Here is a 54,392-nt window from a genome sequence, read left to right as displayed (position 1 = left end):
GGTTGTATACGTCGATAAGGATGGTGCGCTGCTGCGAAGCAGGGGCGACAGAATGCTCGTGGAGCATCGTGGTAAAGTCCTGTTTCGGCTCAACTTCCGTAGAGTACGGCAGGTGGTTTGCACTGGCAGGGTTGGGATGACCACGCCGTTCCTGCGCAGGGCTCTGCGGTTGGGAATCGACCTGGTCATCATCTCGGATCAGGCCGGGCCGTCCGGACGGCTCACTTCACTAGACGTTACGGATCCGACCGTCCGCCGTGCCCAGTACCGCCTCGCTGGTGACCATCGCTTAGCCAGGGCGTTCGTCGATGGGAAGATCGCTAATATGCGGACAGCGCTACTTCGTGCTGCACGCCGACAATTGGATCCATTGCTCGGGGAAGTGGCCGAAAGGTTGGCGGCGATGCGCCTGCTCCTCTCTGATGCCGACTCCCTTGAGAAGGTCATGGGATACGAAGGAGCGGCCAGCCGAGAGTATTTCCGGGCCTGGCGCCATCTCTTCGGCGAAATATGGGATTTCGAGAGTCGGCAGCGCAGACCACCGCCTGATCCAGTGAATGCAATGCTATCCTTTGGCTACACTCTGCTCGTCAATGAGGCAATCGCCGCGTTGGAGATGGCCCGACTCGACCCGGCGGTAGGGTTTCTGCATCAGTCTCGCTGGGGCAGGCCCAACCTGGCTCTTGATCTCATCGAGGAGTTTCGTCCGGTGGTGGTGGACGCGGTAACGCTACGCTGTCTGAATACAGGCATCGTCAAGCCTGAGGATTTCGACGTTGCCCCGGATGCCGGTTGCCGGATGAACGATCGCGCCCGGCGCGCGTTCCTAGCGGCTTATGAACGGCGGATGCTGACGTTGTTCACCCACGAGGCCACGGCACGACGGGTTTCCTACCGCGTAGGCCTGAGCTTACAGGCGAAAGCTCTTGCCCGCACCATCTTGGACTCCAAGAGGCCGTACCGGCCCTTGAGATGGAAATGAATTGCACTACCTGATCTGCTATGACATAGCTGACGACAGCCGCCGCGATGATGTCGCGACGCTCCTATCGGGATACGGACCACGCGTCCAGCTGAGCGTCTTTGAGTGCGAGGCAGGCTCCAAAGCGGTCATGGCTGAACTCCGCAGCAAACTAGGCGCCTTGATCGATCCCGCCGAAGACCAGATCCGCATGTATCCCCTCGGAGATCGCTCAGCCCGCGGCCTCTTGGTGATCGGCGCCCGTACGATAGAGGAACGCCAAGACTTCTGGATCATCACATGAGCGGTACAGGGCCCGCAAAAAGCGCGCCAGGAGGGCTCGGTTGGCGCATCACAAACTCCCAGCTCACAGCCCTTAGTTCTCTTAAGGTGCCCTACAAGGGGGCACGCAGAGGATCGCGCGGACGAGGTCCGCGCATTGATCTTCATATGCCCAGGTCACCACCCCTAACTAATCCGAACCCTGACAGGCCGCCGCCCGATACCGAGGGCATAGAAACGAAGTATTTGACAAGCCTGCCCTCGATGTCGCCAAGCTGACAGGCCGCCGCCCGATACCGAGGGCATAGAAACTTCTGGTTCTTCAGAGAACTCCAATCAGATCTTGATCCTGACAGGCCGCCGCCCGATACCGAGGGCATAGAATGCGAACCGGTCACACTCGGCATTGCGGCCTCAGCCGACGGCAGCGGCGTGGACACCGAGACCTACCACCCCATCGCCGCCGATGACTCCAACCCGGCCATCGCGGGACGGGTGGCGGCACGTAAGGGCGGCATGACCATCAGAGACCGGCCGTTCCTGCTCGGCGTACACCTGACCCTCTGGGTCCCCGCCCCCGACGGCGAGAGGATCGCCGCGGCCCTGCGCCGCCCGGTTTGGGGCCTGTGACTGAGACGATCCCAGGACCTCGTCCAACGTCATCTCGATCCGCGACGCCACCCTTGAGCCAGCCGGAGAACACGCCGTACACGGGGCCTACCGGGACGGCGACCAGGCGGTCTGGCTGCACTCACCGACCGCCTCCGACGAGCAGGACCAGCAGCTGTCTCAGGTCCTGGCCAAGTCCGCCAGCGGATCAGGACTGGGCAGGCCGGAACTGCTGACCGAGCACAGCAGCACCGTACGCGACGCCGCACGGACCATCGCCGACCGCATCGGCTCACCCGGCGTCCTGGCCGCCCAGCCGAGGTTCTGGTCCTGGGTGGAGACCGCCGCGCTGCTGCACGACGCCGGCAAGGTGGCCGAAGGCTTCCAACGCCAGGTCCGCCCCGGAGGAGAAAAGTGGGGCGAACGCCACGAAGTGCTCTCCCTCGCCTACGCAGACCTGCTCACCCGCCACCTGGACCCGCACGACCGCAAGATGATCGCCGCCGGGGTCGCCTTCCACCACCGGCCGCTGACCTCGCACCGCGGTAGCGACCTGCGCTCGATGTACCCGCCGGTGGCCGATTGGGAGCGCAAGTTCGGCCGCGACCCCGCCCCCGTGCCGGGCCGTCCCCGCATCCAGATCCCGGTCCCTCGCCACCGAGCCTGGCTGGCCTGGCTGGCACGACAGCTCGCCACACCGGCGCCGGACGACGACCGTCGCCTGTGGGAGCTCGCCCGCGACGCCTTCGCCCGCCTCACCACCGACTGGACCAACCCGGTCAGCGACGAGGACGGCCTGGTCGCCGTACTGCTGCAAGGCGCCGTCACTCTCGCCGACCACTCCGGCTCCGCGCACGTCCCCCTGCAGACGCACATGCCCCTGCCACGCGACTACCTGAACCGGCTGCCCACGCCCTACCCACACCAGGAACAGGCCGCCGACGTCGCACAGCACCTCATCCTCGTCTCACCCACCGGCAGCGGAAAAACGAAGGCCGGCCTGGCATGGGCCTCCCGCCAGCTCGGCGACATGCCCGGCCGGCCACGCCTGGTCTGGCTCCTGCCGTACCGGGCCTCCATCGACGCCGCCCGCGACCGCTTCATCCACCACCTCGACCCGGCCCCCGGCCAGAAGCAGCCGGACATCGGCGTGCTGCACGCCACCGCAGCACGCACGCTGCTGGCCCGAGCCGTCGCAGAGGACTGCACACCAGGAGCCCACGACGCCCGCCGGGCCCGCGCCCGCGCCGGAGCGATGCGGCTGTTCAGCCAGCGCGTCCGAGTCGCCACACCCCACCAGCTCCTGCGTGCCGCCATCGCCGGACCCCGCTACGCGAGCGTCCTGCTCGAACAGGCCAACGCCCTCATGGTGCTGGACGAACTGCACGCCTACGACCCGAAGACCTTCGGCCGCATCTGCGCCTGCATGCGGCTATGGCAGCAGCTCGGCAGCCGGGTGGCGGTCCTGTCCGCCACCCTCGCCCAACCCATGATCAACTTGATTGAGGACACCCTCGGCTCCGTCGAGATCCGCCGCGCACCCTCAGGCACCGCGCCCACCCGGCACCGCCTCGTCCTCGACGACGACCCCATCGACTCTCAGACCAGCTTGCGGCGCGTCGGCCAATGGCTCGACGAGGGCCACAGCGTCCTAGTGATCACCAACACCGTCAACGCCGCCCAGCAGGTCTTCGATCGGCTCCACCACCCCGACAAGATGCTGCTGCACTCACGCTTCCGCGCCCGTGACCGCGCCGAGATCGAACGCCGCCTCCTCTGGCGGCATCCGGAACGCAAACCGGGAGAGACCACGCCCCGCGGCGGACTGGTCGTGGCCACCCAAGCCGTGGAGGTCTCACTCTGCCTGGACTTCGACCGCGGCATCACCGAACTGGCCCCGATCGAAGCAATCGCCCAACGCGCCGGCCGTATCAACCGGCGCGGACGCCACCCGGACAGCCCGGTCGAGTTCCGCGTCCACACCCACGTCACTCCCAACCGCCCGTACGAAGAAGGCGCACTGGACGCGGCACTGACCGCCCTGCGAACCGCTCCAGGCCCCGAGCTGTCCGAAGAGACCATCGACACCTGGCTCGGCATCGCCTACGCCACCGAATGGGGCCAGAACTGGGCCGCCGAAGCCCGACGCCACCGCGACGAGTTCCACCGGGACTTCCTCACCTTCCCCGACCCCTTCCACGACCGCCGCGAGTTCGCCGACCGGCTCGACGAAGCCTTCGACACCGTCGAAGTCCTCCTCCGGCAAGACCTCGACACCTACCAGGCAGAAGCCGACAAGGACCCCCTCCTCGCGGCCGGTCTCCTCATCCCCATCCACCACAGCCAACTGGCGGCCCTCCGCACCGCAGGACGAGCCGAGTACATCCACCGCCTATGGGTCGTCGACGCCGACTACGACCCGACCCTGGGGCTGATCCTGAACCCTCAGCCCGCCGCCGCCCCGGAGACCATCCTGTGAACGACATCGGCGGCGTCCACATCAAGTACCTGCTGCACTGCCCCCGCCAGCTCTGGCTCTACATGCGCGGCTACCGGCCGGAACGACGCAGCGACGCGGTCGCCTACGGCGAAGCCGTCGACGACACCACCTACACGCGCCGCCGCGACATCGACCTCGGCGAGGCGAAAGTCGACTGGGTCACCACCGGCGCCGTCATCCACGAGACCAAGTCATCCCGCGCCCCCGCGGAGCAACACGAGGCCCAAGTCCGCCACTACTGCCTGCTGCTGGAACGACGAGGCGTCACCGTCCAGCACGGCCTCATCCATTACCCGCTCATCCGCCGCACCGTCACCGTCGCCTGGACCCCGCAGGCCCGCGCCCTCGCCGAAGACACCGAACGCGAGGCACAGACCGTGATCGCGCAGCCGACGGCCCCGCCCAGGCTGGAGCGTTCCCGCTGCCGCGGCTGCTCCTACACCGACTACTGCTGGGGAGACTCATGACCGCCGCCTCCCGCACCTACTGGCTCACCCAGCCCTGCCGCATCCGCCGCGAAGACAACAGCGTCCGCATCGAACGCGCCGACCAGACCCCCGTACGCGTCCCCATCACCGACATCCGCGACCTGGTGGCCTTCGACCACGTGGACATCAACACCTCGGCGATCTCACTGCTCAGCCGCCACGGCGTCATGGTGCACATCCTCGACCACTACGGAAACTACGCCGGCGCCATCGCCCCCGCAGAAGACACCAGTTCAGCCCACGTCCTGCGCCGCCAGATCGCCCTCACCGGCACGGACGCCACACGCCTGGAGATCGGCCGAGCCCTCATCGCAGCCACCGCAGCGAACGTCCGCTGGGCCCTGGACACCGACCTCCTCGACGCCCCGCTCACCCGCCTGACGGAACAACTCGCCACCTGTCAGACCGCAGACCAGCTCATGGGCGCCGAAGGCAACTTCCGCCGCACCGCCTGGGGCGTCCTCGACACCCTGCTGCCCGCCTGGCTCCGCCTGGAAGGACGCAGCCGCCGCCCGCCCGCCAACGCCGGCAACGCCTTCATCAGCTACGCCAACGCCATCACCTACGCCCGCGTCCTCACCGCACTCCGATGCACACCCCTGCACCCCGCCATCGGCTTCCTCCACGCCGACACCGACCGACGCCGCAACACCCTCGCACTCGACCTCGCAGAACCCTTCAAACCGCTCTTCGCCGAGCGCCTGCTCAAACGCGCCGCCGCCCAGAAGACACTGCGCCCCGGCGACTTCGAAACCGACGTCGGCAACGCCTCACTCAGCCGAGACGGCCGCAAGAAAGTCTCCGAACTCATCCGCGCCGAGCTGGCCACAACCGTCCACCACCGAGCCCTGCGCCGCAAAGTCTCCTACGAAGAGCTCATCCACCTCGAAGCCCTCAAACTCGTACGCCTCTGCCTCGAAGACGCCCCCTACAAGCCCTTCCGGCCCTGGTGGTGATGATGTTCGTCATCGTCGTCTACGACACCCTCGCCGAACGCAACCCCGCCGTGCTGCGTACCTGCCGCCAGTACCTGCACTGGGTACAACGCAGCGTCTTCCAAGGCGAGCTGTCCAACGCCCAACACCGCAAATTCGTCAGCGCGCTCAAATCCCAGATCGACCCTGGCTACGACAGCATCCTCATCTACCGCACCCAGGGACCCCACAACATCCAGACCGACCTCATCGGCCAAGCCCTCGGCAACACCGACCCCGTCCTGTGACCACCCTTCTGACCTGGGCTCTTGCACTACCGTCGGACTGCTGCAGAATGGTTGCCAAAGAATCCACCCAACATGCCTCTGACCTGGGACTTTACCCTCGGGTCGCTCATCACCCCTGGAGGGATCGCAACCGCGCGACTCACCTTTCACCTCCGTCTCATCGGCAGGTCGCTCATCACCCCTGGAGGGATCGCAACATCCAGGTGCCCGGCGTGTTCTGCGACGTCGACGACGAGTCGCTCATCACCCCTGGAGGGATGAGCGAAACGATGGTGGTCAGCCAAGTAACAGCGCATCCTAACCAGAGCCGGTGAGCGGCTTGCTGGCGTTCACGTTCTACTGAACGGCGATCTACTCTCGGTCGGAAACGAACGCATCCCTAAGTCGAATGCCAACCGCCGCCGTTATTCTCGCCGAGCTTGGATCAGCATGTGGTCTTGCAAACGTCGAACGTTCGCAATGCGGAATCCTGCTGGAGGCAGCGGCCCACCTTGCGAGGAGGCGGCTCGGTCGGACAGTCGAACAAGCAGTTCATCAACTAGGCCGGCAGACGAGTACCGTTCGGCGGCTCCTCGTTCACCGAGCACGAGCAGGGATCGGACCCCCGAGGAGTAGAGAATCCGGAGCGTCTTCTCGGGTTCGTCCTGCGGCAGCTTGTCAGGCAGTACGAAGGTGTCGCCGTGCCCGCCCGGAACACCCTCCCGCAACCGCCCATCCTCACCGAGCACGGCGTCGTAACAGCGCACCTCAACGGGCGACTCCTCGCGGCCGTCCTCGGTATCGGCGCTATACGCCCATGTCACGTACGGAGTGCCTCGTCTCAGCGCGGTGAGCCAGGGGCGCAGCACCCGCTCGGCCTCGTCCTGCAGAACCCCCACTTCCACGTCCACTCCGGCTCGGCGCAGTTCGGCCACGCCACCTGCGCCGCGCGAAGTCGGATCGATCAAGGCGACCACCACCCGGGCGATCCCGGCCTCGATCAGCAGCGCTCGGCAGGCAGGGGCGAGACCTACATGGTTGCAGGGTTCCAGCGTCACAACCGCCGTACCGCCACGCGCCGCCGGCCCCGCTGCGGCCAAGGCATTGCCCTCTGCGTGTGCCTCGCCCTTGCGACGGTGAAAACCTTCGCCGGCCACATGGCCGCCTGCGTCGAGGATCACGCAGCCCACAGGTGGATTGGGGCTCGTGGTGCCGAGGCCCAGCGCCGCCAGGGCGATCGCACGTCGCATGGCGGCGACCTCTGTTTCGGAGGCCATCAGACCGCAGTCGTAGCGTTGAGCTCAGTTGAAAATTCCGCAGCCGGCTCCAGCTGAGCCTGGCGTGCAAGCTGAGGCGCGACCGAAGTGACCATGGAGAGAATTCTGGTCGATCCGTTGTCTTGAGCAACAGTCAGCGCTTGGATGGCCGTGTACGACTGCTGCTTCGGGTTCGTTTCTGCGGTCAGCGCGACCGGCAGCCCGGCATGTGCCAGACCGCCTCGGCGAGGCTGACCACTTTGGCGCCGTTGCCCTCTGACCGCGCCTGCTGGCTGCGCCGGAACAAGGTCCACGTCACCATTGGACGATCATCGGCCTCAGGGCCCACTCCATCGCGTGTCCCGTCCATAGACGGCTCGCCGCCAGATTTCCCGCGTCTTCGTACAGCCACGCCGCGGACTCGACGTACAACGCAGCGAGACGAAGAGCCTCATCGCGAAGTGGAGGACGGACATAGCGGAGGAACACCGTCAAGATGGTGATTTGCGTGCACACGTCGCCGAGAGCATGCCTCGGCCCAAGGAGGTCGTCCGTCCTGACGAGGGCGTGCCACTGCTCACCGAGATGGGAGAGCAGTTCCTCGGTGTGGCTGGCGGAGAGGCGTTGCACGCGGTGGTCCACCAACGGGTCGACAACCGGTACGGGCAGCTCCGGAGTGCTCACCGCTCTGGCCTGACCCCGAGCTGAAGATCCTGCTCCAGGCCGCTGCCCCGAGCGTTCTGGTACGAGCTGGACGAGTTCGCCGGCGGCGCCCAATGCGGGTTCCAGTTGGTGTGCCAGGGGGCAGGGAAGCATCTTCTCACCGAAGGTCGTCATCGCCTGCCCGCACGTTTCAGAACCGTGTTGACTCTTCACCGCAGATTGCTTGGGCGCTGAACGGGCGAGAAAAGGCGGGACGATAAGGCTTGGGCGGCAGTTGGATGGGGTTACGGAAGGCTGGTGGCTACACTGCCACTGGTCCTCGTCTCGAGTGCTGCCCAAGACCAAAGTGCTGTCCGTGGCGGGGAGGAACACCGCGTGGGCCCTTCTGACCTGCGCATCTGCACTACCGGCGGATTGCTGCAGAATCCATCCTCAAAGCGTGTCAGTCGAACCATCTGACCTGCAGCTTTACCCTGGGGTCGCTCATCACCCTGGAGGGATCGCAACAATTGCGCCACGGCCTGGGTGTCATCCGGGCGAGGTCGCTCATCACCTGGAGCGATTGCCTTTATGGGGTCGGGGACAGTTGTGCTGCTGGGGTGGGGCGGATGCGACCGACGATCGGTGAGCACGGGAGATCCTGCGGTGCGAGCTGCCGCGTCTGGTGCGGGTGTCCTGGCTGTTCGGGCCGGACGCCGATGAGTGGCCGGAACGAGCGAGGTCGGGGTGCGGCTGACCTCGGGAGTTGCCGGGGGCACCGAGTTCGGATTGGTCCAGGCGGCGGTTGTCGGGAGCCTGTGTCCCGACCTACGGCCCGGCTGCCGGCGGTAGGGCACCGTTGCTGCCGCATTGGAGTCGGCGTGGTGTGAACGTTCCGGTGGCAGGTTGCGTTCGCTGCGGTCCTCGGCGGGCGTAGGGGTAGGGCTGCCCGGCTGGAGGCATGGGCGGCGGTCGCACTCAGGCTGTGGCGTCGGCTCGGCGAGCGTTTGATGCGTTGCCAGGCGATCATCGCGTTGGGCAGGCTGGTGCGCGCTGTGAACGTTCCGCACCGGCAGATCCGGCCCGTTTTCACCGAGCGATCCATCACCGTCTACCAGGCCTGCAACGCGTCCATCGCCACCCCCGCCGTCGCCGCGCAGCGCTTTGTGGCGCCGTTCAAGCGGGAGCGGATGACGTGGATCAAGCCGTCGTTCCTGGATGATGTACCGCTGTGGTTACGTCACGAAGCCCGGTCAGGAGCGGGTGCCGGCGATCGAGGTGAGCCGTGAGGGCTTCGAGTGGGCGCTGGCCGACTCCTGCCTCAGCCACGACGACGGGCGGCCGGGGTGGGCGGAGCGGCTGCGCCGGAGCCCGGTGCGCATCCAGTGGGATCCCGAGCGCGGGCTGCGGCATGAGGCTTTGCCGTACCGGTCGATCCAGGTGGGGCTGAGCGGGGTGGCGGTGCGGCGGTACGTGGAGGAGTGGACGCTGGGGTTCACCGATATCACGGACTTGGTCGGTGAGGTGCGTGCGGCGGTGCAGGGCGGTGTGGACGCTCGTGAGCTGCTGCCGGTCGAGCGGCCGTACCCGTTGTCGTGTGAGCCGGCGGAGACGATAGGCGCGAGCGTGGAGTGAGGGGGCGGCGGCGAGGGTGGGCGTGTGCCCGGCCGCCGTGTCCTCGCCGCTCATCCCGGTTCAGTGCACCGCCGGCCGTTGCACTCCCCGCACGAGGCGTTGCGCGATCGTGGTGGAGCCGCTGGAACGCTCCCAGGGCCGCGTTTCGCAGGTGGTTCAGGGGGCGTAGTCGATTCGGGGGCTCTGTGTTCCTGTGGCGCCGCGGCGCCAGTGTGGTGGTTCGTTCTGGCGTGGGCCGGGTTCGACGGTGACCGCGGTGGTGTAGTGGCCGGGCGGCACGTCGTACGAGAACGGGCCGCAGGTGCGCGTCTGGCCTGCGGCGAGCGCGCCCAGCTCGCACGTACGGAGGGTTTTCGCCAGGGGTGTGCGTGATAGGGCGTTGTGGAGCCAGACGTAGGCGACGGCGCCTTCGGCTGTGCCGGTGGCGCGCAGGTCGAGGGAGGCGACCACCTCGCCGTCGGTCACGGCGATGCACGGCTGCACCGATATCGGTACGCGTGGTGAGGCGAGGGGTGTGCGGCACCGGGTGGGGACGTCCGGGATGGTCTGGCCCGATGCCCAGACGAACGCCGCGGTGGCGAGGAGGGCCAGCGCCGTGCCGATGATCGCCGCGGCCTTCCAGAGAGCGCGGGGGCGTTTCCCGATGACGGGTGGGCGGTGCTCGTGGTCCGCTGCGCCGGCCGGGTTCGTCTCGGTGGTCGTGTCCGGTTCGGGGCGCGCGGGTTCGCCTGCGGCGGGCTGGGTGTGCTGCTTGACCTGGTCGTTGATCTCGTGCCAGCGCCGTTCCCATTCGGCGGTGTCCGTCACGCCGCAGGCGCGTACGTAATCGAGGGTCGCCGACAGGCTGGGCAGCCGGAGGCCTTTCGCGGCTTCGGAGAGCCTGCTGGGGGAGCAGCCGACCCGGGAGCCCATGGTCCGGTACGTCGGTTGCCCGGCCGCCACGCGCAGCTGACGCAGGTCGTGCGCGAAGCGTTCGATCAACCCGCCCTCGGGATCGAGTTTCCGCTCTGGCCTGCCCATTCACCCTGCCTTGTTGATCAAAGTCGTTGATCGGTGGTGATCAATCAAAGCGTGGCAAGGATGGGCCGTGCTGAACAAGTCGGCCATCTGAGGAGGCATGAGTGAAGACGATGTTCGCGGCGGCGGTCGCGGTCGCCATGGCGTGTTGCGGGGTCGCGGCGCCCGCGCAGGCCGCTACGGGGGTGGCCTTCCGTTCGTACTCCGGCGCGAGCCCGAGCGCCCACCAGGCGAACTTCGAGCGCCTGCGCAGCCAGGGTTACCGGCCGATCTCGGTGAGCGTCTCGAGGGGGCCGAAGTACGCGGCCATCTGGGTCAAGAGCGGAGGGCCGGCGTGGATCTCCCGGAGCGGGTTGTCGGAGGCTTCGTTCAAGGCGCGGTTCGACGAGTACCTGGCGCAGGGGTATCAGCCGATATCGGTGTCGGCGACGGGGCCGGCGGGCAGCGCGACGTTCGCCGCGCTGTGGGAGAAGCGCTCCGAACGGTTCTTCTCCCGCATGGGGCTCACCGGGTCCCAGTTCGCCGCTCTCAACCGGAAGGCGTTCGCGGACGGGTACGTGCCGGTATCGATTGATGTGTACGGTACGCCGTCAGATCCCCGGTACGTCGCGGTCTGGAGGAAGGGCCAGGGCGGTTGGTACTACTCGTACGGCAAGACGTTCGCCGGGCACAAGAAGTTCTTCGACCAGCGCGCGGCCGAGGGGTACCGCCCGACGACTGTTGCGGTGGGGCCGGGCGGGAAGCGGTTCTCCGCGGTGTATCGCAAGGACGGGGTCCGGCCGTGGTACCACTACATCGACAACTCCCCGGCCGCCTACCAGCGCAGGTTCGACAGCATGGTGGCGCGCGGCCTGCGGCCGGTGCAGGTGAACATCGAGGACGGTGTGTACGCCTCGATCTGGATCAGGTGATCGGGGCCCGGCTGATGTCTCGTACGGGTGAGTGATCCCCGGGAGGGCGCGCGTCTGGTCGCCGGGGCTTGAGCCGCCTGGCGACCGGACCGTCCGGCGACCGGCCGACGTGGGGCTGCCGGTCCCGGCGGGCTGGAGGACGGCGGCTCACCGCTACTGGTTCACTGCCTGCGCAGCAGGCCGATCTCCGCGGCGTTCTTGGCGAGCTCGATGTTCACCCAGGCGACCACGTGTCCCAGGGTGAGCGTTCCGTCGGCGAACCAGCCGCTCCGATCGGTGGAGTCCAGGTCCGTCCCGCTCAGAGAGTCCAGCGCGTGGCTCCACCGATCACGGCACTCGTTGAGCCACGTGACCGCCGATGCCACGTCGCCCGGCCAGGGGGTCGCCTGTGCGGCCGCGGACCAGTCGTCCGGCTCGGGCGCCGCATCGGGCTTGTCGAAGCATCGCGTATACGCGTGGGTCCACCAGAAACCGATGTGCCACATCACCCAGGCGATGGACGTCGCCGGCGCAGGATCGGGCTCCGGCATGGACCAGTCGGCGGCCCATGTTCCGTCGGGCTTCCGGCGGACACTCCAGCAGTTCGACGAGGGCTCCCGTAGGGCTTCCTCGTCGGTCAGGCCGTTGAGCTGAAAGGTCAGCAGTGACCAGGAGACGTCCAGTTGCCAACGGAGCCGCTGCAGTTCAGACATGGACGGAAGCCTAGGGCCTGCCCAACAGTGTCGATCAAGGCAATTTTCCGGTGCCGGTGACGTGATCGCTAAGGTGCGCGCGGAGTTCCCCGATGAGATCTCCGGCGTCGCGTACGCCGACGGCCGGGCGGGGGCTGGAGCGGCTTCAGTGGACAGCCCGTGCATCACGGTCGAGGCGCCGCTTTCCGCGGCATCGGTCGGGACCGTGTTTCAGCAGGCGTGGGGGAGCCGCCCGACCGCACGAGTTCCCGGTACCGTCCCGGCGTGGTGCCGAACTCCCGCTCGAAGGCGTGCGACAGCGCGTACGGGCTGCTGTATCCGACGCGCTCGGCGATGGCCGCCAGCGTGTCCTTGGTGTCGCGCAGCAGGGACGCGGCTTTGATCACCCGCCACCAGGTGAGGTACGCCATCGGCGGCCGCCCGACCAGGGCGGTGAAGCGGCGTGCCAGCGTCGGACGGGAGACGCCCGCCTCGGCGGCCAGGCGGTCGATGGTCCACGGTGCGGCCGGTCGTGCGTGCATCGCCCGCAGCGCGGCGGCCGTCACCGGATCGCCCAGCGCGCTGGGCCAGGCTCCGCTGGTGGTCTGGGACATCCAGGCCCGGATCATGTAGACGAGGAGCAGGTCGAGCAGGTGCGGCAGTGCGATGGACGAGCCGGGCCGCACCTCGTCCAGCTCGACGGCGAGCAGGTCGATCGCGGCGCGCAGCTCCAGGTGGGTGCCCACCCGGCTGGGGAGGTGGACGACCTCGGGCAGCTCGGTCATCAGCGGGTGCATGCGGCTGCAGTCGAGCCGGTATTTGCCGCAGAGCAGCTCCGTCGCGCCGTGCCGGCGCGGCTCCGCCGTGGCCGGCCACTGCTCGAACGGCACCGCATGCTCCAGGTCGCCGAGGGAGTCGGCGAGCACGTGGCCGGTGCCGTGGGGGAGCAGCACCGCGTCGCCCACGTTGAGGGACACGTCGGTGCCGTTGTCGGTGCGGAGCCGGCAGGCGCCCTTGAGGACGACGTGGAAACCCGCGCCGTCGTACGGGTCCAGCCGCACGCTCCAGCTCCCGTCGATGCCCACCCGGTCGAATAGCGGGTGTCCGAGATGAACGGCGGAGATCGCGTCACTGACCACGTCCATGCGCCCACGATATCTCCCGTGATACGAATTCGTATTTTCCTGAGCTGAACGGGCATTGAGCGGATCACCTGCCGCTTCCTAGGGTCGTTGACCATGACGAACGAGAACGCACAGCGCATGATCCTCGGGGACGTCGAGGTCCTCAGGATCGTCGAATATCACGGGCCGTTCCGGCCCATCTCCGACTTCTTCGCCGGACCCGACACCGAGGCATGGAAGGCCAACCAGGACTGGCTGGCGCCCGACCACTGGGAGCCCGGCACCGGCCACATGGTGTGCGCCCTGCAGAGCTGGGTGCTGCGCAGCGGCGGGCGTACTGTGCTGGTCGACACCGGCGTGGGGCACGACCGCGAGCGGCCCGGCCTGGGGATGTTCCACCGGGCCCCCAGCGATTTCCTCGACCTCCTGGCGCGGGCCGGCGTGCGCCCCCAGGACGTGGACGTCGTGGTCAACACCCACCTGCACGCCGATCACGTCGGCTGGAACACCGTGGACGCGGACGGGCTGTGGGTCCCGGCCTTCCCCAACGCCCGCTACCTCATCCCGGCCGCCGACGACTTCCACTTCGGGCCGGACAACGCGTACGGCGGGGGCGTGCAGGAGGCGGCCCGCTTCATCTACGAGGACAGCATCGCCCCCATCCACCGGGCGGGACAGGCCGTGCTGTGGGACGGCCACCACCGCATCGACGACCATCTCACGCTCGAGTCCGCGCCCGGCCACACCCCCGGCTCGGCGGTGCTGCGGCTGGCCTCCGGCGGCGACCGTGCGGTGTTCGCCGGGGACGTGCTGCACAGCCCGATGCAGATCCTCGACCCCTGCCTCAACAGCGCCGCCTGCCTGGACCGCGCCCAGGCCAAGGCCAGCCGCATCCGGATCCTCGAGCGGGCCGCCGACGAACGCGAACTCCTCATCCCCGCTCATTTCGGCGGCCCCGGCGCCCTGGAAGTCCGCCGGACCGGCACCACCTTCGCCCTCGGCCCCTGGGCGGCCACCTGAGACCCCAGCCCGCATCCCCCTGCCACCACGATCCAAAAGCCGGTGCCGACGCACGCCTGCCCGGCAGGACCGTCTGGGTGGTGGGCGTGGACGGCGACGCTCCGCCGAGGGGGCCGGGGCCGGGAGTCGACCGCCTGATGCGCGGTACGTCTCCGTCAGGACGGGAGGTCGGCTGCATCGGGAGCGAGGCGAGAGCGGCGGCCGAAGGCCGTGGGGAGGAGAGGTTCACCCCTTGGCTTCGGGGCCGGGCGGTTCGATGATGCCCTTGCCGCGGCGTCGGGTGGCCGAGGTGAGCTGCGGGTCTTCCGGCCGGGGGCGGTCGAACGTCGGGCGGGCCTCTTTCCAGTGGCCGCGGGTGAAGTCGGGCACCTTGACCGGGCGGAGGCGCCCGGACTTCAGGGACTCGTGGCTGAGCGGGATCACCGAGCACCAGGCCGCCGAGTCGTACACGTCGATGTCGGGCGTCATGCCGAGCCGCATCAGTTGCACGAGCCGGAAGATGGACACGAAGTCGCCGCCGCCGTGCCCGCCGTACTGGTCGGCCAGCTCCTCAAGCAGCGGCCATAACCAGTGGTCGTACTGCTTGAGGATGGCGTCGTACGCGCTGCCGGTCCGCCAGGTGTGGTCGTCGTGGCCGAGGGATTCGAGGTAGAGGCGGGCGTTGTCGAGCTCGATCGTGCCTCGCGTGCCGGTGAGGGTGGTCTCGCGGGTGTACGGGTGCGGCGAGTTGACGTCGTGCTCGACCCGGATGAACCGGCCTTGGACGGTGGTGACGAAGCAGGTGTGGCGGTCGCCCGAGATGTACGGGCGGTCTTGCCAGGAGGAGTGGTCCGGGCCCACCCGCGGGTCCTCCTCGCGGAACAGGGCCAGCGCCTTGGGCACGGAGGCGACGGCGACGAGTTCGTCGAAGCGGTCGCCGCGGTTGATGCCCATGGCCGCCGAGACCGGGCCGAGGCCGTGCATGGGGTAGTGGAGGGCGTTCATGCGGGTCTGCCAGCGCCGCCGCCAGTGCTCGGGGTGGTAGGCGCCGCCGAACAGGTACGGCCAGCGCAGGTCGTGGACGTACCCGCCCGAGCCGTGCTGTACGTCCCCGAAGAGTCCCGCCTTGGCCATGTTGAACATCTGCAGTTCCGGGCGGAAGTAGTTGACGTTCTCCAGGAGCATGCAGTGCTTGCGGGTGCGTTCGGAGGTGCGCACCAGGTCCCAGATCTCGTCCAGGTGCGGGGAGATCGGCAGTTCGACGGCGACGTGCTTGCCGTGCTCCATGGCGGCCTTGGCCTGGGGGTAGTGCCACTCCCATGGCGTGGCGATGTAGACGAGGTCGATGTCGTCGCGCCGGACGAGGTTGAGGAAGTCCTCGTCGCCCGCCGCGTAGCCGGCCGGCTCGACGTCCTGGAAGCCCTGCTGCATGATGCGGCTGATGGTGCGGGTGACCCGTTCCGGGCGGATGTCGCAGACGGCGGTGACGGTGGCGACGGCGCCCCAGCGTACGTCCTGGTCGCCGCCTCGGTTGCCGAGGCCGATGAGCCCGACGCGGACGTTCTCGAAGCCCTCGAACGGGACGTTCACCATGCTCCGTTCGCCCTTGTCGCGGGGTGGTTCCCAGGCGGCGGCCGTGCTTCCGATGGCCGCTGTGGCGCCCAGGGAGACACCGGTCTTCAGCAGGTCGCGGCGGGAAGGGGCGTAGCGGAGCGGAGGGGCCACGGCGATCACTCCAGGGTTGGGGGGTGGTGATGGTTTATGGCGTTTTCTCCTGGTATGTGCGCAGTATCGATCATCCGTTGCGGGAGAGCAAGAGCTGTCGCGGGTGGGGTTGCGGCGCAGACCTACGGCCCCGTGGTGCTCGGCGGGCCGAGCAGGCGACCGCGGTGAGGTGGTGTCCTCGGCAGGGGGCGGCTCGTGGTGGCTTACCCGGATTCAGGCGGCGAACGCTCAGTGCAGGGTGCGGAAGCGGGCGGGGTCGGCCGGGTCCCGGTCGACGACGTGGACGGGCGGCCAGGCTCACTGCCAGACGCCGATCCCCGGCACCCGCCAGAACCGTATCCGCCCCCGGGCGCCCTCCACCTCGACGTCCGGCCAGGCAGCGGACACGCGTGCCCGGTCCGTACCGTACGAGCGGCACCGCCGGCGACGGATACCCGGTCAGAATCAGCAGCGCCGTCGCCCCGCTCCCGGCGACCGCGTCACACAGGGCCTGCGGGTCCAGTCCATCGAGTTCCCGTACGGTGCCGCCGCGCGGTGTGAGGTGTTCCCGCAGGATGCGGATGCCGGACTGCCAGTAGACGCTCGGCTGGGCCGCCACGGCGATGTGGCGGTGTCCCGCGCCCAGAAGGAAGTCGCCGTACATCCGCCAGCCGTGGGATTGCGCCGGCGCCACCCGCGCCACGTGCTCCGCCGGTTGCTCGGTGAGCGCGTCCAGCACCGCCGAGGAGCAGAGGAACGGCAGACCGGCCGCCTGCGCCGCGGCGGCGGCCTGTTACCCGCCCCGGCGATGGTCAGATGCCTACGCGTGACGGTGGGCAGCGCACCACCCGCAGCCGGCAGTGCGCCCGACGATGCTCGCGAGGGCGATGGTGACGAGGACGGGCGCGGCAAGACCGAGCCCGGAACCGCCGATGAAGAGCGAGGAAGCAAGCAGTCGAGGCCCAATAGCGTCGCCGTCCTGGGCGGCGAGCCACATGACGAGCCCAGTCACCGCGATCGTGGGTGAGCCGGTGATCAGCAAGGGTTCGGCCGGCTCTGACGGCGAGAGCAACGCCGGGGCCGGAGGTGATGATCGAGCCCAGCGTGTACGGAGGATCACCAGGCCGGTTTCCCAGGTGGTGCGGCTCGTTTCGGTTCTGCAGGTTGACCGAGAACGTGAGGAACTGCGCCGCGTTACCGCCGAAGAAAAGGCACCGTACCGCGAAGGCGCGAACCCCCGGCAGGGCCGAATCGAAGACAGGCTCAGCCGAGCCGCATAGACGCCGCTCGTACGCGGGGAAGGCTGGCGAGGAGAAAATAAGGTCCCCGGCAGTGCCGTAGCGATCTTCGTCAATGCTGTCGAAGCCGGCGGCGTTTCGGATACGCGCAAAGGCCGTGTTCGAGCGGTGACCGGATGGCGCCGTGGGCCGGCAGGTCGGTGGGCTGCAGAAGAGCGCGTCGGGGCGGGATCACGCCCACACCGAGCATCGGCTTCGGTCGGCGGAAGCGTGCCCGGCGGTGGTAGACGTAAGAGGGAAGTGGCCACACTGCCAGTGGGCCTCGCCTTGAGGCGGCTAGAGTGCCGTCCATGGCAGGCGGAATCAACCGCGCGGACACCCCTTCTGACCTGCGCATCCGCACTACCGGCGGACTGCTGCAGAATACGTCCCCACAGCCCGCCGGGTAACCCGCCTAACCTGCGGCTTTACCTTGGGGTCGCTCATCAACCCTGGAGGGATCGCAACGCGACCTCGCCCTCATGCAGCGGATCCGGGTCACCGGTCGCTCATCAACCCTGGAGGGATCGCAACACACCGGCCGCCGTGGCCAGCCGGGTCGCCGACTCCACGGTCGCTCATCAACCCTGGAGGGATCGCAACATGATTTGCGTCCACACCCGCGGCTCGTAGTCGTAGGTCGTCGCTCATCAACCCTGGAGGGATCGCAACCGCTTGATGCTCTCGACACCAGGGACGGTGCGCACGAGTCGCTCATCAACCCTGGAGGGATCGCAACACCAGGTTGCCGGTCAGGGTGATAGTGGACCTGTTGGCCAGTCGCTCATCAACCCTGGAGGGATCGCAACGTCGTATCCCCAAAGCACCCCGCACGGCCAAGGAGGTCGCTCATCAACCCTGGAGGGATCGCAACCCGATGCCGTTGACCAGCGGCCGGCCCCACGGGAATCGCAACGGTAGCTGTGCGGTCTTGATGATCCCGCGGGCGATATCGAGTCGCTCATCACCCCTGGAGGGCTCAAGGCGATCACGGGGGCGAGGGGGTGCGGCTTCGAGCAGCTCACACTAGGCGAAGGCATGGCTCCACCGTAGTCATTGCACGCGCGGTGATGTCGGCTCGAAGCGCCCTTCTTTCGTGGTAGCAGCAGCCGGTACGCGTGGGCACTTGGCGGGTGCCATGGCGGCACCCGCCGGTACGCCGAACACGCTCACCCGGACGCGGTGCGCCCGGCCGTGCTCTCCCGCACGACCAGCGTGAACCCGGTGACGGTGTCGTTCACGGGCAGGTCGGTCTTGCTCTGTGCCCGGGCCAGCAGCCGGTCCACCGCGGTTTCGGCGATCTGCCGCTTGTCGGGGGAGATGGTGGTGAGGGTGGGGGTGCTGTAGCGGCCTTCGTCGATGTCGTCGAAGCCGGCGACGGCCACGTCTTCGGGGACGCGGAGCCCGTGTTCGAGGAGGGCTCGGATGGCGCCCTGGGCGACCAGGTCGGTGGCGCAGAAGACGGCGTCAGGGGGGCCTCCCGCCCGCTTGAGGAGTTTGCGCATGGCCAGGAGGCCGTCTTTGCGGTGGTAGCCGGCGGTGGGGATGATGAGGCGGGATTCGACTTTGAGGCCGGCGGACTCCAGTGCCTGACGGTAGCCGGCGGTGCGGAGCTGGGCGATCTCGGAGGTGGCCGCGCGCTGGGAGCCGATGAAGGCGATGCGGCGGCGGCCGATCTCGATGAGGTGTTCGGTGGCGGTGCGGGCGGCGGCGACGTTGTCGATGCCGACGTGGTCGACGAGGCCCTGGCTTGAGCGTTCGCCGAGCAGGACGATCGGGGTGCGGTCGCGGCGGCCTTCGAGGTCGGCGCCGCCGAGGGCGACGGGGCTGTAGATGAGCCCTTCGACGAACTGGGTGGAGGTGCCGTTGACGACGGCGAGTTCGCGGTCGCGGTCGCCGAGCGTCTGCATGATCATCACGGTGAGGCCGCGCTTCTGCGCGACTTCGACGACGAGGCGGGCGAGCTCGGAGAAGTAGGCGACGTCGAGCTCGGGGACGGCCAGGCCGATGATGCGGCTGCGTCCGCTGCGCAGGCTGCGGGCCGCGTGGTTGGGGCGGTAGTCGAGCTCTTCGATGGCGGCGAGGACGCGGGCCCGCACGTCGTCGCTGACGTGAGGGTAGTTGTTGATCACGTTGGAGACCGTCTTGCGGGCGACTCCCGCTCGGGCTGCCACGTCCGCCTGTGTGACCGTCATCCCTGCCTCTGTCTGCTCTCCGGAGTTGTGAACGAGGACAAGTGTAGCCTTTACCACGTGGCAGGCCACGTGGTAAAAACGCTCGCAATAGCCGCGAAACACTTCAGAAACCCCGATCGCGGCCTCCCGGAGGGCTCCATGCGCATCTCTCGACGGCTGATACCGATCTGCCTGACCATGTCGGCGATAACCGCCGTGACCGCCTGCTCCAACACCGCGGCGTCCTCGGGGGAGAAGTCCAACACGCTGACCATCGCGGTGTGGGGCGTCAACGAGGACATCGACAGCATCAAGGCCGCCGCCAAGGGCTTCGAGCAGGCCAACCCGGACATCAAGCTGAAGTTCAACAGGACCGACTGCGGCGCCGACTACGCTGTGTGCAAGACGCTCATCGCCGGACGCAACATGGCGGACGTGCTCGTCACCGGCACCTGGAACTTCAACCAGATGGCCAACGACGGCGTGCTGGCGGACCTGACGGACCGGATGGCCGCCGACGGCGTGAAGGAGGAGGACTTCGTCCCCGTCGTCATCGAGTCGGACAAGGCCGCCAAGGACGGGCGTTTCTACGGGCTGCCGATGGGCTACAACGTCCAGTCGCTGTTCTACAACAAGGAGATGTTCGCCAAGGCCGGGCTGAAGGAACCGCCCGCCGACGGCGACTACACCTACGACGACCTGCGCGAATGGGCGCGCAAGCTGACGCTGGACGCCAACGGCAACAACGCCGACAGCCCGGACTTCGACCCGAAGAAGATCGTCCAGTGGGGCTACTACAACCGCTTCGCCATCCCGTCGGAGCCGGGCTACTGGCCGGTGCTGTGGGCGTACGGCGGCGGCGTGCTCGGCGGCGAGAAGCGCGACCAGTGCGACCTGGAGAAGCCGGGCACCGCGCAGGCGATGCAGCTCCTGCAGGACATGATGTGGAAGGACCACAGCTCCGTCACCCCGCAGATGGAGCAGGAGACGCCCGGCTACCTGCGCTGGATCCAGGGGCATGTGGCGATGCAGCAGGGCTCGCACGAGCAGGTGACGATCGCAGCGCAGCAGAACCCGTCGCTGAAGTACGACATGGCCGCCCTGCCGAAGGGTCCCGAGGGCAACGCGACGATGATCCAGGTGCACAGCTGGGCCGCCTACGCCAAGTCCCCGAACCTGGACAACGCCTGGAAGTTCATCAAATACATGGCGACCGAGGGTGCGGGCAAGCAGATGGGGCTGATCCCGGCGTACAAGAAGGTCGCCGAAGGGCCCGCGTTCCTGAAGGCGCCCGGAGAGCCGGAGCACCTGAAGGAGGCGCAGCTCGACCCCGCGGCATGGCCGCTGGCCCGCACGAACATCGACCCGCAGGGCGTGCTCGCCACGGTGCTCGGCCAGGACGGCATCGGCCCGGCGCTGAACGACATCATCACCGGCAAGAAGCCCGCGGCCGAGGCGCTCCAGGGCACCTGCGCGAAGATCGACAAGATCCTCGCCTCCTGACGGGACGATCGTGATGGCCGAAGCCGCACCATCGCCCGCGCAGGCGCCGCGCTCCCGCGCGCGGCGCCGCGAGGCGGGCACCGCACTGCTGTTCCTGCTGCCCCAGATCTTCGGACTGGTGGCCTTCATCGGCGTCCCGCTCGGGGTGTCGCTGTACTACTCGTTCACCCACTGGGACCTGGTCGCCCCCGAGCCGACCTGGATCGGGCTGGAGAACTGGACGCACCTGCTCGAGGACGAGCGTGTGCCGAAGGTCCTGTGGAACACGATCAAGTTCATCTTCACCGGCACCCTCAGCTTCCTGCTGATGTCGCTGGTGGCCGCGCTGCTCACCTACCGGCCGCGGCGCGGGGTGGCGTTCTACCGGGCGCTGCTGTTCCTGCCGTACGTGCTGTCGCAGATCGCCGTCGGCATCGTCTGGCGGTGGATGTTCAACACCGAGTCCGGGCCGATCAACGCCGCGATCGAGCTGTTCGGCGTGGACGGGCCGCAGTGGCTGCTCGACCCGGCGACCGCGATGCCCGCCATCGCGCTGGTCACCACCTGGCAGGGGCTCGGCTACGGCATGACGCTCTACATCGCCTCCCTGCACGGAGTGCCCGAGGCCCTGCCGGAGGCGGCGAAGATCGACGGCGCGAACGCCTGGCAGCGCTTCCGCCACGTGATGCTGCCGATGATCTCCCCGACCGTGCTGTTCCTCGTGGTCACCTCGCTGATCGGCGCCCTGCAGCTGTTCGACCCGGTGGTCGCGATGACCACCTCGGGCGGCAGCATCGGCATGGCCGGCGGGCCCGACGACTCCACGCGCACGGTGGTGCTCTACATGTACAACCAGATGTTCAACTACAACGAGCGCCTGTCCGGGCTCGGGTACGCCGCGGCGATCGCCTGGGTGCTGGCCCTGCTGACCTTCGTGCTCACGCTCATCCAGTGGGCGTTCAGCAAGCGGTGGGTCTTCTACGCCGGTGAGGGCGCCGCCAAGAAGGGCGGCCAGTGATGACGATCACCGACACGATCAAGGCGGGCGCGCCGCAGCGGGCCGCGCAGCCCGCGCCCGGACTCCACCGGGCGCGCAGGCGGGCCAGGACCGGCTTCTACCACGCCGGGATGACGGTGCTGGTGGTGCTGTACATCCTGCCGGTGCTGTGGGCGGCGTCGATGTCGCTGCGTACCGACGCGAACATGTTCGACGCCGACCAGCTCATCCCGCACCCGATCACTTTCGAGCACTACGCGAACCTGTTCACGATCCTGCCGGACTTCGGGCGGTACGTCGGCAACACGGTGCTGATCGCCGTCGTCGGCACGGCGGGCACGCTGCTGTCGAGCTCGCTCGCCGGGTACGCGCTGGCCCGCTTCACCTTCCCGGGCCAGCGGGCGCTGCTCATGGTGATCCTGCTGACGCTGATGGTGCCGCCGCAGGTGACGCTCATCCCGCAGTACGTCATCTTCCGCAACCTCAACTGGATCGACACCCCGCTGCCGATCATCGTGCCGATGCTGTTCGGCGGCGCGCTGCCCACGTTCTTCTTCCGGCAGTTCTTCCTGACGCTGCCGCGCGAGCTGGAGGACGCCGCCGCGATCGACGGCGCGGGCCGCTGGCGCACGTTCTTCTCGGTGATGGCGCCGCTGGCCGGGCAGGCGTACCTGGCGATGGGGTTGCTGACGTTCGTGCAGCTGTGGAACAGCTTCTTCGTCAACTCCATCTACCTGCAGGACCAGAACCAGTGGGTGCTCACCCAGGCGCTGCAGAGCCTCATCGGCCGCTACAACAGCCAGTACGGCGAGATCATGGCCGGCGTCACCCTCGTCTCCCTGCCGATCGTCATCGGCTACGTCTTCGTCCAGCGCTGGGTGGTGCGCGGCATCGCCTTCAGCGGCATGGCCAACTGATTCTCGCTCTCCTCCCGGAAAGGGACCCCTGTACGTGAAGATCCCCGTCACGACCGCGACCGTCCGCGTGCACCCGGCCCGCCGCGCCGACCACCCGCTGTCGAAGTCGAAGTTCGCCGTGTTCAACAGCGGCATCGTGCACGCCCCCACGTACCGCCGCGACGAGGCCGCGCTGCGCGCCGCGCATCCCGAGTCGGTCCGCATCGACATCGGGTGGGGCGCCGAGTGGATCGGCTACGAACGGCCGATCAGCACGCCCACCCCGGACGGCTTCGTCTACGACTTCTCCGAGCTGGACGAGATCGGCTCGTTCCTCAACGGCCTCGGCATCCGCCCCTACTGGTCGTACTGCTACGTGCCCGCCCCCTATCAGCCCGAGGGCGGCGACTGGCGCGACCTCGCCGACGACGCCGGCTGGGCGGAGATGGTGCGCGCCTACGTCGCCGGCGCCCGCGAGCGCGGCGTCACGGTCGGCTACCACGAGGTCTACAACGAGCCCGACCTGCGCGACGAGAAGACCGGCGAGGCCGTCTTCTACGGCGGTGACCTGGACGACTACCTGCAGCTCTACCGCACGGCCGCGCCCGCGATCCGCGCGGCCGACCCCGACACGCCCGTCGGCGGTCCCGCGCTGGCCATGGTGCTGCCGAACGAGCACTGGATCCCGGCGTTCCTCGACACCGTGCGGGCGGAGAAGCTGCCGCTGGACTTCTTCTCCTTCCACCACTACGGCACCCACAGCGTGCATGTCGCTTTGGAGAAGGTGCTGCGCCACCTGGAGGAACGCCCCGACCTGGCGGACGTGGAGGTGCACCTCAACGAGTACAACTCCTATCCGGTGCACTATCCGCGCGGCGGCACCCAGGACGGCCACCACTTGGCGGCGGCCCTGCTCGCCGACTTCGCCGCGCTGCTCGCCGCGCCGGGGCTGACGAAGGTGAACTGGGCGCAGTTCCTCGACAGCGGCCACGGCAACTACTCGGGCATGGTCACCATCGACGGCGAGCGCAAGCCGGTGCTGAGCGCGTACGAGTTCTACCAGAACATGCCGACCGACCGCTGCGTGCTGGAGATCGACGGTCCGCCCGGGGTCGGCGGCCTGGCCGGCGTCGAGCCCGGCCGCCTGTGCGTGGCCGTGTGGAACCGCTCGCCCCGCGCCGTGCGGGTCCGCCTCGACCTGGGCCAGGGCACGTACGGGAGCGTCGCCCTGCGCAGGATCGACGACCGCCACGACGGCGCGAAGGCCGAGCGGCTGCCCGCCGACCGCTACTGGGACCTGGAGCTGCCCCGCGGCAGCGTCGCCCTGCTGGAGGCGACCGACACCGCCGCGCGGACCGCCCCGCCCGCCCCCGCCGGCACCGTCCGCCGGGTCCGCCACCGCTACACCGCCCGCACCACGACCGCCTGGGCCGACCTGGACGAGGCCACCACCACCTTCCGCCTCGGCACCGCGACCGACCCGCACGCCGTGCCCGTCATCGCCGCCGACCTGGAGGGCTGCGGCGAGACGATCACCGTCACGGGGCGGCTCACCGACGCCGGCGGCGCGGACATCAGCGGCGGGCGGCTCGTCGTCCGCATCGACGGCGGCCTCGGGCAGAGCCGCGAGCTCTACCTGGACGAGCAGGGCCTGCAGACCGTGGACCTCACCGGGCTCGCCGCCGAACCCGGCCGGGCGCGCGTCACGGTCGCGCTGCGCGACGCGCCCGAGCACGCCTTCGCCGTCGTCACCCTCACCTGACCACCTTCACCAGCGCATCATCGGGGACCTTAAGGAGTACCGTGCCCACGCCCTTGCACGACCATCATCCGCGCCCGCTGCTGGCCCGCGCCGGCTGGCGGGACCTCGGCGGCGACTGGCGGTTCGCCTACGACGACGGCGACGTCGGCCTCGCCGAGCACTGGCAGCGCCGCGATGACGTGTTCGACCAGACGATCACGGTGCCCTATCCGCCGGAGTCCCCGGCCAGCGGCATCGGTGACACCGGCTACCACCCGGTGCTGTGGTACCGCCGCACCGTCGAGCTGGAGCCGCCGCAGGCGGGCCGGCGGGTGATGCTGCGCTTCGGCGCCGTCGACTACCGGGCCGACGTGTGGGTGAACGGCGAGCACGTCGCCTCCCACGAGGGCGGCCAGACCCCGTTCGGCGCCGACATCACCGACGCGCTGTCCGCCGGCGGCCGGCAGGTGATCGTCGTCCGCGCCGTCGACGACCCGCACGACCTGGAGCAGCCGCGCGGCAAGCAGGACTGGCAGGAGCGCCCGCACGTCATCTGGTACGAGCGCACCAGCGGCATCTGGCAGCCGGTCTGGCTGGAGGAGGTGCCCGCCGACCACGTCGAGCAGCTCCGCTGGACACCCACCGGAACACCGGGGGAGGTCGATCTGGACCTGCGGCTGGCCCGCCGCACCACCGGGCCCGTTCAGGTGTCGGTACGGCTGGAGCTCGACGGCCGCGTCCTGGCCGAGGAGACGTCCACCGTCACCGGCTCCCGCCTGCGTACGCGCCTGGTCGTGCAGGACGGCGACCACGACGCCGAGCCGCACCATCTGCAGTGGACGCCCGAGCAGCCGACCCTGTGCCAGGCGACCATCACCGTTTACGGCGAGCCCGTGGACGTCGTGCACAGCTACGTCGGGTTCAGGACCGTCGGCACCGACGCCCGGTCGTTCCTGCTGAACGGCTTGCCATACCGGCTGCGGATGGCCCTGTCGCAGGGGTACTGGCCGCAGTCGCACCTGGCCGCCCCGGACGCGGCGGCGCTGCGCACCGAGGTCGAGCTGATCAAGCAGCTCGGCTTCAACGGCATCCGCGTCCACCAGAAGGCCGAGGATCCGCGCTTTCTGTACTGGTGCGACCGGCTCGGCGTGCTGGTGTGGGCCGACGCGGCGGCGTCGTACTCCTTCAGCCCGCGCTCGCTGGCCCGCACCACGCGCGAGTGGATCGAGATCGTCGAACGGGACGCCAGCCACCCGTGCGTCGTGGCCTGGGTCGCGTTCAACGAGAGCTGGGGCGTGCCGCAGGTGGCGCGCTCGGCCGCGCAGCGCGACGCCGTACGCGGCCTGTACCACCTGATCAAGGCGCTCGACCCGAGCCGGCCGGTGATCGGCAACGACGGCTGGGAGTACGTCAGCGGCGACCTGCTCGGCGTCCACGACTACACCCACGATCCCCAGACCATCCGCGACCGCTACGCCGCCCGCCTGCAGGACACCGTCGCCGCAGGGCGGCCCGGCGGCCGGGCGCTCGCGCTCACCGGCGACGTGCCCGCCGTGCCGGTGGTGCTCAGCGAGTTCGGCGGCTTCACCTACGCCCCCGACGACCCCACCACCTGGACCGGTTACGGCGTCGCCGACTCGCCCGAGCAGCTCCTCGAACGGCTCGGCGCGCTGCTGGAGGCCGTGCACGAGGCCGGGGATCTGGCGGGGTTCTGCTTCACCCAGCTCACCGACACCGGACAGGAGCGCAACGGACTGCTGACCGAGGACCGCAAACCCAAGGCCGACCCCGACTCCATCGCCCGCATCATCCGCGGCCGGAGGTGACCCGCGCCCGGTGAACAAAGGAATGAGGTCATGAGAAGACCGTTAAGGACCCTCGCCACCTTCGCGAGCGCCGTGCTGCTCAGCACGGCGCTCGCCGCCCAGCCCGCCCACGCCGCCGACGCCACCGTCACCGCCGACTTCGCGGTCTCCGCCGACTACCCGCTCGTCAAGAGCAAGTTCGGCCTGTTCAACAGCGGGTACGTGTCACTGGCCCGCTGGGAGCGCGACGCCGCCAAGATGGCGGCGCTGCGGCCGGCGCGGGTGCGCTGGGAGACCATGTGGGGCAACGAGCAGCACGACTGGACCCCCATGGTCACCGGCTCGCCCGACGACCCGCAGTACCACTTCGAGCAGATCGACCGGCTCGCCGACCTCATCAACGACGCCGGCGCCCAGCCGGTGCCCGCGCTCACGTACACGCCCGGCATCCTCAAACCGCCCGGCGGCAACTGGAACGACCCGCCGACCGACCCCTCGGTCTGGGCCACGAAGATCGTGCCAGCGCTCGCCGCCCACTGGAAGGAGACGGGGCGGCGGGTCGGCTCGTACGAGATCTGGAACGAGCCCGACCTGCCCGGCGTGTTCTGGACCGGCACCCAGGAGCAGTACCTCGACCTGTACCGTGACGCCTCCCGCGCGCTGCGCGCTGCCGACCCCGACGCCTACGTCGAAGGACCGGCGCTGTGCTGCGTGGGGTGGAAGACCGAGTTCGTCAACCGCGTGCTCGCCGACGACCTGCCGCTGGACGGTTTCTCCTTCCACGCCTACACCGACGCCACCGACGGCAGCCTGGAGAACAACTACCAGGCGGCCACCGACTCGGGCCTGACCGCGTACCGGATGGCCACCGTCGACGACAACCTCAACGAGTACAACTGGTCACACGACTTCACCGTGCCCACCGACGTGATCACCCACCGCGGGGCCGCCGAGCTGCTGAAGAGCTTCAAGGCGCTGCTGGCCAAGCCGTGGATCACCCACGTCGAATGGGCACAGTTCCAAGACCCGGTCTGCCCCACCACCTGCGACGTCATCGGGCTGCTCGACCGTGACGGGCACGTGCGGGCCTCGTACAACGCGTTCAAGCTGTACGCCGACATGCCCGTGGCCCGCAAGCAGCTCACCATCGACGGTGCCGTCGACGGCCTGGCCTCCTCCGACTCCCACAAGTCCGGCGTGCTGCTCTGGAACACCTCCGGCAGCGCCCAGGACGTCACGGCCGCGCTGGACAACGTGCCCTTCGCGAACGGCAACTTCCGCGTCTACCGCATCGACGCCGAGCACGCCAGCTACGAGGACAACCCCGCCAACGAGACCCTCACCCCCGTCGAGCGGCAGCTCGGCGTCTCCACCGCCGGTCTCACCTGGTCCGGCACCATCCCCGACCATGGCATCGTCTACCTCGAGGCCGAGGACGGCACCGGCACCTCGTCCCTCGACCCGGTGAACGTCGGCACCGTCGTACGCGACCTGCAGTACATGCCGAACCACGGCAAGAAGAGCTACGCCAGCTTCGACCGCCGCACCTGGACCGCCGAGATCGGCATGAGCACCGAAACCTGGGCCGACGCCGCCGCCGGCGTCATCGCCACCGACCTCCCCGACACGTTGCGCATCCGCGCGGAGAGCACCGGCACCTTCCAGAACCTCGACGCCAACAGCCTGCACGGCGTACGCATCGACTTCGAGACCGCCTCCGGCTACACCAAGGGCGTGCTCCTGCACGGCGGCCTCTACGACAGCACCCGATCCGCCCCCGTGCCCTGGGGCACCAAGCGGCAGGCCGATGAGGTCATCCGCGTCACCGACTTCTCCGACTTCACCGTCAACCTGCCCGACCTCGCCCCGCCGGGCTGGACCGGACGCGTCACCATGAGCTTCCACCAGCAGAACACCGGCCCCGGCACCCGCACCACGTTCACCGTCCGGCCCGCGTAGCACTGAGATTTGCGTGCGTCCTTCCCGCCGCGCCGAGTTACGGCGGGAAGGACGCACGCATGTGTTCCGCCCGATACGCCGCTCGCGGCGAGAAGAGCGTCAAGGTGGTGCGACATCGAGCCACCACGTACACCGCCCGGCCGCACCCTACCCACCACGCGTCACCCTGACGCCCGCGAGGAACAAGAAGGCTAGAGTGCCGCCTATGGCAGGAAGGATGACCGCGAGAGACACCCCTCGTGGCCTGGGCATCTGCACTACCGGCGGACTGCTGCAAGAATCTTGCCTGAGGCCTGCCGGAGCCCCTGCCTGACCTGCGTTTACTTTGGGGCCGCTCATCACCCTGGAGGGATCGCAACACCCGCTCCCACACATCTACAGGGAGCCGGATGGTGGCCGCTCATCACCCTGGAGGGATCGCAACCGTAGCGAGTATGAAGTGCCCCGGCGCGGCCGGAGGATCGTTAGCGATGACCACGGCAATCGGTGCCGTCGCCGGTGGCGCCGTGAGTCTCCGGGCGCGTTGAGGGCAACGGCGGCCACGAGGTGGCGGTGCGGACCGTGGCCGCCGGCCTCAGCATCCTTTCTCCTGCCGCACTTTGGCGTAGTGGCGGGCGGCTCGGGCGCGGTTGCCGCAGCCGGGTGAGCACCACTCGCGGCGGGTGATGTCGCGGACGAAGTGCAGCACGCAGCCGGGGCCGGGGCAGGCGCACAACTGGTGGCGGAGCGGCCCGGCGAACAGTACGACGGCTTCCTCCGCCATCTCGGCGATGGCGGCCGCGACCGGGCGGCCCGGGCTGGGAGCCGACGCCTCGCACCGCGGCGGAAACCCCGGCTTCGTCACGGTCACCGGCGGCCGAACCCTGACCTGGCCCGACTATGCCGGCAACGCGATGTACATGACGCTGGGCAACCTCGAACTCGAACCGCGCTGCGGGCTGCTGTTCCTCGGCTGGGACGACGGCCACGCCCTCCACCTGACCGGCCGCGCCCGCGTCGACTGGGACCCGGAGCGGGCGGCCTCCGTGCCCGGGGCGCAGCGGCTGATCGACTTCGAGGTCGACCAGGCGATCGAGGTGAGCGGCGCGATCCCGCAGCGGTGGTCCTTCGGCGGATACTCCCGCTTCAACCCCGCGTGAACACCATCAAGCAGACCCGAAAGAGAACCATGCGTGTCCATGTCGACATGAACCTGTGCCAGACCCACGCCCCATGCGTGTTCGCCGCGCCGGAGGTGTTCGCCCTCGACGACCACGACGAGCTGGTGTACGACGCCACGCCCGCCGATGCGCTGCGGCCCGCCGTCGAGGAGGCGGCCCACGCCTGCCCCGTACAGGCCATCATCCTCGAGGGGACCTGATCGTGCCCGGCCGCATCGCGATCGCCGGCGGCGGCCTCGCCGGGCTGTCGGCCGTGCGAGAGCTGCGCCGCCTCGGCTACGACGGCCGGATCAGCGTGGTCGGCGCCGAGCCGCACCGGCCCTACCGCCGTCCGCCCCTGTCCAAGGAGTACCTCCTCGGCGACGACACCGGCCTCGCCCTGCCCGGCGCCGGCGAACTCGGCGTGACCTGGCTGCTGGGCCAAGCCGCCACCGGCCTGGACCTCACCGCCCGCCGGCTGCTGCGCGGCGCGCAGGAGCCCGTCCCGTTCGACGCCCTGGTGATCGCCACCGGAGTGCGTCCCCGCATCCTGCCGGGCATCGACGGCCTTCGCGGTGTGGTCACCTTGCGCACCCTCGACGACACCCGCACCCTGCGCGGCGCGCTCGCTGGCCGTCCCCGTGCCGCCGCCGCCGGAGACGTCGCCCGATGGCCGTCCCCCATGCTGGGAGGGCGGCTGATCCGTGTGGAGCACTACGGCAACGCCGTCGCTCAGGGCGCCCACGCCGCACGCGCGCTGCTCGGCATCGCCGGCCGCTACGAGCCGGTGCCCTCGTTCTGGTGCGACCTGTACGGCCACCGGCTCAGATCCGTCGGGCTCACCGGAGCCGGCTACGAGTCGCGGCTCCTAGCTCACGAACTCGATGGCCGGGTTCTGGCCGAATACCGCCACAACGGACGGGCGGTCGGCGCTGTGACCGCCGGCTTCCTGCACCGGCTGACCACCTACCGCCACCTGCTGACCGAATCGACCAAGGAGCACGCATGACCCGTCCCCCTGTCCCGCCCTTCACCGCCGAGACGGCTCGGGCCAAAGTCCAGGCCGCCGAGGACGCGTGGAACACCCGCGACCCGCAGCGCGTGGCACTCGCGTACACGCCGGACTCGGTCTGGCGCAACCGCGACGAGTTCATCACCGGCCGCGACGAGATCATCGCCTTCCTGACCCGCAAGTGGGCGAAGGAACTCGACTACGCGCTCCGCAAGGAGCTGTGGGCGTTCACCGGCGACCGGATCGCCGTCCGCTTTCAGTACGAATGGCACGACGCCGACGGCCGGTGGTGGCGCAGCTACGGCAATGAGCTGTGGGAGTTCGACGCCGACGGGCTGATGCGGCGGCGCGAGGCCAGCATCAACGACCTCCGTATCACCGCCGGGCAACGACGCATCTTCGGCCCGCGCGGAGCCGGCGTCCAAAGCCCGTCCCTCCTGATCGCTCAGTCTTGACGGGCCCTGCGGGGAAGGGTTCGCGGATGCTGCGGGCGCCGGTCGAGATGATCACCTCACGACCTCCCACAGCCGTACCGTCGCATCTGCGCTGCCCGTGGCCAAGAGCCGGCCGTCGGGGCTGAACGCTACGGCGCCGACGACGTTGGTGTGGTCGGTGAGAGGCCCGCCGATAGGGCTGCGAGTGGCCACGTCCCACAGGCGTACGGTTTGGTCCCTGCTGCCGGTTGCCATCGGGACTGAAGGCGATGGAGAGGATGGAGCCCTCGTGACCCGCGAGATGGCCGATCATGGTGTCGTTGTCCGCACGCCACAACTGCACTACGTCGTCGGCGCCCACCGCGTCATCGACGTCCAGCTCTGCGTTGCTGGCCAAGATCGTGCCGTCAGGGCTGAAGGCCACCTCGCCCAAGGACCCGTTGTAAGAGGTGAGGGGTTCACCGATCGGGGTGCGAGTCGCCACGTTCCACAGGCGCAAGGCGTCGTCGCGAGTAGCCAGGATCTTCCCGTCAGGGCTGAACGCCACAGAGCCAACGAGGCCGGTGTGGGCGGCCAGGGGCTCGCCGATGGGGTCGCGGGTGGCCACATCCCACAGGCGCACGGTTTTGTCCCCGCTAGCGGTTGCCAGCATCGTGCCGTCAGGGCTGAACGCCACACAGTAGACGGCGTGGTCGTGGCCCCTGAAAGGCCCACCGATCGGGGAGCGGGTGGCGACGTTCCACAACCGTATGGTCTGGTCATGGCCGCCGCTTGCGAGGATCTTGCCGTCGGGGCTGAATGCCACGGAGCTGACGGCGTCGGTGTGGTCGGTGAGGGGGCGGCCGATGGGGGTGCGGAGGGCCACATTCCACAGACGTACGGTTTTGTCCTCGCCGGCGGTGGCCAGGATCTTGCCGTCGGGGCTGAACGCGACCGTGTAGACGCCGTCGGAGTGGCCGGTGAGCGGCTCGCCGAGAGGGACGGCTGGGCTGCTTCCCACGATGGCGTGGTACAGGGCCGGTACGGCGGCGGCCAGCCCCACTCCGCCCAGCCCGAACAGGAGACGGCGGCGAGTGAGAAACCGCCTGCATTCGGCTGTCGGTCTGAAGGCGACGGCGGGAGGACGGCAGTGGGGGAGGGCGCCGGTTCGGGCCCCTGCGGAGCCGGAACCTGCTCGGTCGGGAACAGTGCGGTCGATTGGGCAGGCGGCTGGTGTTGCTGCCGGCTCTGCGGCTGATTCTGGGCGAGCGGGACGAGCTGGGCACGGAGCTGCTCGGCGGTCGGGCGTTGCGCGGGGTCGCGGGTGAGCAGTGCCCTCAGCACCGGCTCCAGAGGACCGGCGTGACGAGGCGGGGCGGGCTCTTCGGTGGCGATGGCGACGAAGATCGCTGCGGCGGTCGGCGCCTGGAACGGCGGGTGGCCTTCGACCGCGGTGTAGAGGGTGGCGCCGAGCGACCAGAGGTCGGAGGCGGGTGTGGCGTCCTGACCGCGTACTTGCTCGGGCGCCATGTAGGCGGGGGTGCCCAAGATGGCCCCTGACATGGTTAGGGTCATCTCGCCTTCGACGGCTGCGATGCCGAAGTCGGTCAGGACGACACGGTCGTTCTCCAGCAGGACGTTGGCGGGCTTGATGTCGCGATGCGTGATGTCGGCCTGGTGCGCCGCTTGCAGGGCGTCCAGCATCTGCAACCCGATCCGCGCGACCCGATGCGGCGGCAGGGCACCCTCTTTCGATAACAGATCGGCCAGGGAGTGCCCGCGTACCAGCTCCATGACGATCCAGGGGCGCCCGTCGTCGCCGGTGACCCGGTCGTGCACGGTGACGATGCCGGGATGCTTCAGCCGGGCGGCGGCGCGCGCCTCCCGGCCGAGCCGGGCGATCCAGACCTGCCGCGCAGCGTCGTCCAGCTGCTGGGGGAGGCGCAGTTCCTTGACGGCCACCTCTCGGTCGAGTTGCTCGTCGTGGGCTCGCCAGACCGCCCCCATGCCGCCTTGCCCCAGGAGGCCGATGAGACGGTACCTGCCTGCCAGCAGGCGTCCGGATGCGATGTCCGCCTCTCGGTGCGGCTCCTTCTCATGCAGCGAGTCCAAGGCGTGCCCCCTCGCAGGAACTCGTGTCCGATCGAAGATCAGATCATCTCAGAAATCTCCCAGCGTGGCGGCGAGACGCCACTGCGGGACCTGCTCGGTGATCACCTGCTGGACCTGCTGCTGGAGCGTTCACGCGACGGCTCTGGCGGGCTGCGGCCGACCGGTGAAAGCTCGGTGCTCGGCAGACCGGTCAAGGCGGTGCTGGAACGCGCGCTGGAGACCGAGCTCATCAGGCAGCAGCCGTTGAAGCTACGGGCCTCAGCGCGAGGGCCGGGCACGTGCGCGATCACCTCGTGGCGGTCGTCACCCCGCGTGCCGCGCGTGGCCGGGTCGTGAGCGCCGCCGTCAGGATGTGATGAAGGCCAGCAGGTCGGCGTTGAGCTGCTCGTGGTGGCTGGCGAAGACGCCATGGCCGGCGGTGGGGTATTCGACGTAGCGGCAGCCGGGGATGAGCTTGGCCGTACGGCGGCCGGTGACGTCGATCGGGGCGGAGAAGTCGGCGACGCCGTGCACGACGAGAGTCGGCACCGTGATCTTCGGGAGCGTGTCGCGCAGGTCGGCGGTGCGCACCACCTCCTGCCCTTGAGCACCGCCCACGGCGACGGCCGCAGGCACAGCCCCATCATCCAGTCGATCATCGCCGGGGAGACCTGCGGGTTGAGGTGGCTGGCGAAGAACGCCTGCGCCTGGTCGGCCAGCGCCTTGGGCCGGTCGGCGCGGAACTTCGCGGCCGCCGCCTCCACCGCCTGCGCGGGCACGCCCTCCGGGTTGTCGTCCGACCGGATCAGGCACGGCAGCATCGTGGATACCAGGGCGGCGCGGGCGACCCGCTGCTGCGCGTGCCGCACCAGGTAGTGGGCGACCTCGACACTGCCCAGCGAGTGCCCGACCAGCGTGGCCCCTTCCACGCCGGTGTGGCGGAGCAGGGCGGCCAGGTCGTCGGCGAAGGAGTCGAGGTCATAGCCGGTGGACGGACGGTCGGAGCGGCCGTGCCCGCGCCGGTCGAAGGCGATGCAGCGGTAGCCCCGCTCGACGAAGTAGGGGATCTAGTACTCCCACATGTCGGCGTCCAGCATGACCCCGGCCACGAAGACGATGGGCTCGCCCTCGCCGTAGTCCTCGTAGGACAGTCGCGTGCCGTCGAAGCTTTCGAAGAACATGCTCCCCCTTGAGAATCGATCAAGAATCGTACGCGGTGGCGAGGGCGTGGAAGGCCGCCTTAAGGTGCAGGCTCCTGTCCTGGTCGATGCGGACGAGCCCGTAGGAGGCCAGGTCGAGGTCGTAGCTCGGGTCCGGGTGGTGCGGATACCGGTAGCCGGCGAACGTGTACCAGAAGGCGGTGTCCACCCCCTCCTCGTCGAAGATGCGCAGGAGATCGCGCAGGTAGGCGGCCTGACCTTCCTCGTCCCGCTCGTAGGAGCCGTTGAGCCGCCACGGGTCCTGCGTACGGTCGACGACGAGGAAGCCGGTGCCGCCCCGGTCGGCGGCGCCCCGGTAGGTGCAGCAGCCGAACTCGGCGATCGCCACGGGGCGGCCGTGGCGGTGCAGCGCGCGGATCTCGTCCCGGTAGGTGGCGGCGTTGCCGGCCGCGCGGTAGGCGTCGGCGGCGACGTAGTCGAACGGCGTCCAGTCCACCCGCTCGAACGGCACCGACGCGTAGGTGACCTTGCCGCCGAACCGTTGACGGACCGTGGCGACGGCCTCGGCAAGGAAGGCGTTGATGCGCTCGGGCAGGGCCTGGAGCAGGCCGGGCAGCTCGGGACCGCGCCCGGCCACGAGCGCGATACGGGTGAGGAAGTCGTCGCCGGGCAGGAAGCCGTGCGCGAACAGGCTCAGCTCGCCTCCGGTGACCAGCACCACCTCGGCCCCGCCGCGGCGGAGCTGCTCGGCGCGGTCGGCGCAGTCGGCGAGCAGCGGCAGCAGCTCCTCGGCGGTCAAGTCGCAGGGGAACGGCGAGTACCACACCTCCAGCCCGGCCTCGGCCGCCTCGTGCGCCGCGAGCGTCAGCCGGTCGGGGTTGCTGCCGGTGACGCGTACCGCGGTGCAGTGCAGGTCGCGGGCGATGGTCCGCATGTCGCGGCGCACATCAGCCGGGTCGAACGTTTCCCGCGACCAGCCGTCCGACACGGCGGTCCCGGTGTCGTAGTGGACGCCCTCACCGCGCACGGGACACCTCCGCGACCGCCATCTGGATGCGGCGCCTGCGGTACCACATCACCCAGACGGCCAGCAGGACCACGGTGACGACGTGCAGTGCCGTGGACAGACCCGCCATGGTGTCGATGGGCAGCAGGTAGACGAGCACGACCGGTGCGACGGCGTCGAGCAGCAGCCCTGCGCCGATCACCATGCTGAGCACGAAGAAGTGGCGGCGGAAGGCGGGATCGGCGTGCCAGCGCTCCTCGAGCCGTACACGCGCGGCGTCGTCGGCCGCGTTGAGACGCCGGATGAGCGCGTACACGATCGGCTTTCCGATGAGGCAGGAGCCCACCAGCAGCAGGCCCGCCGCGCCGGCCAGAACCGACTCCCTGGCCAGCAGGATCCTGGGGTCTCCGGTGAGCAGCGACACGGCGAGCAGCAGCAGGAAAATGACGCTCACCAGGGCGGCGAGTCCGTTCAGTCGCCGCCGCACCACGGCGACGTACGCCACCCGTATCAGGGCGGCGAGCCCGCCCGCCGCCAGGGCGGGCAGCGCTTCCATGCCGAGCGCCCGGCAGAGGTAGAAGACCACGGCGGGCAGCCCGGCATCCCACAGCAGTCCCGCGACGAGCCGGCGGTTGTCCATGTGCATGACACCTCCTAGATCAGGCTGGGAACGCTAGGGGCGCCTCGTCCGGGTGTCCTCAACCCGCGGCATGAGATCGCGCGATCTCCACCCTGGGGTGGAGATGCGCGGCGAGGTGCGGCGATATCGGGTTCCTGATCGGTGGGGGAACGAAATCACTATTGGGCAGGGCGGAAGCGGCTCTGCTTCGCTGCCGGAGCATCACAGCACCCGCCCGAGAAAGACGGATCCTTCGATGCCCGGCACGTCTCGCCGTCCCCTGCCGGCCGCCGCCGCCCTCACACCACCGACGGTGGGCGAGAAGGCGGCCTCGGCCGCCGTGCTAAGAACCGCGCAGGACTACTACGACCGCGCCGCCGAGCACGCGCGCGTACCTGTCCTCCGGGCGCGCCGCGGCCGCCGTGATGCGGAAGCCGGGGGGTGGACGTCGAGCTGAACAAAACAAACCACGGCGGCGCCGACTACGGCCTGGCCCGCGTGGAGCAGCTGCGGGCCGGGCCTTCATCGGCGCGGATCCCGTTCGTCATCGGCTCTCGCGAGGCGCAGCGCTTCATGATCACAGGGGCGGACAATGACGAGAACCGGCACCCGTCACTTCAGAGCAAGGTGTTGAAGCCGTAGAAGACGATGCGCTGGTCGTCGTCCAGCTCTTCCTCCAGCTCCTCGATGTACTCATCGAATTCTTCATCGTCCAGCTCCTGGCCGACGCGGCTCGCGGTACCGCGTGCGAGATCGATGAGCACACAAGCGTCTTGGGGGAGCAGCGGAGGTTCGAGCCGGGGCCAGGTGAGGTTGTCCCAGCCGATCGTGACCTGCACCTCCTCAGGCCGCTTGCTCACCAGCTCGGGATCACCGCTCCTTCAAGGTCGAGCGTGGAGAGATGCTCGTACCCGCTTCCCGGCTTGGGGAGACCGCCGAGCTTTCGCCCCTGTTCGTCGAAACGAAACTCGGTGAAGCCGGGGATCCTCACCGTCGTCAGTGGATAGACGGGCTGTTCCCAGGCACCTCACCGTGCTGGTACACGCGTAATTCGCAGGTGTCATCGGGCCCGCCGATCCAGTGGCCGTCCCTGACATAGCGAGCGGCCGCCTGCATGACAGCGGCCTGATCATTACTGACCTTGACGAACTCCCAACCGCCGCCGCCCTGTATGAACGATCCTTCGAACAAGTAGAAGCTGTGCATCACACTCCCGGGTGTCTTGTGAACCTGGCTGCCGACATCTGGGTGACATCTGTGCTCGTGCGGACCGGATCACAGTCTGACGGTTGGGAATCCGCCCGGCATCACGACGTGTCGCCGCGTGCGGATCGGGCTTGGGCTTCGGGCACCGGCGCCACCTCACCACGAACACCGGCCGGTGTCGCCGCCGATCGACATCGTTCCGAGCGGCAGCGGGTCGCTGCGCCGGCGCGTCCTGCCGATCCGGTGCGACTCGCTGCGGCAGGCGAAGGCGTTGGCGAATTGGCCGAGCACGACGGCGGCTTGGCGGTCATCTTGACGTTCCGGTGTTGGGGATGGACGAAAGCCGTCGTGGCCGCGAAAGAGGCGGTCACCCAGCTGATCACGACGGAGACGACGCCGAGCTGGACGGCGGCTCGCAGGCAGGCTGTCAGCACCGCGCGCCCGTGACCGAGACGGCCCAGCCACGCCACCAGGGCGCCTAACGCGGCGAGAGCCACCAGCGCGATGGGCAGAACAGGGGTGAGAGAGATCAAGGAAGAAGAACGCGCACCCGGAAGCGTCCCCGTCGCGGCTCTGCCGCCACGTGGTCTGCCCGGGCTCGGGACACACGTCTCCGTAGCCCGACGACCAGCCGTCCCGGCCCGCATCTCGGCGGCACGGTGCGCCTCGCTGCTACGGATCTTCAGCGCCCGATGACCATGGGCTCGCATGACTGCTGGATGGAGGTGGCCGGGGTGGGGTTCCGCTGTGCGCGAAGGCGGCGGGATCTGGCCGCGTTGTCTCCCTATCGTGTGGGGTATGGCCACCTCCATCCAGCAGCCGGCGTCCATCTCGTCGCTACGTCCCAAGGCCGATCGGGCCGCCGACAAGCCCGCTCCGGCGCGCGAGCCGCTGTGGCGGGAGGTGCTCGGTGAGTGCCTGCGGAGCCTTCGCCAGGAGCGGGGCGAGAAGCTGAGCGAGACGGCGGCGCGCGCCGGAGTCTCGCCGCAGTACCTCTCCGAGATGGAGCGCGGCGTCAAAGAGCCGTCGAGCGAGATGATCGCCGCGGTCGCAGGCGCGCTGGATGTGACGCTGGTCGATCTGACCCTCGCGGTCGCGGATCGGGTGCGGTCCACTCAGGTCGGCGAGGTGCGGTCCGCTCAGGTCAGCGCTATGCGGTCCGGCCAGGTCACCGCGGTGCGGTCCGCGAAGGTCAGCGCGCGGTACGGCGCCGTCTGCTCGGCCGCGTACGCGCTGGCGGCGTAGCGGTCGGCAGGATCACGCGGCCGGCAGGATCACGCGGCCGGCAGGATCACGCGGCCGGCAGGATCACGCGGCCGGCGGCCTTACGGGCGGCGTTCCCCGAAGATCTCGTCGATGAGCCCGTATTCGAGAGCCGCGGCCGCGGTGAACACGCGGTCGTGATCGGTGTCGGCGCGCAGGGTCTCGACGGTCTGTCCGGTGTGCCGTGACAGGATGTTTTCGATGTCCGCGCGGACCCGTACGACCTCGTCGGCCTGCAGGATGAGGTCGGGGATCGGCCCGCGCCCCTGAGCGGCCGGCTGGTGCAGGACCACGCGGGCGTGGGGGAGCGCGGCACGCTTCCCCTCGGCCCCCGCGGCGAGGAGAACGGCGCCGACTGCCACGGCCTGACCCACGCAGGTCGTCGAAACGCGCGGGCGGATGTGGCGCATGGTGTCGTAAATGGCGAGCATCGCGCTCGGATCCCCGCCCTCGCAGTTGATGTAGAACTGGATTTCGGCGTCGGGATTGTCCGCCTCTAGGAAAATCAGCTGCGCGATGATGGTGTTGGCGACGCCCGCGTCGATGGCGGTGCCGAGATAAACGATCCGCTCGGTGAGCAGGTGCGAGTAGACATCCATGATCCGCTCGCCGCGCGGATTCTGCGCGATGACGTTCGGAATCGTATACGAGCTCACTTACCCGCTCCTTCGGTGATGCTGAATCCGGGCTTATGGCGATTGCGCGGGGCGATTTCGTCGAAGTTCTGCACGATGGAGTCGATGAAGCCGTAGTCGAGCGCTTCCTGCGCCGTGTACCAGCGGTCGTGCAGCGAGTCCTCGAAGATCCGCTCGAAGGGCTGGCCGGTGTCCTCGGCGATGAGGCCGAGCACCGTGTCGCGCGTGTGCCGCAGGTCGCCGGCCTGCAGCTCGATGTCGACCGCCGTGCCGCCGATGCCCGCCGAGCCCTGGTGCATCAGGACGCGCGAGTGCGGCAGAGCGCGTCGCTTGCCCTTGGTCCCCGACGACAACAGGAATTGACCGGCGCTGTAGGCGATTCCTAGGACGAGCGTGGACACGTCGCAGGGAATGAGACGCATGATGTCGCGAATCGCCAACATGGAGGGGACCGAGCCGCCGGGGGAGTGAATCCACAAAGCGATATCGGCCGACGGGTCCTGGGTGGCGAGCGCCATCATCTGCGTGGCCAGCAAAGTGCCGTTGTCGTCGTCTAGTGGGCCGTCGAGAACGAGAACTCGCTGCTCGTAAAGCTCGCGCCGCATTCGCTGGTTGAACAGCGGAACACTTGATTTTTCGCTCATGCGTCCATCATGGGCGGCGTTCATGGGCCCAATCGACCGAATCTGCCTGGGGCAGATCTGCTCTCAGCAGCGTGGAAGGACGATCTTCGATGGCCGTTGCGACGTAGGCTCGACGGATCCCCGGATGTTCCTCCGGCGCTTATGGCGGAGAGCGGCGCTGTCTTTGAACGTGACGGCGTGGCGCGCCCGAACGCTGGTGATCAAGCGCCACCATCGGTCCGTCGGCCCGGCCCGCCGGGGAAGGGTTCGCAGAGTTCGGAGCTCACGGGTACGGGCCGCACGGCCGCCGGGTCGCCGAGGACATCGTGGAGCAGGTACGCAGGTGGGACCGCGACCACCGGAACGGGCCAGGCCCGGCGTTCTCCGTCTGGCCGATCGACGTCCCCGAGGAGGCGCTGCCCGAGGGGGCCGTCATCACGAAGCGTCACTCCCGCGTCTCGATCCTCGCTCCTGAGGTGAGCGGCCGGTCGATCATGTACGGCGGCGACACCACTGCGGCGGCGGTGAGCGGATGGCGGATGGGAGACACCGTCTGTGCCCATCCGGATGATCTGCCCGATCAGGGCTCGGTACAGGCGTGCACGCCGTGGTGCCACCATTCCATTCGACCCAGCCGGGGCACAGAATGCGCACGGCATGATGGAGATGTCGCTATCTGGACGGGCCACAGCGCAGAGAGCGGGCACCGGGGCGGGGCAATCCCGTTCCGTAGCCGCCCCGCCCCGCAGAGGCATGAGCGCGCACCTCAGCCGAATGCGGCCTCGGTGACCGGTGCCCACTCTCGCCACTCGCGCAGCCGCTCGGCGTAGATGGCTTCGATCTCGGGGAGCGTGTTGCCGAGGACGAGCCGCCGGGGCGGCTTCTCGGTGTCGGCGAGCAGGAGGATCGCGTCCGCGGTCGCCGCCGGGTCGCCGAGCACCCATTCCTTGGCGTCGGTCACCTCGTGGACGGCGGCGTAGTCGGGGTGACGCTCGGCGGTGCGCAGGCTGGTGGCGCCGGCGAAGTCGGTGGCGTACGGGCCGGGCTCGACCATGGTCACGTGCACGCCGAATGCGGTGACCTCCTGGGCCAGCGACTCGGACAGGCCCTCGACCGCCCACTTGGAGGCGTGGTAGGCGCCGATCGCGGGGTAGGCGCGTACGCCGCCCTCGCTCGTGATCTGCAGGATCCGGCCGGAGCGCTGGGCTCGCAGCACGGGCAGGACCGCTTGGGTGACCCAGACGGTACCGAAGAAGTTCGTCTCCATCTGGGCGCGCAGGTCGGCCTCGGTGAGCTCCTCGACCATGCCGAAGAGGCCGTAACCGGCGTTGTTGACGACGACGTCGAGCCGCCCGAACCGCTCCACGGCCCGCTCGACGGCCTCGAAGGCCGCCTTCCTGTCGGTGATGTCGAGGGGCAGTGCCAGGACGTTGTCGCCGTAGCGGCGTACGAGCGGGTCGAGCGCGGTGACGTCACGGGCGGTCGCAACGACTCGGTCGCCGCGCCGCAGCGCGGCTTCCGCCCACAGGCGGCCGAAGCCGCGCGAGGCACCGGTGATGAACCAGATCTTGGACATGATTTCCTTCCCCCCAGGTTTTCCTGCTTTCAGCATGCGTACGCTTCAGTCATTCCACAAGCGAGGCTTTCGCACAGGAGGCATGCGGACTTCGCATGGCTAAGCTGGATCGCATGGCGGAGTTCACCGTTCCGGCGCTGCGGGTCGTCCACGCCGTCGTCGGCACCGGATCGTTCACGGCGGCCGCTGAGCTGCTCGGATACACGCAGTCGGCGATCTCCCGGCAGGTGGCGGCCGCGGAGTCGGCCGCGGGGACGCCGTTGTTCGTCCGGAAGGCCCGTGGGGTGGAGGCGACCAGGGCGGGCGAGGCGGTCGCGCGGCGGGCAGCGGCCGTGCTGGCCGAGCTCGACGCGCTGGGCCGGGAGCTGGCCGCGCTCGCCGACCCGCTCGCCGAGCAGGTCACGCTCGGCGCCTTCCCGACCGCGACCTGGTCGCTCGTCCCCAAGGCCGTGGCGGCGCTCCGCAGCGAGCACCCCGAGCTGGCCGTCGAGCTGCACGAGGCGTCCAGCCCGGCGCTCCTGCGCCAGGTGCGGGCGGGCGGCGTCGACGTCGCCGTGATCGCCGTCGGTCAGAGCCTGCCCGACTACGACCTGCACGACCTGCGCACCGAACGCCTGATGACCGGCGGCATGGGCATCGTCGCCGTGCCGGAGAATCACCGTCTCGCCGGACGGTCGCGCGTCTCGGTCGAGGATCTGTCCGGCGAGCCCTGGATCGTCGGTACGGGGCCGCGCGGCGACCCGCAGTTCGGTGCCTGGCCGACGTTGCCTGAGCCCCGCATCGCCCACCGCATCCGCGACTGGAACGCCAGGCTCGGCTTCGTCGCCGCCGGGCTCGGAATCACGACCGTCCCCCGGATCGCCGTCTCCGGCCTGCCCGCCGGGATCGCCGTCGTCGAGGTGGACGACCCCGCCTATGCCGGGCGTACCACCCTGGCCGTGACCAGGCCAGAGCCGTCTCCAGGGCAGCGCGTCGTCATCGCGGCCCTGCGAGCCGCGGCCGAGTCCGCATGACCCCGTGCAAGCCTCCGGCCGGTTCTCACCGAGTACTGGGGTTGATCGACGAGGGGAGCAAGGCCGGTGCGTCGCAGACGGGCGCGTCGTGCCGCTGCCAGGTGGCCAGGTGGCGCAGCGTCCGGCACGGCCGGCCGTCACCACGGCGCTCCCGGCACGGCAGGGTTCGCGCCGGAGCCGGGGTGGGCAGGCCGGCCCGACGTCACCACCTCCTGTACGCCGTGCAGGTCGTACAGCGCCTTGTGCACCGCCCCCAGGCTTCATGCACCGTCACCGCGTAGTCGACCGGGGCGAGCCGGGCCGCGAACCGGCGGCCGGCTCGACCGCGGCCGGGCCGGCGGGCGGCGGCTCGCACACCACGCCGAAGCGGCCGCAGCCACGGCACCGACCCCCTCAGGCGGCGGGGGAGGCCACACGGGGTCGAGCACCGGCTCGCCGTGCGCCGCCATGACCGCGCAGAACCCCCATCGCGGGCGACCCAGCCGGTCATCGCGCCGCCCCGCTCCCAGCTTGTCAGCCGCGCCGAAGCTGCGGGCGACCTGTTCGACGGTGAGGGCTGAGCACCACGTGACGCAGGCCGGTTCGGACGACCATCGAGTGACGAGGTCGCGGTAGTGGCCACGTCGTGGCCTGACGCTGGAGCGCCTGGACTTCCGCTGCTCGATCGACTTGCCCCTGACGCCAACGTCAGGTTTTAGCGTGGGGGGCCTCGGCGGTCGCCGAGCATTCATCCCCACGTATAGAGAGGCGGTTTCGTCATGCGCGCAGTTCGCTATCACGAGTACGGCGGCGTGGACACCCTGGTGATCGAGAAGGTGCCGGACCCGCATCCGGGGCCTGGCGAGGTGCGGATCCGCGCCACGGCGGCCGGCGTCAACCCGGTCGACTGGAAGGTGCGGTCCGGTGCGGTGCGTGAGGTGCTCCCCGTGGAGCTGCCGGCGATTCCCGGGCGGGACGCCGCCGGGGTGGTGGACGAGATCGGTGCGGGCGTCGAGGGGGTGAGCGTCGGGGATCGGGTCTTCGGGCTGGGCGGCGTGACCGGGGCGACGGCGGAGCTGGTCGTGCTGTCGGCGTGGGCGCACGCGCCCGCCACGTGGAGCGACGAGCAGGCCGCCGCCGCGGGCCTGGCGTCCGTCACCGCCATGCGCGGTATGAAGGCGCTCGGTCCGCTGCGGGGGCGCACGATTCTCATCGAGGGGGCGTCCGGGGGCGTGGGCAGTGCGGCGGTGGAGATCGCGGTGGCTTGGGGTGCCACTGTCATCGGGACGGCCAGCGAGCGTAATCACGCGTTCCTTGAAGAGCTCGGGGCGGTGCCCACCACGTACGGGCCGGGCCTGGCCGAGCGCGTCGCCCGCCTGGCTCCGGGCGGTGTCGATGTCGTGCTGGACGCCGCAGGCTCCGGCTCTCTGGACGATCTCGTCGCCATCACAGGGGACCCCGAGCGTGTGACGACGGTCGCGGACTTCACCAACGCGCAGCGTCTGGGCGTGCGGGTGATCAACGCGGAGAACGACTCCTCGCTGCTCGCCGAGGCGGCCGAGCTCGGCGGGCAGGGGCGGTACACGCCGCGCATCGAGCGTACGTACCCGATGGAAGAGATCGCGGCGGCGCACGCCTACGCCGAGCAGGGGCGTACGCGGGGCAAGGTCGTGATCTGCATCTGACCACATCACCGTCATTACGGTTATTGCAGTAATGACTGCAATAACCGTAATGTGGCGGCATGGAGGACACCCCCACCGACGCCGAGCTCGAGTTCGTCGACGACGTCGCGATCTTCTTCTCCCGTGAGGGCATGCCGCTGATCGCGGGCCGCGTGATCGGCTGGCTGCTCATCTGCGACCCGCCGGAGCAGACCGCCGCCCAGCTCGCCGAGGTGCTGCGCGTCAGCCGCAGCTCGATCAGCAGCGCCACCAGGCTTCTGACGCCCAGTGGCCTGGTCGAGGGGGTACGGCGGCGCGGCGAGCGGCAGGAGTACTTCCGCATCGCCCCCGACGGCTGGAGCCGCATGCTGGCCGCCCGCTACGCCAAGACGGCGGCCTTCCGCGAGATCACCGAGGAAGGGCTGCGCGTGCTGGACGGCAGCGACCCCGGGCGGCGCAAGCGGCTGGAGAACGTCCACGAGCTCTACCGCTTCCTCGAAGGGGAGCTGCCGGCGATGTGGCAGCGATGGGAGGCGCACCGGGCGAAGGCGAAGGACGGCGCATGAGCGAGCCGCGCGGCACGTACCTGACCTTTCCCGAGGGCCGCCTGCACGTCCACGTCGCGGGCGACCCGGGCGCGCCACCGGTGGTGCTGCTCAGCGGGGCCGGCGTGGACAACGCGATGCTGAGCTGGCGGCGGCTCATCCCCGTCTTGGCGGCGGACCACTTCGTGCTCGCGCCCGACTGGCCGAAGCAGGGCAAGAGCCGCCCGTGGCAGGGCCGGGCCACGCATGAGCGCATGCTGCGCTGCGTCACCGACGTCCTCGATCACTTCGGTCTCGGCTCGGCCGCCCTGGTCGGGCTGTCGCAGGGCGGGGCGTTCGCGCTGGCCACCGCCATCGAGCACCCGGAACGCGTGGACCGGCTGGTGGCGCTCGCTCCTGCCGGGATCCTGTCGTTCCCGCCCGTCGTGCACCAGCTCCTGTGGCTCACCGCCAAGCTGCCGCTGCTCCACAGGACGCTCCCGGGCGTGATGCTCAGGACGCGGAGGCAGGTGGCGGCGTTCGCGCGCAGGGCGCTGTTCGCGGGGCCGGTGCCGGACTTCGACGAGATCGTGGACGAGATCGTCGAGGAGGTACGGGCGGGCGGCGCGGGCTCCTCCGACTGGCAGAACGACTCCATCGGCCCGTTCCGCATGCGCGTGGACCTGCGTCCCCGCCTGCACGAGATCACCTGCCCGGTGCTGCTCATCCAGGGGGATAAGGACGTGGGCGTGCGGCCTGACCGGACGAGGGCCGCGGCCGCGCTGATCCCCGGTGCCCGGTTCGAGCTGCTGGAAGGGGTCGGGCACTGGTCGAACCGGCAGTGCCCGGAGAAGGTGAACGCGCTGATCGCGGAGTTCCTGAGCGTGGACGGAGCTGATCACTCGGGTTAGGCCGCCCGGCATGAGGCCTCGATGCGCGTGGAGCGCGGAGCCGCACCAGCGACCGCGCCTGCCGGGCGGCCGGAGCGAGCCTGGCCGCGTCGCCCGGCTGACCATGAGGTGACCGGTGCGCGGGTCGCGGCCGGATCGCCCGGCCGGCCCTCAGGTGACCAGTTGCAGGGTCAGGCTGTCCAGCGCGGGTCGCGGCCGATGAAGCCGAGCAGCCGGTCCTGAGGCGAGGCGTCCTGCGCGACCGGCACCTCGGGGCCGAACACCTCCACCCCGGGACCGAACGCGCCCGGCGTCCGGTACTTCTCCATCAGGTCGGGCGGGATGTCGGTGAGCGCCGCCCAGTGGCGGGCCACGTCGTCCGGGTCGATCGTGTCGTCCTGGCCGGTCGCGCGGGCGAGATCCCAGCCGTGCAGCGGCATGTCGTCGCTCGGCACCTTGTCGATGTGCTGCTCGGCCGTCATTCTCGTGCCGTGCGACTCGTACTCCACGCTCGCCGGCGCGGGGTCGTTCAGGACCTCCTCGACGGCGGCCCGCGCGGCGCGGAACGCGGCGAGCGGGTCCTCGTCCACGGACGGCGCCGTGCGGGGTGTGCGGCCGAGCTCGCGCAGCACCACGTCGTGCATGTCGATGATGTGCTGGACGACGTCCCTGGCGGTCCACTTCTCGCACGGGGACGGGTCATCCCACTGGCCGGGGCGCACGGCCGCGACCTTGCGTTCGAAGTCGTCCGCGCGCCGCCGGTAGCGGTCGGCGATCTCACCCATCGTCGCTCTCCTCGTCCTCGAGCCGGTGCGCCTCGAGGAGAGTCTGACATCAGCGGACGAACGCCGCGCCGTGCGCGCCATGGTCAGCCGCGTCCGGCGAGCATGCCGCGGATCGCCCACAGGCCGCCGACGACGATGGCGCCGACGATGATGAAGGTGGTCATGGCGGTGCCGCCGACGCCGAGCATGGCGAGCACCCCCACCGTGATGCCGTAGATCATGGACAGGGCTATGAGGACTCGTGCGGAGAGTTTCGCGTTCATGAATGCTGAGCCTGCCCGAGCCCGGCGAGTCCGGGACAGACACCGATGGACGGGACGCTGATTCCGACGAAAGGTGGATACCGGGCGGCGGGCGCCGGCTGTCAGACTGGCGGGATGCTCGGCGACTCCCTCACAGGCCCGGTCGATGCGGGACAGGACGATTGGCATCGGACGGTCCCCGGCTGGCATCTCGCCTTCGCCGTACTGGCCGCGCTGACCGGCGCCCTCATCGTCACCGGCGACGGTGCGCCACCCGGCGTCGAGCGGGCTTCCGGTCTCGCGCTGCTCGCGATGCTGTGCTGCTGGTACGCCGCCACCGGCGCCCGGGTCCTGCACCGCGAGCGCGGCCGGCTGGGCGTCGTCTACCTGGCCGGCGCGGTGCCGTTATCGGCGGCGCTGTTCGCGGTGGCGCCGCAGGGTGCGCTGATGTCGTTCATGCTGTACCCGCACATCTGGGCGCTGCTCCCGCTGCGCAGAGCCGTCGCCGTGACGGTGGCGAGCGTGGCGTCGACGGCGGCGGTCATGATCGTACGCAGCGACGCGTACGGTCAGGACCTGAGCTCCGCGCTGCTGATGGCGGCGGTGGCGCTGGTGGCGGCCCTGGTGCTCGGTGTCTGGATCACCCGGATCATCGAGCAGAGCCGGCAGCGCGCCCGGCTCGTCGGGGAGCTGGCCGCCACGCGGGCGGAGCTCGCCGAGGTCAGCAGGGAGGCGGGGATGCTGGCCGAACGCGAGCGGCTCGCCAAGGAGATCCACGACACGCTCGCGCAGGGCTTCACCAGCGTGCTGCTGCTGATCGAAGCGGCCAAAGCGGGCACGTGCGAACGCGACCGGGACGCCCGTACCCACCTCGACCAGGCCCGCCGTACCGCCATGGACAACCTGGCCGAGGCCCGCGCCCTGGTCGCCGCGCTGCCGCCGCCGCGGCTCCGCGACGCCTCGCTGCCGGACGCCGTGAGCGGGCTCATCGAGCGGTTCGCGGCGGAGACCGGGCTGGAGACGCGCTTCACGGTGAACGGCACGCCCCGGCGGCTCACTCCGAACGAGGAAGTGGTGCTGCTGCGGGTCACCCAGGAGGCCCTGGCCAACGTACGCAAGCACGCCTCCGGCGCGACGCGGCTCGAGGCCGCGCTGGGATACGGCGCCTCGGGCGTGACCCTGCGGATCGCCGACGACGGCCAGGGCTTCGACCCGGATGACGCCGGTACGGGCTTCGGCATCGGCGGCATGCGCGACCGGGTCACCGAGGTCGGAGGGGTGCTGCGCGTCGGACCGGGCGGGCGTTCCGGAACGGTGGTCCAGGTGGAGCTGCCGTCATGACCGTACGAGTGCTGATCGTCGACGACCATCCCATCGTGCGGCAGGGACTGCGGGCGCTGCTGGCCGCGCAGCCGGATTTCGCGGTCGTGGGGGAGTGCGGCACCGGCGAGGAGGCGGTCGCCCTGGCGGCGGACGCCGCCCCTGATGTGGTGCTGATGGATCTGCGGCTGCCCGGACTGGGCGGCGTCGAGGCCACCGAGCGCATCGTCGCCGGCGGGAGCGCCGGGGCGGTGGTCGTGCTCACCACGTACGACTCCGACGGGGACATCCTGCGCGCCGTCGCCGCCGGCGCGACCGGCTACCTGCTGAAGGACGCCTCGGCGGAGGAACTGGTCGCCGGGGTTCGCACGGCCGCGGCGGGCGGCACGGTGCTCGCCGCCCCGGTCGCCGCCAAGCTGGCCACACGGGCGCAGGGCGGCGGCCCCTCGCTGACCGCGCGGGAGATCCAGGTGCTGGAGTGCGCGGCCCGCGGCCTGTCGAACGCGGCGACCGGGCGGGAGCTGTTCATCAGCGAGGCGACGGTGAAGAGCCACATGATGTGCATCTTCGGCAAGCTCGGGGTCGCCGACCGCACCGCCGCCGTGACCACCGCCATCGCCAGGGGCATCCTGAGCAGCCCCTGAGCTATCGGCCGCCGCTCGTAAGCCTCGTCCGGTCGGTGGGCAGGACGACCTGGCCGGTCACGAACTCGCTCCACAGCCCGAACGACAGCACATCACCCGGCTTGGCGGTGGTCTCGGCGAACCCGACCGTGCGGCCCTTGTGCTCGATGGTGGCGCCGAACGAGAGCTGGAAGCGCGTGGTGCCCGCCCGCTCCTGCGGCGGCACGGACGTGGGCGGGATGATCTCGTCCCAGGCCCACCGGTAGTCCTTGCGGTACGGGTCGGAGACGCGTTCCAGCGTCTGCTCCAGGATCACGCCGGTGTCCGGGATGACCACCAGCAGGCCCGGCCCGCGTCCGAGCCTGGTGTTGAACGCGTGCACCTCCTGCGTCTTGCCGTCGGCCGTCTTCCCCTGCCCGCCGCCGATCCGCGACCCCTCGGGGCAGGCGTTCACTCCGCGCTCCTCGATGACGCTGCGGGCGCAGGTGGGGAACGCTTCGGGGTTGAACCGCACCGTACGGTCGAACAGGAACACGAACCGGCGCGGCCCGGCCGGGACCTGCCCCGTCTCGGCCCTGCTGCGCCGGTCGAAGGCGATCGTCACGCTGCGCCCGGGGCCTTGGGTCGCGGTCACGGTGAGCGAGTCGAGGTTCCGGGTGCCCTCGACGTCCGGCTCGTACGGGCGCTGCGGCCCGCCGGGAGCCGGGTCGGGCGGGGTCGTGCTCGCGGACGCGGCGGCCGCGAGCGCGGACATGCAGAGGAATGCGGTCATGGCGGTCAGTACGGCTTTGGCCTTCACGTCGCTCCCTGAGAAATCGATCAACGCAACGTGCGCCACACAATCAACCGACCCCGAAAAATGGCATAAAGGCCGCGATCATCTCAGGATGGCCGGCTAAGTCTCCCGCTCGGTCGGTAGTCGCGCCTCGGTCAGCAGGCGCAGCTCGTCGCGGACGGCGGCCCGGATGTCTTCCGGGGTGAAGTTGCGCGGGTAGGTGGCCGTCTGGAGCGTCAGGCCGTCGATGAACACGTGGAGCCGCGCGGCCCGCCGTTCCAGGCCGGTATCGGTGAACTCCTGGCCGATCTCGGGTGCGGGCAGGTCGTGGCAGGAGGCGATGGCGAGGCGGCAGATGTGGCGTTCGGCGGCCCAGGCGTTGCGGTGGAGATCGGCCAGGGACTCGTCGATGCGCGAGCGGACCAGGCACGCGAGCCACACGTCGACTTCGACGCGGCGGTTGCCGTCCAGCGGGAGGAGCTCTTCGAGCATGAGCCGGGCGCGTTCCGGCCCCGGCAGGTCCGCGTGCAGGTGCCCGGCGATGCGGGCGGCGACGCTTCTGCCGACCGCCTGCGCGGCGAACGCGAGCAGGCCACGCTGGCTGTCGAAGTAGTGGCGCAGCCCGCCGACCGAGACGCCCGCCGCCTCGGCGACCTTGCGCACCGTGGCGCCTTCGATGCCTTCCCTGCTGATGACCTCCCATACGGCGCGGACGAGCTCGTCGCGGCGCTGCGCATGATCGACGATCTTCGGCATCTTCTTATTATCGCACGCTTGTACTGTTTCCTTTGCAGTACAAGCGTGCTGAGAAAATCGCCGCAGAACCACCTGCCGGGCCTGGCCGTGCTGATCGGCGGCCTGGCCGTGATGGCCGGATCGGCGCTGTGGCTGGCGCTGACCGTCGGCGGCGAGATCCGCTACACCGCCGATCACACCGGCACCAGGCCCATGTGGCACATCTGGATCCCCGCCCTCGCCGGACTGATGCTCACCCGGCTGATGCCCTCACCGCCCCGGAGGGCCCGTCTGCCGGTGACGCGGGAGCTCCGCCTGCAAGCGGGCGTCCTGCTCGCCTCGGGCGTGCTGTTCGCGGCGGCGCTGCGGATGCTGGCGGACAACGGCTTCGCCCCCGAACCGGCGCACACCGTCCTGAAGCTCGTCCTGCTATTGGCCGTACCGGTGCTGCTGTTCCGGCTGATACGAGTCCGGGAGCCGGCGCGGGGGCGGGGCGGCGGCTGGACGCGCTTCGGGCCGGTGGTGCCGGTGGCCGTCTGGCTCGTCCTCTCCTCCGTGGGGCCGTTCGCCCGGCCGTCCGGCGACAGCGCCTGGACGGACGGCCTCAGCCCCGCCGCGCTGCTCCTCACCATGATCGTGGTGTTCGCGCTCAACGCCCTGCTCGAAGAGGCCTTCTACCGCCGCTGGCTGCAGACCCGATGGGAGCACATCATCGGCCGCCGGCCCGCCATCGTGCTGGCGAGCCTGCCCTTCGCGGCCTGGCGCATCGGCATCCACGGCACCGGCGACCTGCTCACCGGCCTCGCCACGGTCGTCGTCCACCAGGGCGTGCAGGGACTGTTCCTCGGCTACCTGTGGAGCCGGTACCGGCTGATGTGGCCCATCCTCACCGTCCACGGCGCGATCAACGCGGCGCCCACCCTGCTGGGCCTGCTCACCGCTCTGTGATCACGGCCAGGACTCACCGGAGGTGAGACAGGATCGCTTTGGCGAAGCGGGTGGCCACGGTGGTGGGGGATACCGGCTGCGTTCCCTCGTTGACCGGAAGAACCTGGAGTTCGAAGGACTGCTTCTTGCCGGCGGAGACGAACAGACGGTACATCTTCCTGTCAAGAGCCTCGCTGACGCCCAGCATCGCCCGGTGGCCGCTGATGGTCTTTCGCGTGAGGTGCCGGTACTTCGCGGCCTTCGTCAGATCCGTGGACGTGTGCGGGATGAAGGCCACCACATATCTGTACGCAGCCCACCGGCAGGACTGGCGGCCGTTGTTCGGCTCCGAATCGTTGATGACGATGCCGAGCCTGTCCTCCTCGTCAATCGCACGGCAAGGATTCCGGGCGAGTTCGGAGAGGGTGAGCTTGCCGCCGACGGCGGTGCTCGACGGCGATGCGGAGCCGGTCGGGGCCGGGGTGCCCGTCGCGCTCGGCGTCGCAGAGGCGGTGAGGCCGGCCGGTCGTTCCTCGCTGGTGCCGCCGCCCTGCGCGCCGCACGCACTCACCGCGCATAACGCCACCAGCAGGGCCATGGCCGGGATCCGGCGGTTTCCGGTGGACGGTGCGTCCGCTGATCGAGTCACCCGGGCAGCCTAATCTTTCCGCCTCGGGACCGCTCCCGAGCGTGACGGCCTCCCATCGGAGTCGTACGCTCCGTACATGACCGCTGACACTTTGTGTGACGAGATGGTCGATCATCTGGTCAGGTTGGGTGCTATCGCATCAGCGCGGGTCGAGGCGGCGATGCGGGCCGTGCCCCGGCACGTCTTCGTGCCGGAGGCGCCGCTAGAGGAGGCGTACGGGCGCGGCGTGGTCGTCACGCACCGGGACGAGACCGGCAGGGCGATCAGCTGTGCGTCCGCCCCCGGGACGGTGGCGGAGATGCTGGAGCAGCTCGACGTCCGGCCCGGCCATCGCATCCTGGAGATCGGCGCGGGCACCGGATACAACGCCGCCCTGCTCGCCGAGCTGGCCGGGCCACGAGGGCAGGTGACCACGGTCGACATCGACGCGGGCATCGTGGCGGGCGCCCGTCGGGGCCTGGCCGCGGCCGGATACGAGCGGGTCCAGGTCGTGCACGGTGACGGCGCGGCCGGCCATGCCGGGAACGCCCCGTACGACCGGATCATCGTCACGGCGGGCGCGTGGGACGTGCCGCCCGCGTGGCGCGAGCAGCTCGCCTCCGGAGGTCGGCTCGTCGTGCCGCTGCGGATGCGGGGCATCACCCGGTCGGTGGCGCTGGGACTCGACGGCGACGTGTGGCGCAGCGTGTCGATCGTCGTGTGCGGGTTCATCCCGATGCGGGGCTCGTCGGCGGTGACGGAGAGCCGGGTGGAGCTGGACGCCGACGGTGGGGTGTGGCTTGGCGTCGATGACGGACAGCCGATCGACGTCGGCGCGCTTCGGGCGGCGCTGACCGGTGCGCCGTCCCTGGTCTGGTCCGGGGTTGTGGTGCCGTACGAGTCGCCGGAGCATCTGGACTTCTGGCTGGCCGGCGAGGCGACACGGGTCTGCCGGGTGCTCGTTTCGGCCCCTGAGCGGGAGGTGGGCCTGGTCGCGCCGATTTGGCGCTGGGGCAGCATGGGCTGCTACACCGCCGACGGCTTCGCGTACCTGATCCGCCGCGACGTTCCCCATGAGACCGGCCAGAAGATGATCGAGCTGGGCGCGTGCGCGTACGGGCCCGGCGCGGCGCGGCTGGCCGGTGACGTCGCAGGCCGCATCCGCGCCTGGCACGGCGCCCGCGACGAGCGTGCGTCCTTGCGCATCGAAGTCCGCCCGGCGGGGAGCCCCGACGTACCGAACGCCATGATCACCGCCGACAAGACGCACAGCAGGGTGTTCGTCACGGTGGGAGGCTGACGGCGGGCGCGAGGTCTACGGAGACGGCGCGACAAGGACTCGCCCGCATCGGGGGAGCACCCGTAGCGTCGAGAGCATGAAGCTGCTCTCCGTCAACATCGGCCGCCCCCGTCCCAACCCGTGGAAGGGCCTGCAGGCAACGGGTATCGACAAGCGGCCGGTTGACGGTCCGGTCGCCGTCGCCGCTCCCGGCCCCAAGGGGACCGGCGCGGTGGGCCTCGCCGGTGACCGGGTCTATGACGTGAAGCACCATGGCGGCGACGATCAGGCCGTCTACGCGTACGCCCGCGAGGATCTCGACACGTGGGAGACCGAGATGTGGCGGACGCTCCCGAACGGCGTCTTCGGCGAGAACCTCACGACCGAGGGCCTGGACGTCAACGCCGCCCTGATCGGCGAGCGCTGGCGGATCGGCCCGGACGTCGTCCTCGAAGTGTCGTGCCCGCGCATCCCCTGCGGCACCTTCGAGGGCTGGCTGGAGGAGAAGGGCTGGATCAAGCGGTTCACGCAGGCGGCCCGGCCGGGCACGTACCTGCGCGTGATCGAGCCCGGGGAGATCCGCGCCGGCGACCTCGTGGAGGTCGTCCACCGTCCCGCTCATGATGTGACCGTCGAGCTGGTCTTCCGCGCGATGACCTCGGAGCCGGACCTGCTTCCGCGGCTGGAGGCGGCCGACGCGCTGCCGGAGCCGGACAGGGCCAAGGCCCGCCGGCGGATCGCCGCGCAGGCACGGAAGGCGTAGGCGGTGGGGTGGGACGTTCCCCGAGCGCCGTGGATGAAGCGACTCGGCGAGGAGACGGTCCTCAGGGCGATCAAGCCCAGTACTCAGCGCCAGGTGTAGGTCGCGTCGGTGATCGGCGGCAGGTAGGGGTTGCCGGCGGGGGCGTCCGGTACGGGGAGTGCGCTGACGGCGGGGCCGATCAGCGGGAACAGCGGCAGCTCGGCGACCTCGCGGTAGTGCACCCACTCGATGGTGCCGGGCTCGGTGCCGCCGTCCGGGAGGTCGTCGTACTCGATCGTGGCGAGACGGTCGCGTACGTCCGGTGTGATGTGACAGCGGAAGATCAGGTGGAGCTTGCGCGGCGGCGGGGTGGGGCCGGGCCTGGTGACCAGCTGGTCCTGGATCCAGCACAGCTCGGGTGGTGTCGCGTCGGCGAGGTCGAGCGGAGCTCTTCGGTCAGTTCGCGGCCGAGGGCGGCGATCAGGTGTTCGCCGGTGTGCACGTTGCCGCCGGGTGGTGTGTAGTGCGAGCCGGTCGGGCGGTCGCGGCGGATCAGAGCCACGTGCGCGCCGCAGAAGACGAGAGCGCCCGTACGGATCTTGACGCGGGCGAAGGGTGCGGTCATGTATGCGGTATGCCCAGCAGGTCCAAGTGACCGGCACCCGAGAGGGCCCGCAAGGTGCCGCCGACCCCGGCCAGGTGCTCGCCGACGCCATGGCGCGGCTCCTCGAACCCGCAACGCCACCCCGCCCGGCGCCCGTCGCCGCGGCGGCAGAGGAGAGCCTGGCCGTGTTGCGCGAGACCCGGCAGGCGGTGCCGGACCTCATCGGACGCACCCAGGCCGCCCGGTGACGCCGGGCCACGGCGGCCACCCATAAGATCGTCGCCACCATGGAAGAGCCCCGCGACCTCCCCTCCCACCTCTCCGCCGCGTACCGGGCCGTCGGGCTGCCCTGGCCGGACGTGCGGATCGCCCACTTCGACGGGTTGCTGGCCGCGGCCGGTGAGCGTCCGGAGGCGGAGCGGCTGCGCGAGCACGTCGGCAAGCTGCGCATGGTCCAGGAGCGGTTCTTCGAGCACCTGAACGCGCTGTCGGAGGATCACGACGGCGACCCCATGCTCCTGCTCCGGCACAAGAACGAGCCGTGCGTGACGGAGGTCAGGGAGGACTGGGCGGAGACGGCGTCGATGA

General features: G+C 69.8%; 58 protein-coding genes, 4 pseudogenes and 2 CRISPR repeat arrays (2 of these 64 cut by a window edge). Of the genes and pseudogenes, 34 read left to right on the top strand and 28 right to left on the bottom strand.

The genetic code is table 11. From position 1 onward, the window contains the following. The 7 genes from cas1 to cas2 (ACFMQL_RS36920) form a co-directional block, all read left to right on the top strand. Positions 1-982, top strand: the 3' portion of a protein-coding gene (gene cas1, locus ACFMQL_RS36950; RefSeq protein ID WP_364070461.1) for a CRISPR-associated endonuclease Cas1. It extends 878 nt beyond the left edge of the window; 982 of the gene's 1,860 nt are visible here — the last part of the coding sequence; its start codon lies off the left edge, out of view; the stop codon is at positions 980-982. A gap of 1 nt (position 983) precedes the next feature. Beyond that, positions 984-1,265, top strand: coding sequence for a CRISPR-associated endonuclease Cas2 (gene cas2, locus ACFMQL_RS36945; RefSeq protein WP_364070463.1), 282 nt, complete (start codon positions 984-986; stop codon positions 1,263-1,265). A 177-nt stretch (positions 1,266-1,442) separates the two neighbouring features. Continuing rightward, a CRISPR array of direct repeats spans positions 1,443-1,627; the repeat unit is 35 nt; unit sequence CTGACAGGCCGCCGCCCGATACCGAGGGCATAGAA. A gap of 48 nt (positions 1,628-1,675) precedes the next feature. Further along, the gene (locus ACFMQL_RS36940) at positions 1,676-1,873 is read left to right on the top strand and encodes a hypothetical protein (protein ID WP_378789443.1); all 198 of its coding nucleotides are present in this window, start codon (positions 1,676-1,678) and stop codon (positions 1,871-1,873) included. Positions 1,874-1,904: 31 nt separating this feature from the next. Next, entirely contained in the window at positions 1,905-4,331 is a 2,427-nt protein-coding gene (gene cas3 / locus ACFMQL_RS36935; RefSeq protein WP_378790253.1) for a CRISPR-associated helicase Cas3', read from the top strand. Beyond that, entirely contained in the window at positions 4,328-4,819 is a 492-nt protein-coding gene (locus ACFMQL_RS36930) for a CRISPR-associated protein Cas4 (RefSeq protein WP_378789441.1), read from the top strand. Before cas3 ends, ACFMQL_RS36930 begins: the two co-directional genes overlap by 4 nt. Then, positions 4,816-5,796, top strand: coding sequence for a type I-B CRISPR-associated endonuclease Cas1b (gene cas1b, locus ACFMQL_RS36925; protein ID WP_378789439.1), 981 nt, complete (start codon positions 4,816-4,818; stop codon positions 5,794-5,796). Before ACFMQL_RS36930 ends, cas1b begins: the two co-directional genes overlap by 4 nt. Beyond that, complete coding sequence (gene cas2 / locus ACFMQL_RS36920; protein WP_378789437.1) at positions 5,796-6,062, top strand: CRISPR-associated endonuclease Cas2; 267 nt, start codon at positions 5,796-5,798, stop codon at positions 6,060-6,062. The genes cas1b and cas2 (ACFMQL_RS36920) overlap by 1 nt, the downstream gene beginning before the upstream one ends. A gap of 404 nt (positions 6,063-6,466) precedes the next feature. Here the strand turns inward: cas2 (ACFMQL_RS36920) and ribD are convergent, their stop codons facing one another. After that, positions 6,467-7,291: a bifunctional diaminohydroxyphosphoribosylaminopyrimidine deaminase/5-amino-6-(5-phosphoribosylamino)uracil reductase RibD gene (ribD, locus tag ACFMQL_RS36915; RefSeq protein ID WP_364070472.1), complete on the bottom strand. Its 825-nt coding sequence runs from the start codon at positions 7,289-7,291 to the stop codon at positions 6,467-6,469. A 1,658-nt stretch (positions 7,292-8,949) separates the two neighbouring features. Here ribD and ACFMQL_RS36910 point away from each other — a divergent pair. Next, a pseudogene (locus tag ACFMQL_RS36910) lies at positions 8,950-9,574 on the top strand (DUF4291 domain-containing protein). Positions 9,575-9,730: 156 nt separating this feature from the next. Here ACFMQL_RS36910 and ACFMQL_RS36905 read toward each other — a convergent pair. Further along, a complete protein-coding gene (locus tag ACFMQL_RS36905; RefSeq protein WP_364070475.1) occupies positions 9,731-10,594 on the bottom strand; it encodes a helix-turn-helix transcriptional regulator in 864 nt (287 codons plus the stop codon). Positions 10,595-10,704: 110 nt separating this feature from the next. Here ACFMQL_RS36905 and ACFMQL_RS36900 point away from each other — a divergent pair, with 110 nt between their 5' ends. Then, positions 10,705-11,502, top strand: a complete 798-nt coding sequence (locus ACFMQL_RS36900) for a hypothetical protein (protein WP_378790252.1) — start codon at positions 10,705-10,707, stop codon at positions 11,500-11,502. Positions 11,503-11,663: 161 nt separating this feature from the next. Here ACFMQL_RS36900 and ACFMQL_RS36895 read toward each other — a convergent pair whose 3' ends face one another. After that, positions 11,664-12,194: a DinB family protein gene (locus ACFMQL_RS36895; protein ID WP_364070477.1), complete on the bottom strand. Its 531-nt coding sequence runs from the start codon at positions 12,192-12,194 to the stop codon at positions 11,664-11,666. A 164-nt stretch (positions 12,195-12,358) separates the two neighbouring features. Next, positions 12,359-13,318 (bottom strand): AraC family transcriptional regulator, encoded by a 960-nt coding sequence (locus ACFMQL_RS36890; protein ID WP_364070480.1) that lies wholly within the window; start codon positions 13,316-13,318, stop codon positions 12,359-12,361. Positions 13,319-13,411: 93 nt separating this feature from the next. On the opposite strand from ACFMQL_RS36890, the gene ACFMQL_RS36885 reads away from it, so the two are divergent. Next, on the top strand, positions 13,412-14,317 hold the full coding sequence (locus ACFMQL_RS36885) for an MBL fold metallo-hydrolase (protein WP_378789434.1): 906 nt from the start codon (positions 13,412-13,414) through the stop codon (positions 14,315-14,317). Positions 14,318-14,542: 225 nt separating this feature from the next. Here ACFMQL_RS36885 and ACFMQL_RS36880 read toward each other — a convergent pair whose 3' ends face one another. Together ACFMQL_RS36880 and ACFMQL_RS36875 are read right to left on the bottom strand one after the other, a co-directional pair. Next, positions 14,543-16,021 (bottom strand): Gfo/Idh/MocA family oxidoreductase, encoded by a 1,479-nt coding sequence (locus ACFMQL_RS36880; protein WP_378789432.1) that lies wholly within the window; start codon positions 16,019-16,021, stop codon positions 14,543-14,545. Between the two features lie 1,694 nt (positions 16,022-17,715). Next, a CRISPR array of direct repeats spans positions 17,716-18,151; the repeat unit is 30 nt; unit sequence GTCGCTCATCAACCCTGGAGGGATCGCAAC. Between the two features lie 295 nt (positions 18,152-18,446). Further along, the gene (locus ACFMQL_RS36875) at positions 18,447-19,451 is read right to left on the bottom strand and encodes a LacI family DNA-binding transcriptional regulator (protein WP_364070489.1); all 1,005 of its coding nucleotides are present in this window, start codon (positions 19,449-19,451) and stop codon (positions 18,447-18,449) included. Between the two features lie 159 nt (positions 19,452-19,610). On the opposite strand from ACFMQL_RS36875, the gene ACFMQL_RS36870 reads away from it, so the two are divergent. The 6 genes from ACFMQL_RS36870 to ACFMQL_RS36845 are packed head-to-tail and all read left to right on the top strand — an operon-like array spanning position 19,611 to position 28,331. Then, complete coding sequence (locus tag ACFMQL_RS36870) at positions 19,611-20,954, top strand: sugar ABC transporter substrate-binding protein (RefSeq protein WP_364070492.1); 1,344 nt, start codon at positions 19,611-19,613, stop codon at positions 20,952-20,954. 13 nt (positions 20,955-20,967) lie between these two features. Further along, positions 20,968-21,951: a sugar ABC transporter permease gene (locus ACFMQL_RS36865; RefSeq protein ID WP_364070494.1), complete on the top strand. Its 984-nt coding sequence runs from the start codon at positions 20,968-20,970 to the stop codon at positions 21,949-21,951. Further along, positions 21,951-22,847: a carbohydrate ABC transporter permease gene (locus ACFMQL_RS36860; RefSeq protein WP_378789429.1), complete on the top strand. Its 897-nt coding sequence runs from the start codon at positions 21,951-21,953 to the stop codon at positions 22,845-22,847. The genes ACFMQL_RS36865 and ACFMQL_RS36860 overlap by 1 nt, the downstream gene beginning before the upstream one ends. A 34-nt stretch (positions 22,848-22,881) precedes the next feature. Further along, the gene (locus ACFMQL_RS36855) at positions 22,882-24,588 is read left to right on the top strand and encodes a hypothetical protein (RefSeq protein WP_378789427.1); all 1,707 of its coding nucleotides are present in this window, start codon (positions 22,882-22,884) and stop codon (positions 24,586-24,588) included. Between the two features lie 41 nt (positions 24,589-24,629). Then, positions 24,630-26,393 (top strand): glycoside hydrolase family 2 protein, encoded by a 1,764-nt coding sequence (locus ACFMQL_RS36850; protein ID WP_378789425.1) that lies wholly within the window; start codon positions 24,630-24,632, stop codon positions 26,391-26,393. Positions 26,394-26,423: 30 nt separating this feature from the next. Next, the gene (locus ACFMQL_RS36845; RefSeq protein WP_378789423.1) at positions 26,424-28,331 is read left to right on the top strand and encodes a hypothetical protein; all 1,908 of its coding nucleotides are present in this window, start codon (positions 26,424-26,426) and stop codon (positions 28,329-28,331) included. Positions 28,332-28,905: 574 nt separating this feature from the next. Here the strand turns inward: ACFMQL_RS36845 and ACFMQL_RS36840 are convergent. Further along, on the bottom strand, positions 28,906-29,094 hold the full coding sequence (locus ACFMQL_RS36840) for a CGNR zinc finger domain-containing protein (protein ID WP_378789421.1): 189 nt from the start codon (positions 29,092-29,094) through the stop codon (positions 28,906-28,908). A 7-nt stretch (positions 29,095-29,101) separates the two neighbouring features. On the opposite strand from ACFMQL_RS36840, the gene ACFMQL_RS36835 reads away from it, so the two are divergent. The 4 genes from ACFMQL_RS36835 to ACFMQL_RS36820 are packed head-to-tail and all read left to right on the top strand — an operon-like array spanning position 29,102 to position 30,937. Beyond that, positions 29,102-29,470, top strand: a complete 369-nt coding sequence (locus ACFMQL_RS36835; RefSeq protein ID WP_378789419.1) for a pyridoxamine 5'-phosphate oxidase family protein — start codon at positions 29,102-29,104, stop codon at positions 29,468-29,470. Between the two features lie 29 nt (positions 29,471-29,499). Beyond that, complete coding sequence (locus ACFMQL_RS36830; protein WP_378789417.1) at positions 29,500-29,691, top strand: ferredoxin; 192 nt, start codon at positions 29,500-29,502, stop codon at positions 29,689-29,691. A gap of 2 nt (positions 29,692-29,693) precedes the next feature. After that, entirely contained in the window at positions 29,694-30,479 is a 786-nt protein-coding gene (locus ACFMQL_RS36825; RefSeq protein ID WP_378789415.1) for an FAD-dependent oxidoreductase, read from the top strand. Continuing rightward, positions 30,476-30,937 carry a nuclear transport factor 2 family protein gene (locus ACFMQL_RS36820; protein WP_364070520.1) on the top strand — a complete coding sequence of 154 codons (462 nt, stop codon included), beginning with the start codon at positions 30,476-30,478 and terminating at the stop codon, positions 30,935-30,937. Before ACFMQL_RS36825 ends, ACFMQL_RS36820 begins: the two co-directional genes overlap by 4 nt. Positions 30,938-30,988: 51 nt before the next feature. Here the strand turns inward: ACFMQL_RS36820 and ACFMQL_RS36815 are convergent, their stop codons facing one another. The 3 genes and pseudogenes from ACFMQL_RS36815 to ACFMQL_RS36805 all read right to left on the bottom strand — a co-directional run. After that, positions 30,989-31,171, bottom strand: a complete 183-nt coding sequence (locus ACFMQL_RS36815) for a hypothetical protein (protein WP_364070632.1) — start codon at positions 31,169-31,171, stop codon at positions 30,989-30,991. A gap of 241 nt (positions 31,172-31,412) precedes the next feature. After that, positions 31,413-31,916, bottom strand: a pseudogene (locus ACFMQL_RS36810) (WD40 repeat domain-containing protein); the annotation flags it as partial. Positions 31,917-32,230: 314 nt separating this feature from the next. After that, positions 32,231-32,902 (bottom strand): annotated as a pseudogene (locus ACFMQL_RS36805) (serine/threonine-protein kinase); the annotation flags it as partial. 108 nt (positions 32,903-33,010) lie between these two features. On the opposite strand from ACFMQL_RS36805, the gene ACFMQL_RS36800 reads away from it, so the two are divergent. Further along, entirely contained in the window at positions 33,011-33,343 is a 333-nt protein-coding gene (locus ACFMQL_RS36800) for a hypothetical protein (RefSeq protein WP_378789412.1), read from the top strand. A 9-nt stretch (positions 33,344-33,352) separates the two neighbouring features. Here ACFMQL_RS36800 and ACFMQL_RS36795 read toward each other — a convergent pair whose 3' ends face one another. From ACFMQL_RS36795 to ACFMQL_RS36775, 5 genes and pseudogenes are all read right to left on the bottom strand, one after another. After that, on the bottom strand, positions 33,353-33,577 hold the full coding sequence (locus ACFMQL_RS36795; protein ID WP_378789410.1) for an alpha/beta fold hydrolase: 225 nt from the start codon (positions 33,575-33,577) through the stop codon (positions 33,353-33,355). A gap of 80 nt (positions 33,578-33,657) precedes the next feature. Next, positions 33,658-34,020 (bottom strand): annotated as a pseudogene (locus ACFMQL_RS36790) (alpha/beta fold hydrolase); the annotation flags it as partial. Positions 34,021-34,053: 33 nt separating this feature from the next. Next, positions 34,054-34,167 (bottom strand): alpha/beta fold hydrolase, encoded by a 114-nt coding sequence (locus tag ACFMQL_RS36785; RefSeq protein WP_378789408.1) that lies wholly within the window; start codon positions 34,165-34,167, stop codon positions 34,054-34,056. Between the two features lie 19 nt (positions 34,168-34,186). Then, positions 34,187-35,173 (bottom strand): hypothetical protein, encoded by a 987-nt coding sequence (locus tag ACFMQL_RS36780; RefSeq protein ID WP_378789407.1) that lies wholly within the window; start codon positions 35,171-35,173, stop codon positions 34,187-34,189. Beyond that, entirely contained in the window at positions 35,163-35,798 is a 636-nt protein-coding gene (locus tag ACFMQL_RS36775) for a VC0807 family protein (RefSeq protein WP_378789405.1), read from the bottom strand. Before ACFMQL_RS36775 ends, ACFMQL_RS36780 begins: the two co-directional genes overlap by 11 nt. A 414-nt stretch (positions 35,799-36,212) precedes the next feature. Between ACFMQL_RS36775 and ACFMQL_RS36770 the strand changes: the two genes are divergently transcribed. Beyond that, positions 36,213-36,413: a hypothetical protein gene (locus tag ACFMQL_RS36770; protein WP_364070535.1), complete on the top strand. Its 201-nt coding sequence runs from the start codon at positions 36,213-36,215 to the stop codon at positions 36,411-36,413. Here the strand turns inward: ACFMQL_RS36770 and ACFMQL_RS36765 are convergent. The 3 genes from ACFMQL_RS36765 to ACFMQL_RS36755 all read right to left on the bottom strand — a co-directional run bounded on the left by ACFMQL_RS36765 (position 36,389) and on the right by ACFMQL_RS36755 (position 37,268). Continuing rightward, on the bottom strand, positions 36,389-36,631 hold the full coding sequence (locus ACFMQL_RS36765) for a hypothetical protein (protein WP_364070538.1): 243 nt from the start codon (positions 36,629-36,631) through the stop codon (positions 36,389-36,391). The two genes, ACFMQL_RS36770 and ACFMQL_RS36765, sit on opposite strands and share 25 nt — an antisense overlap. Before the next feature lie 136 nt (positions 36,632-36,767). After that, positions 36,768-36,977 carry a hypothetical protein gene (locus tag ACFMQL_RS36760; RefSeq protein ID WP_364070541.1) on the bottom strand — a complete coding sequence of 70 codons (210 nt, stop codon included), beginning with the start codon at positions 36,975-36,977 and terminating at the stop codon, positions 36,768-36,770. A gap of 156 nt (positions 36,978-37,133) precedes the next feature. Beyond that, the gene (locus ACFMQL_RS36755) at positions 37,134-37,268 is read right to left on the bottom strand and encodes a hypothetical protein (RefSeq protein WP_364070544.1); all 135 of its coding nucleotides are present in this window, start codon (positions 37,266-37,268) and stop codon (positions 37,134-37,136) included. 507 nt (positions 37,269-37,775) lie between these two features. Between ACFMQL_RS36755 and ACFMQL_RS36750 the strand changes: the two genes are divergently transcribed. After that, the gene (locus ACFMQL_RS36750) at positions 37,776-38,222 is read left to right on the top strand and encodes a helix-turn-helix transcriptional regulator (protein ID WP_364070546.1); all 447 of its coding nucleotides are present in this window, start codon (positions 37,776-37,778) and stop codon (positions 38,220-38,222) included. Positions 38,223-38,302: 80 nt separating this feature from the next. Here ACFMQL_RS36750 and ACFMQL_RS36745 read toward each other — a convergent pair whose 3' ends face one another. From ACFMQL_RS36745 to ACFMQL_RS36735, 3 genes are all read right to left on the bottom strand, one after another. Next, positions 38,303-38,896, bottom strand: coding sequence for a ClpP family protease (locus ACFMQL_RS36745; protein ID WP_378789402.1), 594 nt, complete (start codon positions 38,894-38,896; stop codon positions 38,303-38,305). Further along, positions 38,893-39,519 (bottom strand): ATP-dependent Clp protease proteolytic subunit, encoded by a 627-nt coding sequence (locus tag ACFMQL_RS36740; RefSeq protein WP_364070551.1) that lies wholly within the window; start codon positions 39,517-39,519, stop codon positions 38,893-38,895. The genes ACFMQL_RS36745 and ACFMQL_RS36740 overlap by 4 nt, the downstream gene beginning before the upstream one ends. Before the next feature lie 745 nt (positions 39,520-40,264). After that, a complete protein-coding gene (locus ACFMQL_RS36735; protein WP_378789400.1) occupies positions 40,265-41,074 on the bottom strand; it encodes an SDR family NAD(P)-dependent oxidoreductase in 810 nt (269 codons plus the stop codon). Positions 41,075-41,169: 95 nt separating this feature from the next. Between ACFMQL_RS36735 and ACFMQL_RS36730 the strand changes: the two genes are divergently transcribed. From ACFMQL_RS36730 to ACFMQL_RS36715, 4 genes are all read left to right on the top strand, one after another. After that, a complete protein-coding gene (locus ACFMQL_RS36730; RefSeq protein WP_364070554.1) occupies positions 41,170-42,087 on the top strand; it encodes a LysR family transcriptional regulator in 918 nt (305 codons plus the stop codon). A gap of 758 nt (positions 42,088-42,845) precedes the next feature. Then, positions 42,846-43,751 carry an NADP-dependent oxidoreductase gene (locus tag ACFMQL_RS36725; protein WP_378789397.1) on the top strand — a complete coding sequence of 302 codons (906 nt, stop codon included), beginning with the start codon at positions 42,846-42,848 and terminating at the stop codon, positions 43,749-43,751. Positions 43,752-43,810: 59 nt separating this feature from the next. Beyond that, on the top strand, positions 43,811-44,296 hold the full coding sequence (locus ACFMQL_RS36720; protein ID WP_364070562.1) for a MarR family transcriptional regulator: 486 nt from the start codon (positions 43,811-43,813) through the stop codon (positions 44,294-44,296). Next, positions 44,293-45,165: an alpha/beta fold hydrolase gene (locus ACFMQL_RS36715; RefSeq protein ID WP_378789395.1), complete on the top strand. Its 873-nt coding sequence runs from the start codon at positions 44,293-44,295 to the stop codon at positions 45,163-45,165. The genes ACFMQL_RS36720 and ACFMQL_RS36715 overlap by 4 nt, the downstream gene beginning before the upstream one ends. A gap of 170 nt (positions 45,166-45,335) precedes the next feature. On the opposite strand, the gene ACFMQL_RS36710 is transcribed toward ACFMQL_RS36715, so the two are convergent. Then, positions 45,336-45,929: a TIGR03086 family metal-binding protein gene (locus ACFMQL_RS36710; protein ID WP_378789394.1), complete on the bottom strand. Its 594-nt coding sequence runs from the start codon at positions 45,927-45,929 to the stop codon at positions 45,336-45,338. 83 nt (positions 45,930-46,012) lie between these two features. Beyond that, positions 46,013-46,192: a hypothetical protein gene (locus ACFMQL_RS36705; RefSeq protein WP_378789392.1), complete on the bottom strand. Its 180-nt coding sequence runs from the start codon at positions 46,190-46,192 to the stop codon at positions 46,013-46,015. A 114-nt stretch (positions 46,193-46,306) separates the two neighbouring features. Here ACFMQL_RS36705 and ACFMQL_RS36700 point away from each other — a divergent pair, with 114 nt between their 5' ends. Both ACFMQL_RS36700 and ACFMQL_RS36695 read left to right on the top strand, forming a co-directional pair. Further along, the gene (locus tag ACFMQL_RS36700; protein ID WP_378789390.1) at positions 46,307-47,512 is read left to right on the top strand and encodes a sensor histidine kinase; all 1,206 of its coding nucleotides are present in this window, start codon (positions 46,307-46,309) and stop codon (positions 47,510-47,512) included. Further along, positions 47,509-48,135 (top strand): response regulator, encoded by a 627-nt coding sequence (locus ACFMQL_RS36695; protein WP_378789389.1) that lies wholly within the window; start codon positions 47,509-47,511, stop codon positions 48,133-48,135. The genes ACFMQL_RS36700 and ACFMQL_RS36695 overlap by 4 nt, the downstream gene beginning before the upstream one ends. Position 48,136: 1 nt before the next feature. Here ACFMQL_RS36695 and ACFMQL_RS36690 read toward each other — a convergent pair whose 3' ends face one another. After that, the gene (locus ACFMQL_RS36690) at positions 48,137-48,886 is read right to left on the bottom strand and encodes a hypothetical protein (RefSeq protein ID WP_378789387.1); all 750 of its coding nucleotides are present in this window, start codon (positions 48,884-48,886) and stop codon (positions 48,137-48,139) included. 123 nt (positions 48,887-49,009) lie between these two features. Further along, positions 49,010-49,645: a TetR/AcrR family transcriptional regulator gene (locus tag ACFMQL_RS36685; RefSeq protein WP_378789385.1), complete on the bottom strand. Its 636-nt coding sequence runs from the start codon at positions 49,643-49,645 to the stop codon at positions 49,010-49,012. Between the two features lie 45 nt (positions 49,646-49,690). Here ACFMQL_RS36685 and ACFMQL_RS36680 point away from each other — a divergent pair, with 45 nt between their 5' ends. Continuing rightward, positions 49,691-50,572, top strand: coding sequence for a CPBP family intramembrane glutamic endopeptidase (locus ACFMQL_RS36680; RefSeq protein WP_378789383.1), 882 nt, complete (start codon positions 49,691-49,693; stop codon positions 50,570-50,572). 13 nt (positions 50,573-50,585) lie between these two features. On the opposite strand, the gene ACFMQL_RS36675 is transcribed toward ACFMQL_RS36680, so the two are convergent. Then, the gene (locus ACFMQL_RS36675) at positions 50,586-51,149 is read right to left on the bottom strand and encodes a DUF3558 family protein (protein ID WP_364070584.1); all 564 of its coding nucleotides are present in this window, start codon (positions 51,147-51,149) and stop codon (positions 50,586-50,588) included. 127 nt (positions 51,150-51,276) lie between these two features. Between ACFMQL_RS36675 and fxlM the strand changes: the two genes are divergently transcribed. Next, entirely contained in the window at positions 51,277-52,479 is a 1,203-nt protein-coding gene (fxlM, locus tag ACFMQL_RS36670; RefSeq protein WP_378789381.1) for a methyltransferase, FxLD system, read from the top strand. A gap of 76 nt (positions 52,480-52,555) precedes the next feature. Next, positions 52,556-53,221, top strand: coding sequence for an MOSC domain-containing protein (locus tag ACFMQL_RS36665; protein ID WP_378789380.1), 666 nt, complete (start codon positions 52,556-52,558; stop codon positions 53,219-53,221). Between the two features lie 83 nt (positions 53,222-53,304). Here the strand turns inward: ACFMQL_RS36665 and ACFMQL_RS36660 are convergent, their stop codons facing one another. Both ACFMQL_RS36660 and ACFMQL_RS36655 read right to left on the bottom strand, forming a co-directional pair. Then, positions 53,305-53,442 (bottom strand): hypothetical protein, encoded by a 138-nt coding sequence (locus tag ACFMQL_RS36660; RefSeq protein ID WP_364070591.1) that lies wholly within the window; start codon positions 53,440-53,442, stop codon positions 53,305-53,307. 101 nt (positions 53,443-53,543) lie between these two features. Further along, positions 53,544-53,825: an NUDIX domain-containing protein gene (locus ACFMQL_RS36655; protein ID WP_364070593.1), complete on the bottom strand. Its 282-nt coding sequence runs from the start codon at positions 53,823-53,825 to the stop codon at positions 53,544-53,546. Between the two features lie 26 nt (positions 53,826-53,851). Between ACFMQL_RS36655 and ACFMQL_RS36650 the strand changes: the two genes are divergently transcribed. Together ACFMQL_RS36650 and ACFMQL_RS36645 are read left to right on the top strand one after the other, a co-directional pair. Further along, positions 53,852-54,052: a hypothetical protein gene (locus ACFMQL_RS36650; RefSeq protein ID WP_364070595.1), complete on the top strand. Its 201-nt coding sequence runs from the start codon at positions 53,852-53,854 to the stop codon at positions 54,050-54,052. Between the two features lie 39 nt (positions 54,053-54,091). Continuing rightward, a protein-coding gene (locus ACFMQL_RS36645) for an SUKH-4 family immunity protein (protein ID WP_378789378.1) crosses the window boundary here: on the top strand, positions 54,092-54,392 show its 5' end (the start). The gene runs 1,712 nt beyond the window's last position; the window shows 301 of its 2,013 coding nt (coding positions 1-301); the start codon lies at positions 54,092-54,094; its stop codon lies off the right edge, out of view.

Origin of the sequence: Nonomuraea fastidiosa (assembly GCF_042751225.1) — a bacterium.
Lineage (GTDB): Bacteria > Actinomycetota > Actinomycetes > Streptosporangiales > Streptosporangiaceae > Nonomuraea > Nonomuraea fastidiosa.
Note: the sequence above shows the minus strand (reverse complement) of the source record. Positions and strands in the feature narration are given on the sequence as shown.

What these genes read in the sequence shown, in the direction of transcription:
- ACFMQL_RS36750 (WP_364070546.1), top strand. Translation starts at nt 37,776, where the DNA reads ATGGCCACCTCCATCCAGCAGCCGGCGTCCATCTCGTCGCTACGTCCC.
- ACFMQL_RS36740 (WP_364070551.1), bottom strand. Translation starts at nt 39,519, where the DNA reads ATGAGCGAAAAATCAAGTGTTCCGCTGTTCAACCAGCGAATGCGGCGC.
- fxlM (WP_378789381.1), top strand. Translation starts at nt 51,277, where the DNA reads ATGACCGCTGACACTTTGTGTGACGAGATGGTCGATCATCTGGTCAGG.
- cas1b (WP_378789439.1), top strand. Translation starts at nt 4,816, where the DNA reads ATGACCGCCGCCTCCCGCACCTACTGGCTCACCCAGCCCTGCCGCATC.
- ACFMQL_RS36690 (WP_378789387.1), bottom strand. Translation starts at nt 48,886, where the DNA reads ATGACCGCATTCCTCTGCATGTCCGCGCTCGCGGCCGCCGCGTCCGCG.
- ACFMQL_RS36835 (WP_378789419.1), top strand. Translation starts at nt 29,102, where the DNA reads ATGGCGGCCGCGACCGGGCGGCCCGGGCTGGGAGCCGACGCCTCGCAC.
- ACFMQL_RS36905 (WP_364070475.1), bottom strand. Translation starts at nt 10,594, where the DNA reads ATGGGCAGGCCAGAGCGGAAACTCGATCCCGAGGGCGGGTTGATCGAA.
- ACFMQL_RS36720 (WP_364070562.1), top strand. Translation starts at nt 43,811, where the DNA reads ATGGAGGACACCCCCACCGACGCCGAGCTCGAGTTCGTCGACGACGTC.
- ACFMQL_RS36700 (WP_378789390.1), top strand. Translation starts at nt 46,307, where the DNA reads ATGCTCGGCGACTCCCTCACAGGCCCGGTCGATGCGGGACAGGACGAT.
- ACFMQL_RS36775 (WP_378789405.1), bottom strand. Translation starts at nt 35,798, where the DNA reads ATGCACATGGACAACCGCCGGCTCGTCGCGGGACTGCTGTGGGATGCC.
- ACFMQL_RS36890 (WP_364070480.1), bottom strand. Translation starts at nt 13,318, where the DNA reads ATGGACGTGGTCAGTGACGCGATCTCCGCCGTTCATCTCGGACACCCG.
- ACFMQL_RS36725 (WP_378789397.1), top strand. Translation starts at nt 42,846, where the DNA reads ATGCGCGCAGTTCGCTATCACGAGTACGGCGGCGTGGACACCCTGGTG.
- ACFMQL_RS36840 (WP_378789421.1), bottom strand. Translation starts at nt 29,094, where the DNA reads ATGGCGGAGGAAGCCGTCGTACTGTTCGCCGGGCCGCTCCGCCACCAG.
- ACFMQL_RS36820 (WP_364070520.1), top strand. Translation starts at nt 30,476, where the DNA reads ATGACCCGTCCCCCTGTCCCGCCCTTCACCGCCGAGACGGCTCGGGCC.
- ACFMQL_RS36730 (WP_364070554.1), top strand. Translation starts at nt 41,170, where the DNA reads ATGGCTAAGCTGGATCGCATGGCGGAGTTCACCGTTCCGGCGCTGCGG.
- ACFMQL_RS36685 (WP_378789385.1), bottom strand. Translation starts at nt 49,645, where the DNA reads ATGCCGAAGATCGTCGATCATGCGCAGCGCCGCGACGAGCTCGTCCGC.
- ACFMQL_RS36735 (WP_378789400.1), bottom strand. Translation starts at nt 41,074, where the DNA reads ATGTCCAAGATCTGGTTCATCACCGGTGCCTCGCGCGGCTTCGGCCGC.
- ACFMQL_RS36870 (WP_364070492.1), top strand. Translation starts at nt 19,611, where the DNA reads ATGCGCATCTCTCGACGGCTGATACCGATCTGCCTGACCATGTCGGCG.
- ACFMQL_RS36830 (WP_378789417.1), top strand. Translation starts at nt 29,500, where the DNA reads ATGCGTGTCCATGTCGACATGAACCTGTGCCAGACCCACGCCCCATGC.
- cas2 (WP_378789437.1), top strand. Translation starts at nt 5,796, where the DNA reads ATGATGTTCGTCATCGTCGTCTACGACACCCTCGCCGAACGCAACCCC.
- ACFMQL_RS36845 (WP_378789423.1), top strand. Translation starts at nt 26,424, where the DNA reads ATGAGAAGACCGTTAAGGACCCTCGCCACCTTCGCGAGCGCCGTGCTG.
- ACFMQL_RS36655 (WP_364070593.1), bottom strand. Translation starts at nt 53,825, where the DNA reads ATGACCGCACCCTTCGCCCGCGTCAAGATCCGTACGGGCGCTCTCGTC.
- ACFMQL_RS36895 (WP_364070477.1), bottom strand. Translation starts at nt 12,194, where the DNA reads ATGTCTGAACTGCAGCGGCTCCGTTGGCAACTGGACGTCTCCTGGTCA.
- ACFMQL_RS36710 (WP_378789394.1), bottom strand. Translation starts at nt 45,929, where the DNA reads ATGGGTGAGATCGCCGACCGCTACCGGCGGCGCGCGGACGACTTCGAA.
- ACFMQL_RS36785 (WP_378789408.1), bottom strand. Translation starts at nt 34,167, where the DNA reads ATGTTCTTCGAAAGCTTCGACGGCACGCGACTGTCCTACGAGGACTAC.
- ACFMQL_RS36705 (WP_378789392.1), bottom strand. Translation starts at nt 46,192, where the DNA reads ATGAACGCGAAACTCTCCGCACGAGTCCTCATAGCCCTGTCCATGATC.
- ACFMQL_RS36815 (WP_364070632.1), bottom strand. Translation starts at nt 31,171, where the DNA reads ATGGCAACCGGCAGCAGGGACCAAACCGTACGCCTGTGGGACGTGGCC.
- ACFMQL_RS36665 (WP_378789380.1), top strand. Translation starts at nt 52,556, where the DNA reads ATGAAGCTGCTCTCCGTCAACATCGGCCGCCCCCGTCCCAACCCGTGG.
- ACFMQL_RS36675 (WP_364070584.1), bottom strand. Translation starts at nt 51,149, where the DNA reads ATGGCCCTGCTGGTGGCGTTATGCGCGGTGAGTGCGTGCGGCGCGCAG.
- ACFMQL_RS36760 (WP_364070541.1), bottom strand. Translation starts at nt 36,977, where the DNA reads ATGCACAGCTTCTACTTGTTCGAAGGATCGTTCATACAGGGCGGCGGC.
- ACFMQL_RS36860 (WP_378789429.1), top strand. Translation starts at nt 21,951, where the DNA reads ATGACGATCACCGACACGATCAAGGCGGGCGCGCCGCAGCGGGCCGCG.
- ACFMQL_RS36715 (WP_378789395.1), top strand. Translation starts at nt 44,293, where the DNA reads ATGAGCGAGCCGCGCGGCACGTACCTGACCTTTCCCGAGGGCCGCCTG.
- ACFMQL_RS36885 (WP_378789434.1), top strand. Translation starts at nt 13,412, where the DNA reads ATGACGAACGAGAACGCACAGCGCATGATCCTCGGGGACGTCGAGGTC.
- ACFMQL_RS36695 (WP_378789389.1), top strand. Translation starts at nt 47,509, where the DNA reads ATGACCGTACGAGTGCTGATCGTCGACGACCATCCCATCGTGCGGCAG.
- ribD (WP_364070472.1), bottom strand. Translation starts at nt 7,291, where the DNA reads ATGCGACGTGCGATCGCCCTGGCGGCGCTGGGCCTCGGCACCACGAGC.
- ACFMQL_RS36865 (WP_364070494.1), top strand. Translation starts at nt 20,968, where the DNA reads ATGGCCGAAGCCGCACCATCGCCCGCGCAGGCGCCGCGCTCCCGCGCG.
- ACFMQL_RS36900 (WP_378790252.1), top strand. Translation starts at nt 10,705, where the DNA reads ATGTTCGCGGCGGCGGTCGCGGTCGCCATGGCGTGTTGCGGGGTCGCG.